At 72.2% G+C, this 48,096-nt stretch carries 43 protein-coding genes and 1 pseudogene; 18 read left to right on the top strand and 26 right to left on the bottom strand.

Annotated elements, in window-relative coordinates; translation table 11 throughout:
* The 5 genes from ACWD0Y_RS22650 to ACWD0Y_RS22630 form a co-directional block, all read left to right on the top strand.
* Nucleotides 1-924: elongation factor 1-alpha C-terminal domain-related protein (locus ACWD0Y_RS22650; RefSeq protein ID WP_450262127.1), on the top strand; the 924-nt coding region annotated here is incomplete at its 5' end.
* A 233-nt stretch (nucleotides 925-1,157) separates the two neighbouring features.
* On the top strand, nucleotides 1,158-2,270 hold the full coding sequence (locus ACWD0Y_RS22645) for an aliphatic sulfonate ABC transporter substrate-binding protein (protein WP_450262126.1): 1,113 nt from the start codon (nucleotides 1,158-1,160) through the stop codon (nucleotides 2,268-2,270).
* Nucleotides 2,271-2,322: 52 nt separating this feature from the next.
* Nucleotides 2,323-3,117, top strand: a complete 795-nt coding sequence (locus ACWD0Y_RS22640) for an ABC transporter ATP-binding protein (protein ID WP_450262125.1) — start codon at nucleotides 2,323-2,325, stop codon at nucleotides 3,115-3,117.
* Entirely contained in the window at nucleotides 3,104-4,006 is a 903-nt protein-coding gene (locus tag ACWD0Y_RS22635) for an ABC transporter permease (protein ID WP_450262124.1), read from the top strand. The genes ACWD0Y_RS22640 and ACWD0Y_RS22635 overlap by 14 nt, the downstream gene beginning before the upstream one ends.
* Before the next feature lie 5 nt (nucleotides 4,007-4,011).
* The gene (locus tag ACWD0Y_RS22630; RefSeq protein WP_450262123.1) at nucleotides 4,012-4,788 is read left to right on the top strand and encodes a sirohydrochlorin chelatase; all 777 of its coding nucleotides are present in this window, start codon (nucleotides 4,012-4,014) and stop codon (nucleotides 4,786-4,788) included.
* 80 nt (nucleotides 4,789-4,868) lie between these two features.
* Here the strand turns inward: ACWD0Y_RS22630 and ACWD0Y_RS22625 are convergent, their stop codons facing one another.
* Nucleotides 4,869-5,873: a ketopantoate reductase family protein gene (locus ACWD0Y_RS22625; RefSeq protein WP_450262122.1), complete on the bottom strand. Its 1,005-nt coding sequence runs from the start codon at nucleotides 5,871-5,873 to the stop codon at nucleotides 4,869-4,871.
* A 60-nt stretch (nucleotides 5,874-5,933) separates the two neighbouring features.
* Here ACWD0Y_RS22625 and ACWD0Y_RS22620 point away from each other — a divergent pair, with 60 nt between their 5' ends.
* Nucleotides 5,934-6,728 carry an aldo/keto reductase gene (locus ACWD0Y_RS22620; protein WP_450262121.1) on the top strand — a complete coding sequence of 265 codons (795 nt, stop codon included), beginning with the start codon at nucleotides 5,934-5,936 and terminating at the stop codon, nucleotides 6,726-6,728.
* Nucleotides 6,725-7,052 (top strand): annotated as a pseudogene (locus ACWD0Y_RS22615) (ATP-binding cassette domain-containing protein); the annotation flags it as partial. The gene ACWD0Y_RS22620 and the pseudogene ACWD0Y_RS22615, both read left to right, overlap by 4 nt.
* Nucleotides 7,053-7,153: 101 nt before the next feature.
* Here the strand turns inward: ACWD0Y_RS22615 and ACWD0Y_RS22610 are convergent.
* The 7 genes from ACWD0Y_RS22610 to ACWD0Y_RS22580 all read right to left on the bottom strand — a co-directional run bounded on the left by ACWD0Y_RS22610 (nucleotide 7,154) and on the right by ACWD0Y_RS22580 (nucleotide 14,164).
* The gene (locus tag ACWD0Y_RS22610; protein ID WP_450262120.1) at nucleotides 7,154-7,549 is read right to left on the bottom strand and encodes a nuclear transport factor 2 family protein; all 396 of its coding nucleotides are present in this window, start codon (nucleotides 7,547-7,549) and stop codon (nucleotides 7,154-7,156) included.
* Nucleotides 7,542-8,093 (bottom strand): DUF1697 domain-containing protein, encoded by a 552-nt coding sequence (locus ACWD0Y_RS22605; RefSeq protein ID WP_450262119.1) that lies wholly within the window; start codon nucleotides 8,091-8,093, stop codon nucleotides 7,542-7,544. The genes ACWD0Y_RS22610 and ACWD0Y_RS22605 overlap by 8 nt, the downstream gene beginning before the upstream one ends.
* Before the next feature lie 77 nt (nucleotides 8,094-8,170).
* On the bottom strand, nucleotides 8,171-9,370 hold the full coding sequence (locus ACWD0Y_RS22600; RefSeq protein WP_450262118.1) for a S8 family peptidase: 1,200 nt from the start codon (nucleotides 9,368-9,370) through the stop codon (nucleotides 8,171-8,173).
* A gap of 406 nt (nucleotides 9,371-9,776) precedes the next feature.
* Nucleotides 9,777-10,979, bottom strand: coding sequence for a macrolide-inactivating glycosyltransferase (gene mgt, locus ACWD0Y_RS22595; protein ID WP_450262117.1), 1,203 nt, complete (start codon nucleotides 10,977-10,979; stop codon nucleotides 9,777-9,779).
* A gap of 82 nt (nucleotides 10,980-11,061) precedes the next feature.
* A complete protein-coding gene (locus tag ACWD0Y_RS22590) occupies nucleotides 11,062-12,369 on the bottom strand; it encodes an ABC transporter substrate-binding protein (RefSeq protein ID WP_450262116.1) in 1,308 nt (435 codons plus the stop codon).
* Nucleotides 12,369-13,208 carry a carbohydrate ABC transporter permease gene (locus ACWD0Y_RS22585; RefSeq protein ID WP_450262115.1) on the bottom strand — a complete coding sequence of 280 codons (840 nt, stop codon included), beginning with the start codon at nucleotides 13,206-13,208 and terminating at the stop codon, nucleotides 12,369-12,371. Before ACWD0Y_RS22585 ends, ACWD0Y_RS22590 begins: the two co-directional genes overlap by 1 nt.
* Entirely contained in the window at nucleotides 13,205-14,164 is a 960-nt protein-coding gene (locus ACWD0Y_RS22580; protein WP_450262114.1) for a carbohydrate ABC transporter permease, read from the bottom strand. The genes ACWD0Y_RS22585 and ACWD0Y_RS22580 overlap by 4 nt, the downstream gene beginning before the upstream one ends.
* 116 nt (nucleotides 14,165-14,280) lie before the next feature.
* Between ACWD0Y_RS22580 and ACWD0Y_RS22575 the strand changes: the two genes are divergently transcribed.
* Complete coding sequence (locus ACWD0Y_RS22575; protein ID WP_450262113.1) at nucleotides 14,281-15,135, top strand: phosphotransferase enzyme family protein; 855 nt, start codon at nucleotides 14,281-14,283, stop codon at nucleotides 15,133-15,135.
* Nucleotides 15,136-15,157: 22 nt separating this feature from the next.
* Here the strand turns inward: ACWD0Y_RS22575 and ACWD0Y_RS22570 are convergent, their stop codons facing one another.
* From ACWD0Y_RS22570 to ACWD0Y_RS22555, 4 genes are all read right to left on the bottom strand, one after another.
* A complete protein-coding gene (locus tag ACWD0Y_RS22570; protein ID WP_450262112.1) occupies nucleotides 15,158-15,880 on the bottom strand; it encodes an exonuclease domain-containing protein in 723 nt (240 codons plus the stop codon).
* Nucleotides 15,881-15,956: 76 nt separating this feature from the next.
* Entirely contained in the window at nucleotides 15,957-17,201 is a 1,245-nt protein-coding gene (locus ACWD0Y_RS22565; RefSeq protein ID WP_450262111.1) for an SAV2148 family HEPN domain-containing protein, read from the bottom strand.
* A gap of 99 nt (nucleotides 17,202-17,300) precedes the next feature.
* Nucleotides 17,301-18,632: a copper amine oxidase gene (locus tag ACWD0Y_RS22560; RefSeq protein WP_450262110.1), complete on the bottom strand. Its 1,332-nt coding sequence runs from the start codon at nucleotides 18,630-18,632 to the stop codon at nucleotides 17,301-17,303.
* A gap of 64 nt (nucleotides 18,633-18,696) precedes the next feature.
* Nucleotides 18,697-19,575 carry a Tat pathway signal sequence domain protein gene (locus tag ACWD0Y_RS22555; protein ID WP_450262109.1) on the bottom strand — a complete coding sequence of 293 codons (879 nt, stop codon included), beginning with the start codon at nucleotides 19,573-19,575 and terminating at the stop codon, nucleotides 18,697-18,699.
* A 187-nt stretch (nucleotides 19,576-19,762) separates the two neighbouring features.
* Here ACWD0Y_RS22555 and glgX point away from each other — a divergent pair, with 187 nt between their 5' ends.
* The gene (glgX, locus tag ACWD0Y_RS22550; protein ID WP_450262108.1) at nucleotides 19,763-21,880 is read left to right on the top strand and encodes a glycogen debranching protein GlgX; all 2,118 of its coding nucleotides are present in this window, start codon (nucleotides 19,763-19,765) and stop codon (nucleotides 21,878-21,880) included.
* On the opposite strand, the gene ACWD0Y_RS22545 is transcribed toward glgX, so the two are convergent.
* Nucleotides 21,834-23,096, bottom strand: a complete 1,263-nt coding sequence (locus ACWD0Y_RS22545) for an MFS transporter (protein WP_450262107.1) — start codon at nucleotides 23,094-23,096, stop codon at nucleotides 21,834-21,836. The genes glgX and ACWD0Y_RS22545 overlap by 47 nt on opposite strands.
* Nucleotides 23,097-23,177: 81 nt before the next feature.
* On the opposite strand from ACWD0Y_RS22545, the gene treY reads away from it, so the two are divergent.
* Nucleotides 23,178-25,562, top strand: coding sequence for a malto-oligosyltrehalose synthase (gene treY, locus ACWD0Y_RS22540; RefSeq protein WP_450262106.1), 2,385 nt, complete (start codon nucleotides 23,178-23,180; stop codon nucleotides 25,560-25,562).
* A gap of 74 nt (nucleotides 25,563-25,636) precedes the next feature.
* Here the strand turns inward: treY and ACWD0Y_RS22535 are convergent, their stop codons facing one another.
* Nucleotides 25,637-26,596: a LysR family transcriptional regulator gene (locus ACWD0Y_RS22535; RefSeq protein WP_450262105.1), complete on the bottom strand. Its 960-nt coding sequence runs from the start codon at nucleotides 26,594-26,596 to the stop codon at nucleotides 25,637-25,639.
* Nucleotides 26,597-26,682: 86 nt separating this feature from the next.
* Between ACWD0Y_RS22535 and lpdA the strand changes: the two genes are divergently transcribed.
* On the top strand, nucleotides 26,683-28,095 hold the full coding sequence (gene lpdA, locus ACWD0Y_RS22530) for a dihydrolipoyl dehydrogenase (protein ID WP_450262104.1): 1,413 nt from the start codon (nucleotides 26,683-26,685) through the stop codon (nucleotides 28,093-28,095).
* Here lpdA and ACWD0Y_RS22525 read toward each other — a convergent pair.
* Together ACWD0Y_RS22525 and ACWD0Y_RS22520 are read right to left on the bottom strand one after the other, a co-directional pair.
* Nucleotides 28,061-30,295, bottom strand: coding sequence for an MMPL family transporter (locus ACWD0Y_RS22525; RefSeq protein ID WP_450262103.1), 2,235 nt, complete (start codon nucleotides 30,293-30,295; stop codon nucleotides 28,061-28,063). The two genes, lpdA and ACWD0Y_RS22525, sit on opposite strands and share 35 nt — an antisense overlap.
* 129 nt (nucleotides 30,296-30,424) lie before the next feature.
* Nucleotides 30,425-30,973, bottom strand: coding sequence for an FHA domain-containing protein (locus ACWD0Y_RS22520; RefSeq protein WP_450262102.1), 549 nt, complete (start codon nucleotides 30,971-30,973; stop codon nucleotides 30,425-30,427).
* 183 nt (nucleotides 30,974-31,156) lie between these two features.
* Here ACWD0Y_RS22520 and ACWD0Y_RS22515 point away from each other — a divergent pair, with 183 nt between their 5' ends.
* Nucleotides 31,157-32,107, top strand: coding sequence for a GNAT family N-acetyltransferase (locus ACWD0Y_RS22515; RefSeq protein ID WP_450262129.1), 951 nt, complete (start codon nucleotides 31,157-31,159; stop codon nucleotides 32,105-32,107).
* Between the two features lie 70 nt (nucleotides 32,108-32,177).
* A complete protein-coding gene (treZ, locus tag ACWD0Y_RS22510; protein WP_450262101.1) occupies nucleotides 32,178-33,935 on the top strand; it encodes a malto-oligosyltrehalose trehalohydrolase in 1,758 nt (585 codons plus the stop codon).
* Nucleotides 33,936-34,031: 96 nt separating this feature from the next.
* Here treZ and ACWD0Y_RS22505 read toward each other — a convergent pair whose 3' ends face one another.
* Together ACWD0Y_RS22505 and ACWD0Y_RS22500 are read right to left on the bottom strand one after the other, a co-directional pair.
* Nucleotides 34,032-35,174 carry an aminopeptidase P family protein gene (locus tag ACWD0Y_RS22505; protein WP_450262100.1) on the bottom strand — a complete coding sequence of 381 codons (1,143 nt, stop codon included), beginning with the start codon at nucleotides 35,172-35,174 and terminating at the stop codon, nucleotides 34,032-34,034.
* Nucleotides 35,175-35,178: 4 nt separating this feature from the next.
* Nucleotides 35,179-35,874, bottom strand: coding sequence for a nucleoside/nucleotide kinase family protein (locus tag ACWD0Y_RS22500; protein ID WP_450262099.1), 696 nt, complete (start codon nucleotides 35,872-35,874; stop codon nucleotides 35,179-35,181).
* Between the two features lie 82 nt (nucleotides 35,875-35,956).
* Between ACWD0Y_RS22500 and ACWD0Y_RS22495 the strand changes: the two genes are divergently transcribed.
* Nucleotides 35,957-36,985 carry a dipeptidase gene (locus tag ACWD0Y_RS22495; RefSeq protein WP_450262098.1) on the top strand — a complete coding sequence of 343 codons (1,029 nt, stop codon included), beginning with the start codon at nucleotides 35,957-35,959 and terminating at the stop codon, nucleotides 36,983-36,985.
* A gap of 29 nt (nucleotides 36,986-37,014) precedes the next feature.
* Here ACWD0Y_RS22495 and ACWD0Y_RS22490 read toward each other — a convergent pair whose 3' ends face one another.
* A complete protein-coding gene (locus tag ACWD0Y_RS22490; RefSeq protein ID WP_450262097.1) occupies nucleotides 37,015-37,497 on the bottom strand; it encodes a MarR family winged helix-turn-helix transcriptional regulator in 483 nt (160 codons plus the stop codon).
* A gap of 90 nt (nucleotides 37,498-37,587) precedes the next feature.
* On the opposite strand from ACWD0Y_RS22490, the gene ACWD0Y_RS22485 reads away from it, so the two are divergent.
* On the top strand, nucleotides 37,588-37,998 hold the full coding sequence (locus tag ACWD0Y_RS22485) for an organic hydroperoxide resistance protein (RefSeq protein ID WP_450262096.1): 411 nt from the start codon (nucleotides 37,588-37,590) through the stop codon (nucleotides 37,996-37,998).
* 167 nt (nucleotides 37,999-38,165) lie between these two features.
* Here the strand turns inward: ACWD0Y_RS22485 and msrB are convergent, their stop codons facing one another.
* The 4 genes from msrB to ACWD0Y_RS22465 form a co-directional block, all read right to left on the bottom strand.
* The gene (gene msrB, locus ACWD0Y_RS22480) at nucleotides 38,166-38,570 is read right to left on the bottom strand and encodes a peptide-methionine (R)-S-oxide reductase MsrB (RefSeq protein ID WP_093798453.1); all 405 of its coding nucleotides are present in this window, start codon (nucleotides 38,568-38,570) and stop codon (nucleotides 38,166-38,168) included.
* 11 nt (nucleotides 38,571-38,581) lie between these two features.
* Complete coding sequence (murC, locus tag ACWD0Y_RS22475; RefSeq protein ID WP_450262095.1) at nucleotides 38,582-39,976, bottom strand: UDP-N-acetylmuramate--L-alanine ligase; 1,395 nt, start codon at nucleotides 39,974-39,976, stop codon at nucleotides 38,582-38,584.
* Between the two features lie 43 nt (nucleotides 39,977-40,019).
* Nucleotides 40,020-40,490 carry an indole-3-glycerol phosphate synthase gene (locus ACWD0Y_RS22470; protein ID WP_450262094.1) on the bottom strand — a complete coding sequence of 157 codons (471 nt, stop codon included), beginning with the start codon at nucleotides 40,488-40,490 and terminating at the stop codon, nucleotides 40,020-40,022.
* A gap of 172 nt (nucleotides 40,491-40,662) precedes the next feature.
* A complete protein-coding gene (locus ACWD0Y_RS22465; protein WP_450262093.1) occupies nucleotides 40,663-41,445 on the bottom strand; it encodes a pyrimidine reductase family protein in 783 nt (260 codons plus the stop codon).
* 37 nt (nucleotides 41,446-41,482) lie between these two features.
* Between ACWD0Y_RS22465 and zapE the strand changes: the two genes are divergently transcribed.
* The 3 genes from zapE (at nucleotide 41,483) to ACWD0Y_RS22450 (ending at nucleotide 44,555) form a co-directional block, all read left to right on the top strand.
* Nucleotides 41,483-42,577 carry a cell division protein ZapE gene (gene zapE / locus ACWD0Y_RS22460; RefSeq protein WP_450262092.1) on the top strand — a complete coding sequence of 365 codons (1,095 nt, stop codon included), beginning with the start codon at nucleotides 41,483-41,485 and terminating at the stop codon, nucleotides 42,575-42,577.
* A gap of 39 nt (nucleotides 42,578-42,616) precedes the next feature.
* Nucleotides 42,617-43,042: an OsmC family protein gene (locus ACWD0Y_RS22455; protein ID WP_450262091.1), complete on the top strand. Its 426-nt coding sequence runs from the start codon at nucleotides 42,617-42,619 to the stop codon at nucleotides 43,040-43,042.
* Between the two features lie 127 nt (nucleotides 43,043-43,169).
* A complete protein-coding gene (locus tag ACWD0Y_RS22450) occupies nucleotides 43,170-44,555 on the top strand; it encodes an alkaline phosphatase PhoX (RefSeq protein WP_450262090.1) in 1,386 nt (461 codons plus the stop codon).
* A gap of 51 nt (nucleotides 44,556-44,606) precedes the next feature.
* Here ACWD0Y_RS22450 and ACWD0Y_RS22445 read toward each other — a convergent pair whose 3' ends face one another.
* The 3 genes from ACWD0Y_RS22445 to ACWD0Y_RS22435 are packed head-to-tail and all read right to left on the bottom strand — an operon-like array spanning nucleotide 44,607 to nucleotide 48,090.
* The gene (locus tag ACWD0Y_RS22445; protein WP_450262089.1) at nucleotides 44,607-46,133 is read right to left on the bottom strand and encodes an ABC transporter ATP-binding protein; all 1,527 of its coding nucleotides are present in this window, start codon (nucleotides 46,131-46,133) and stop codon (nucleotides 44,607-44,609) included.
* A 5-nt stretch (nucleotides 46,134-46,138) separates the two neighbouring features.
* Nucleotides 46,139-47,092 (bottom strand): ABC transporter permease, encoded by a 954-nt coding sequence (locus ACWD0Y_RS22440; protein ID WP_450262088.1) that lies wholly within the window; start codon nucleotides 47,090-47,092, stop codon nucleotides 46,139-46,141.
* Complete coding sequence (locus ACWD0Y_RS22435; RefSeq protein WP_450262128.1) at nucleotides 47,089-48,090, bottom strand: ABC transporter permease; 1,002 nt, start codon at nucleotides 48,088-48,090, stop codon at nucleotides 47,089-47,091. The genes ACWD0Y_RS22440 and ACWD0Y_RS22435 overlap by 4 nt, the downstream gene beginning before the upstream one ends.
* Between the last annotated feature and the right edge of the window lie 6 nt (nucleotides 48,091-48,096).

The following is a 48,096-nucleotide window of genomic DNA, read 5'->3' as shown; positions in this document are numbered from 1 at the left end:
GCCGCCGTCGCCGCCCTGCTGCGCGTCCCGCACGTGGTGCTCGCCGTCAACAAGATGGACCTCGTCGACTACGCCGAGCCCGTCTTCGCCGCGATCGCCGAGGAGTTCACGGCGTACGCCGCTTCCCTCGGCGTCCCGGAGATCACCGCGATCCCGATCTCGGCGCTGGCCGGCGACAACGTGGTGGAGCCGTCCGCGCACATGGACTGGTACGGCGGCCCCACCGTCCTGGAACACCTGGAGACCGTCCCGGTCAGTCACGACCTGGCCGGCTGCAAGGCCCGTTTCCCCGTCCAGTACGTCATCCGCCCGCAGACCGCCCAGCACCCCGACTACCGGGGTTACGCAGGCCAGATCGCGTCCGGCGCGCTGCGCGTGGGCGAGGCCGTGACGGTCCTCCCGTCGGGCCGTACGTCGACGATCACCGGCATCGACGCGCTGGGCGAGCCGGTCGACATCGCGTGGGCGCCGCAGTCGGTGACGGTCACGCTCGCCGACGACCTGGACATCTCGCGCGGCGACCTGATCGCGCCGAGCGGCTCGGCGCCGCGCACCACCCAGGACGTCGAGGCGACGGTCTGCCACGTGGCCGACCAGCCGCTCACCGTCGGCCAGCGCGTGCTGCTCAAGCACACCACGCGCACGGTCAAGGCGATCGTCAAGGAGATCCCGTCCCGGCTGACGCTGGACGACCTGTCCCAGCACGCGGACCCGGGTCAGCTGGTCGCCAACGACATCGGCCGGGTGAAGGTCCGCACCGCCGAGCCGCTCGCGCTCGACGCGTACCGCGACTCGCGCCGCACCGGGTCCTTCCTCCTCATCGACCCGGCGGACGGTACGACGCTGGCGGCCGGCATGGCGGGCGACTCGTTCGCCGCCGAGACGGCGAAGACCGTGGCCGACGACGAGGGCTGGGACTTCTGATCATGAATCTCGACATGTACGGACTGTTCGCCAAGGAAGGCGGCCGCGTCGGCAGCGGTTCCCTCGGTGCGGGCACGGGCGGCGTCGCGCGATGTGCCCGGTAGCGTACGCGCACTGCCTGCGCGCCCTGCCGCACCACTTTCCGCTGTACCGACGAAGACCTGCCGACTTCCCGGACACCTCCCGCCACAGGTGAGGGACGTGTCTCCGGGCCACCGAGAGGAACATCTCCCGTGCATGCCGCGCGTACCACCCTTCGCCGCAGCCTCGCCGCTGCCGCCGCCCTGCCGCTGCTGATCGGCGCGCTGGGCGCCTGCAGTTACGGCTCGCAGGCAGAGAAGGACGACAAGACCGCGCCCGTCGCCAAGGGCGAGAAGATCGGCGGCGTCGACGAGGTCCGGATCGGCTACTTCGCGAACGTCACCCACGCCACCGCCCTGGTCGGCCTGCAAAAGGGCCTCTTCCAGAAGGAACTGAGCGGCACCCAGGTCAAGCCGCAGGTGTTCAACGCGGGCCCCTCGGAGATCGAGGCCCTCAACGCCGGCGCCATCGACATCGGCTGGATCGGCCCCTCCCCCGCGATCAACGGATTCACCAAGTCCCAGGGGCAGAACCTGAGGATCGTCTCCGGTTCGGCCTCCGGCGGCGTCTCGTTCGTCGTGAACCCCGAGAAGATCAAGTCCCTGGACGACCTCAAGGGCAAGCGCATCGCCACCCCGCAGCTCGGCAACACCCAGGACGTGGCGCTGCTGAACTACCTGTCGGACAAGGGGCTGAAGGTCGACCCCAGCACCGGCAAGGGCGACGTCAGCGTCGTGCGCCAGGACAACAAGGAGATCCCGGCCTCCTTCGAGTCCGGCGCGCTGGACGGCGCATGGGTGCCCGAGCCCACCGCCTCCAAGCTCGTCGCGGGCGGCGGCAAGGTGCTGCTCGACGAGAAGAAGCTCTGGAAGGACGGCGAGTTCGTCATCACGAACGTGATCGTCTCCCAGAAGTTCCTCAAGGAGCACCCGGACGTCGTCGAGGCCGTGCTGCGCGGCTCGGTGAAGACCAACGAGTGGATCAAGGCCAACCCGGACGAGGCGAAGGCCGCCGTCAACGCGAAGCTCAAGGCCGACTCCGGCAAGGAACTGCCCGCCGAGGTGCTCGACCCCGCGTTCGGGAACGTCGAGACGACCGACGACCCGCTCGCGACGACGCTGCGGGAAGAGGCCGACCACGCGGTGAAGGCCGGTCTCCTCAAGGACCCGGTGCTCGACGGCATCTACGACCTGAGGCTCCTCAACAAGGTGCTGAAGGCCGAGAAGCGGCCGGCCGTCGCGGACGCCGGACTCGGCGCCAAGTAACCGTCCCGTCTGTCTCTTTCCGTATCCGGAACGCCCTCAGGAGGTGAGGCTCATGGCCACCACACTCGTCAAGCAGGCCGCCGCGCCCGTAGACACGGCGCAGTACGCCGCACGGATCGACCACGTGTCGAAGTCGTTCGGCCGGCCCGGCGCGCAGCAGCTCGTACTGGACGACATCAGCATCGATGTCGCGCCGGGCGAGTTCGTGACCCTGCTGGGGGCTTCCGGCTGCGGCAAGTCGACCCTGCTCAACCTGGTCGCGGGGCTCGACCGCCCGTCCGCCGGCACCATCGACGTGCCGGGCGGCCGGCCCGCCCTGATGTTCCAGGAGCACGCGCTCTTCCCGTGGCTGACCGCGGGGAAGAACATCGAACTGGCCCTGAAGCTGCGGGGCATGGCGAAGTCCGAACGCCGCGACGAGGCCGAGCGGCTGCTCCAGCTGGTGCGGCTCGGCGGGGCGTACGGCAAGCGCGTGCACGAGCTGTCGGGCGGCATGCGCCAGCGGGTCGCGCTGGCCCGTGCGCTCGCGCAGGACAGCAGGCTCCTGCTGATGGACGAGCCGTTCGCGGCGCTGGACGCCATCACCCGTGACGTCCTGCACGAGGAGCTCACCCGCATCTGGTCCGAGACCAGCGTCTCGGTCCTCTTCGTCACCCACAACGTCCGCGAGGCCGTCCGCCTCGCCGAGCGCGTGGTGCTGCTGTCGTCCCGGCCGGGACGCATCGCGCGCGAGTGGCGGGTCGGCATCCCGCAGCCGCGCCGGATCGAGGATTCCGCGGTCGCCGACCTGTCCGTAGAGATCACCGAACAACTGCGGGGGGAGATCCGTCGACATGGCCAGCACTGAAACGACCGGCACGCGGGAGACGGCTCCCAAGAACGACCTCGCCGGGCTGGAGGCGGGCCTGGACGCGCTGGAGACGAAGCAGTCCGCCGAGCGCGTCGGCCTCGGGCGGATCCTGCTGTCCAAGGTGGTGCCGCCGCTGGTGGCCATCACCCTGGTCGTCACCCTGTGGCAGCTCGCCGCGGCCTCCGACCTCAAGCCGGACTACGTGCTGCCGGGCCCGTTGGACGTGTGGCACTCGGTCGAGCAGATGTGGCTCGACGGAACGCTGCTCGGCTACATCTGGACCAGCATCTCGCGCGGCGCCCTCGGTTTCGCCGTCTCCGTCGCCATCGGCACGCCGCTGGGCCTGCTGGTGGCGCGGGTGAAGGTGGTACGGGCGGCGATCGGGCCGATCCTGTCCGGCCTCCAGTCGCTGCCCTCGGTGGCCTGGGTGCCCGCCGCGATCATCTGGTTCGGGCTGACCGACGCGACGATCTACGCGGTGGTGCTGCTGGGCGCCGTACCGTCGATCGCCAACGGCCTGGTCGCCGGTGTCGACCAGATCCCGCCGCTGTACCTGCGGGCCGGCCGCACCATCGGGGCCACCGGCGTCAACGGCATCCGGCACGTCCTGCTGCCCGCCGCGCTGCCGGGGTACCTGGCCGGTCTCAAGCAGGGGTGGGCGTTCTCGTGGCGCTCGCTGATGGCCGCCGAGCTGATCGCCAATTCGCCGGACCTGGGCACGGGTCTGGGACAGCTGATGGAGAACTTCCGTACGTACAGCGACATGTCCGGCGTGCTGGCGACCATCATCCTGATCCTGATCGTCGGCATCGGCATCGACCTGCTGTTCTTCTCCCCGCTGGAGCGCCGCGTGCTGCGCAGCCGTGGCCTGCTGACCAAGGGCTGATCACCGTGTTCCGTCGTCCGGTCCTCCTCGTCACAGCCCACGGCAGCCGCGACCCGCGGCACGCCGCGACCGTGCACGCGCTCGTGGCCCGCGTGCGGGCGCAGCGGCCGGGGCTGCGCGTGGAGACCGGGTTCCTGGACTTCAACGCCCCGGCGGTACCGCAGGTGCTGGAGCGTCTCGCGGCCGAGGGCGTACAGGACGTGGTGGCCCTGCCCCTCCTCCTGACCCGCGCCTTCCACGCGAAGGCCGACATCCCCGCCGTGCTCCACGAGGCGTCGGCGCGGCTGCCGCGGCTGCGGATCCGCCAGGCGGAGGTCCTCGGCCCCTCGCCGCTCCTGCTGACCGCCCTGGAGCGGCGGCTGTACGAAGCCGGGCTCACCTCCGGCGACAGAAGCTCGACCGGGCTCGTCCTGGCCTCGGCGGGCTCCACGGACCCGGAGGCGATCGCAGTGATCGCTGAAATCGCGCGGGAGCTGCGGCACACCGGTTGGTGCGCCGTGCGGCCTGCGTTCGCCTCCGCTGTATCTGCCGGGGGCTACCCCCGTACCGAGGACGCGGTCCGGCTGCTGAGGGCCGCGCCCGGGGTACGCCGCGTCGCCGTCGCCCCGTACGTCGTCGCCCCCGGCTTCCTGCCGGACCGGATCGTCCGTGGCGCGCGGGAGTCGGGCGCGGACGTGCTGGGCGAGGTCCTGGGCGCGTCCCCGGAGCTGGCCCGGCTGCTGCTGGCGCGCTACGACGAGGCGCGGGCGCCGGTGCGACGGCTGGCAGCGGTCGGCGCGTAGGGGGTGTGCTGCCCGCCCTGCGGGCGTGTCCTCCGACGCCGGGCGGGCTGCGTCCGTCCGGCGTCGGAGGACACGCCCGCTCAGTCCCCGTCCACCAGCGCCGTCAGTTCCCCGGCCCCCATCGAGCCCGCCGGCCTGCGCTCGCGCGCGAACGTGTTGGCGATGCGCTGCAACGCCTCGTTCACCGGAGTCGGCACGCCGTGCGCCCTGCCCAGCAGCACGATCTCCCCGTTCAGGTAGTCCGCTTCGATCGTGCCCGTCCCCCGGCTGAGGCTCTGCCAGGACGATCCGCCCCCGCGCTCCGCCCCGTCGAGGGGCTCGAAGGTCATCCGGCCGTCGCGGGCCGCCGCCTGTTCCGCCGGGGACGCCGCTTCGATGCCCGCGGCTGTCAGCGCCGCCCGTCCCTCCGCGAGGGCGCGCTGGAGGAGCGCCCTCGCCTCGTCGCTCGCGATGACCCCCGAGACCGCCTCGACCGCGTTCGCGAGGTTGCTCAGCAGCTTGGCGTACTTCCACCGCATCACGTCCGCCACGACCGGTGCCAGGAACCGTGACTTCTCCAGGTCGGCGGCGATCCCCCGGGCCGTGCCGTCGGCGCCCGACGGGTAGCGGCCGAGGTGCAGCACACCGGAGACCGGCGTGCCGGCGGCGGAGACGGAACCGGGCTCGGTGTGGGTGGCGGGCAGCCAGACGCACATGCCGTAGACGTGGCGGAAGCGGCGCAGCGCGAGGCGTTCGCTCTCGACGCCGTTCTGCGCGCAGACGAGCGGCAGCACCTCGCCCGCCGTGCCGCCGCCGGCCACCGGGCGCGCGCTCCACGCGTCGAGGGCGGCCGTACTGTCCTGGGTCTTGACGGAGAGGATCAGTACGTCGTCGGCCCGCAGGAGCGGACCGAGGCCGTCCGGCCCTTGGACCACGGGCAGTCGGTGGGTCCGGGTGCCCTCGGACGTCGTCAGGCGCAGGCCCCCGGAGCGCAGGGCCTCGTAGTGCGCCCCGCGTGCGACGAGTACCACTTCGTGACCGCCCTCGGCCAACCGCCCGCCGATGGTGCCGCCGACCGCCCCTGCCCCGATGATGATGTAGCGCATGGGCGTGAGCCTGCCACACCCCGCGCGTTGTGTGCAGGGGGCACGGAGTAGCGTCCGCACATGATCTCGGACACCTTCGGCACCTTCAGCATCGGCGGGGACCTTCCCGTACGCCGCCTCGGGTTCGGTACGGCCCAGCTCACCGGACCGGGTTACTGGGGCCCGCGGGGCGAGCGTGCGGACGCGGTCGCGGTGCTGCGGCGCGCGGCCGAGCGCGGCGTCACGCTCATCGACACGGCGGACAACTACGGTCCCGGGCTCGCGGAAGAGCTCGTCGCCGAGGCGCTCCATCCCTACCCGGACGGACTCGTCGTCGCGACGAAGGGCGGCGTGGTCCGTACGAGCGCCGACGCCTGGCACGTCGCGGGGCGGCCCGAGGACCTGCGTGCCATGTGCGACGCGAGCCTGCGGCGGCTGCGGACCGGGACCATCGACCTGTACCAGCTGCACCGGTTCGATCCGGACGTACCGATGGCCGAGCAGCTCGGCGCGCTCGACGAGCTGCGTACGGCGGGCAAGATCCGGCACATCGGGCTGGACTGCGTCACCGTCGGGCAGCTGGAGGAGGCGCTGGCACTGACGGACATCGCGTCCGTGCAGAACCGCTTCAACCTGGTGGACCGGTCGTCCGAGGACGTCCTTGAACTGTGCGAGGCGCGCGGGATCGCCTTTCTGCCCTGGTTCCCGCTGGCCAACGGGGAGTTGAAGGGGCGCGGGCAGCTCGCGCTGGCCTGGCTGCTGCACCGGTCGCCGGTGCTGTGCCCGACGCCGGGCACGGGGTCGCTCGTACACCTGGAGGAGAACCTGGCCGCGGCTGAGCTGCGGCTGAGCGCGGAGGAGATGGCGGAGCTGTGAGCGTCGTGACCAGGGCGGACCGCGTCGATGTGGTCCGGGACGGCAATGTGCTGCTGGACTCGGTCCCGCTGACCGTACGCAGCGCCGAGCACTGGGCGCTGCTCGGTGCGAACGGCGCGGGCAAGAGCGCCCTGCTCGGCGCCGTCTCGCATCCGACGCGCGGCACGGTGGAGGCGCTCGGGCGGGCGCTGGGGAGGAGTGGACCTGCGGGAGCTCCGGGCGTACCTCGGCCATGTGGACCCGCGTCGCTCGCCGGCCGCCGAGGACCTGGCTCGGGCCGACCGGCTGCTGGAGATGCTCGGGACGGGCGGCAGGGGCGGGGCGCGCCGACGACGTGCTGACGACCCATCAGGTCAGCCTGCGCTTCGGCCACCCCGTGCGGATCGCCCGTACGGACGGCCGGTGGACCGCACGGGCGGAGCGGGTCACGGGGACGGCGGTGTGACGTCGGGGTCGTCCTCCTCTTCGTAGGGCGTGCCCTGGTGGAAGTAGAGGAGCCAGCCGCGGTCCGTCAGGCGCCACAGTGAACTCCGGTGGGCGCGGCGGCCGTTGCTCTCGGTGTCGAAGGTCAGCTGGACCACGTCGGGGGCGAGCCGTACGCCCCGCATCCGGGTGGTGGTGATCGGGCGGGCCGTCGTCGCGGCGGACTCGTCGGTGAGGGCCGCGATGATCGAGTCGCGGTCCCAGCGGCGGCCCGACACCCCGAACTCGTGGAAGTCGGGGTGGAACAGCTCGACAAGGAGTTCGGGGGTGTTGCGGACGGCCGGGTCGAGCAGGCGCAGCTCGCCCTCGATGGCGGCCTCGATCGCGTCGTCAGTCACGGGTCATCTCCACGAGTTTGGCGACCGTGTTCCAGTTGCGGGTGGTCGCGGTGACGCCCTTGAGGAGGGCCGGCCTCGCCAGCGTCTCGGCGAGCTTGGAGCGGCCCAGCCCGTCCGGTGCGTAGAGGTAGAGGGCGCGGTCGCCGAGGCGGAACTCCTCGGGGAGGTACGCCGCCGGGTCGACGGGCGCGAACCGCTCGGGGCCGACCCGGTGCGAGAAGTAGGTGACGTGGAGCTGCCTGCCCTCCAACTCGGCGGCCGGGAAGGGACAGGCGTCGGCGACGGCCTTCAGGTAGGCACCGCTGCGGACCAGACAGTCGACGGTGAACCCGAAGTGCGTCTCCATGGCCTTCGCCAGGTCCGCGGCGAGCGAAACGCCGGCGTCGTCGGCGTCGGTGGTGAAGACGGCGTTGCCGCTCTGGAGGTACGTACGGACATCCCGGTGGCCCAGTTCGGTCAGCAGTGTCCGGAGCTGGGCCATGGGCACCTTCTTGTGCCCGCTCACATTGATTCCGCGCAGCAGGGCGGCGTACGTCGTGGTCATGCGCCAAACGATAGGCGGCCGCCGCGCCCCGTGGGGGAGGGCACGGCGACCGCCCGTTCAGTGCCGCGGGCGCGTCCCTACTCGACGATCTTCAGCAGCTTGTTCGGCGTGCCGGTGCTCGGGTTGCTGATCTTGTCCAGGGTGGCGCCCCCGGTCAGCGCCGTCGCGACGGCCTCGGGCGTGGCGTCCTTGTGCCCCGCCAGGTAGAGCGCGGCGGCGCCCACGACGTGCGGGGTCGCCATGGACGTACCGGAGATGGTCTTCGTGCCCTCGTCGCTGTCGTTCCAGGAGGAGGTGATGTCCGAGCCGGGCGCGTAGATGTCCACGACCTGACCGAAGTTGGAGAAGCCGGACTGCGCGTCGTCCTTGGTGCTGGAGGCGACGGTGATGGCCTCCTTCACGCGGGCCGGGGAGCCCTGTCCGGCATCACTGGACTCGTTGCCCGCCGCGACACCGTAGGTGACGCCGGAGGCGATGGACTTGCGCACCGCCTCGTCGAGGGCCTCGTCGGCGCCGCCGCCGAGGCTCATGTTGGCGACGGAGGGGCCCTGGTGGTTCTTGGTGACCCAGTCGATGCCGGCGACGACGCCCTCGGTGGTGCCCGAGCCCTGGTCGTCGAGGACGCGGACCGCGACGATCTTCGCCTTCTTGGCGACACCGTGCGCGGCGCCGGCGATGGTGCCGGCGACGTGCGTGCCGTGGCCGTTGCCGTCGTCGGCGGAGTCGTCGTTGTCCACGGCGTCGAAGCCGTGGGCGGCGCGGCCCTCGAAGTCCTTGTGCGTGATCCGGACACCGGTGTCGATGACGTACGCCGTGACGCCCTCGCCCGCGCTGTCCGGGTAGGCGTACTTGCCGTCACCGGCGGTGCCGGCCTGGTCGATGCGGTCGATGCCCCAGGACGGCGGGTTGTCCTGCGTCGCGTTGATCGTGAACTTCTTGTTCTGGACGACCTTGGCGACGGACGGGTCGGCGGCCAGGCGCTTGGCCTCGGTCTCCGAGAGGCCACTGGCGGAGAAGCCGTTGATGGCGGAGCTGTAGTTGCGCCGGAGCTTGCCGCCGTACTCCTTGGCCAGGTCCTGCTTGTCGGTCTTCTCGTCCAGCATCACGATGTAGCTGCCGGCGACGGCGCCCTCGGCGCCGGCCCCGTACACATGCCCCTGGGCGGCCGGAGCCGCTCCCGCGAAGGGGGAGCTGAGTACGGTCACACCGGCCGCGGCCGCCACGGCGGTTATCGCCGCGGTGAGCTTCAACCGGCTGGAACGCTTGTGAAGTGCCATGAAGAGGGGTCTCCTCGTCAAAATGTGGGGGGATTTACCTCCGGACCGGAAGATCTCCGGGGGTTGGCTCGAAACCCTGACCGATTGACGCGCGCAGATCAAGGTCTTCATGATCCCGTCACTTACTCAACAACGTTTCATAACAAAAAAACGGGCAGCGGGCTCCAAGTCGGACAGGGGCGCCCGAACACCCTTTACGCGGAGGAGACTTGTGATCCACCGCTGCCCCGCCCCTCTTCTCCGTACGGCCACTGTCACAGCCGGGTGCTGTTCATGAGCCGTATGAGGGCTGATCACGCCGCCCCGAGGTCATCGCCGCGCTGCGTGCGGCCTTCGACGTGGACGACGGCGGCGAATCGACGTTGGGCCGGGACGCCCCGCTTCCGCCGGGCCGTCCCGGCCGGTTTCACCGCGCGGGCAGTTCGGCCTCGATGAGGTCCGCCGCCCGCTCGGTACCGCCCTCGGACTCCATGCCGGCGCGGATGTCCTCGGCCCTGCGGGCCACCTCCGGATCGGCCAGCAGACCGAGGACCGCGGCGCGCAGGGCCTCGGCGGTGGCGTCCTCGGTGTCGACCCTGCGGGCGACACCGAGCGAGACGAGCATGTCGGCGTTGCCGAACTGGTCGACGGCCTGCGGGACCGCGACCATCGGCGTACCGGTGGCGAGGCCCTCCTGGCTGCCGCCGGCACCCGCGTGGGTGATGAAGGCGTCGGCCTGCTCGAGGACGGCCAGCTGCGGCACCCAGTCGCGCACCTCGATGTTGGCCGGGACCTCACCGAGCTCGGACTCCTCGACGAACTTGCCGATCTGGAGCACCACATGCCAGCCGGGCAGGTCGCCGAAGGCCTTGACGCACTCCCGGTAGAACTCGGGCAGCCGGGTGAACGTCGAACCGAGCGACACCAGCAGCACCTTGTCCGCGCCGGCCGGGCGCCGCCAGCCGCCCTGGTCCGTGCGGTCGCCCTGGCAGGCGCCGACGAAGGAGTGGACGGACTCGTCGACCCGGTCCGCGTTCGGCTGGAGGACCTTGGGGATCAGGACGATGCTGCGGGCCGGACGGCCCACGAAGCGGTCGGGGTCGACGCCGCTCAGACCGTTCTCGTCGAGCCAGGCGCCGAAGCGCGCGTAGTACGCCCGGCCGCGCCCGGTCTGCTTGAGCGGGCCGAACAGCGGCTCGGCGACCTCCTCCTCGTACCCCTCCCAGGCGACGAGGTTCGGGGAGAGCGACACGGCGGGCACGCCCCAGCGGTGGGCGAGGACGCGCGCGGGGTAGGAGGTGATGTCGTGGAGGACGAGGTCCGGCTCGTCCCCCTCGAACGCCGCGGCCAGCCGGGGCAGTGCCTGGACGGCGTCGTCGAGGAACGGCTCGATGTTGTCGATCAGCTCCGTGCCCCAGGCGTCCGGGGTGTCCTCGGTGGGGAGCGTCGAGGTGTAGACCACCGGGTCGGCGCCGGTGGCGGCGACCCGGTCGGCGAAGGAGGCGGGGATCGCGTACGAGACGCGGTGTCCCCGGGCCACGAGCTCCCGGATCACTTCGATGCTCGGGTTCACGTGCCCGGGGGCGGCGATGGAGAACATGGCGAGGTGAGCAGGCTTGCGTGAGGTCATGCCCGGACCTTAAGCGAGACGAAACGTCTCGTGCAACTTGAATTCCCTGTTCCCCCGCCCTCGGAGCCCGCGCCGCCGCGTTTCAGCGCTGGTAGCGGGCGAGTACCAGGTTTCCGTCCTCGACCAGGCGTTTCTCCAGCTCCTCGGCGTCGATCGCCCCGCTGTAGAACTCCTGGTAGGCCGGTGTCGCCACCTTGTCCTTCCACTCGGGATAGCCGCGCACGGACTGCGCCGGGGCCGGGACCAGGTGCTCGGCGAGTGCGGTGCCGGTGGCCCAGCCGTCCTTCCCGGCCCGCAGGCCCGGGTCCTTCAGCGCAGCGGCTCCGGTCGGCAGCATCCAGTCGCCCTTGGCGAGACGCGCCATGTTGTCCGGCTGGAGGAAGAAGTCGATGAACTCCACCGCCTCCTTCTTGTACGGGCTGTCCTCGGCCACCGACAGCGTCTGGGGGCTCACCCCCTGGGCCGGGCCCCCGGTTCCCGCCGGGGCCGGGAGCACCATCCACTCGAAGCCCTCGGGGGCCTGCTGGACGATCTGCTGCCGGTAGGAGAAGCCGAGCGGCACCATGGCGTACTTGCCGCCGAAGAAGCCGGGCAGGGTGTCCGAACCGCCCATGCCGAGGGTGGCCGCCGATGCGCTCCTGTCGGCGTTGACCTGGTCGTGGATGGTGCGGGGGACCACGGCGTCGCCCTCGGTGAAGCGCACCCGCACCTTGCCGTCGGTGTCGCGGTGGAAGAGCTGTCCGCCCGCCGACAGCCCCAGGTTGAGGGTGGCGGACACCGGGTCCTTGAGGGGCCAGGCGACACCGAACCTCTTGCCGTCGCCGGTGCTCAGTTCTTTGGTGATCCGCCGGAACTCCGGCCAGCTCCACGGCTTCTCGGGGGTGGGGATGCGCACCCCCGACGCCCTGAGGATCTCCTCGTTGGCGATCAGGACCCTCGGCTCCTGGAGGAACGGCACGCCGTAGACGCCCTTGCCGAAGGTCGTCGTCCGCCAGCTGCGCCGCGGGATGTCGTGCTTGAGCCGGGCGGGCAGCAGCTCGCTCAGGTCGGCGAGATAGCCGCCGTACGCGAAGTCGGCGAGGTCGTCGGAGGCGTCGTGGATGATGTCCGGGGCCTCGCCGCCCTCGAAGGACGTCAGCAGCTGGTCGTGGACGCTGTCCCAGCTGCCCTGGACGTACTCGACCCGCACGTCGGGGTGCGCGGCGTTCCACTCGTCGACGAGTTCCTTGTTGGCGTCGACGGACTCCTTCTGCCAGGCCAGCGACTGGAAGCGGAGGGTGACCTTCCCACCGGTGCCCCGGTCGCCGCCGCCGTCCGAGCAGCCGGTGAGGAGCAGCGACGCGAGCGCGGTGGCTGCGGCCGCGAGCTTCGTGAGCCGGGCGATGCGCATCAGGCCTTCACCGCCCCGGCCGTCATGCCGCCCGTGATCCGTTTCTGGATGAGGGCGAAGACGACGAGGGAGGGGAGGGTCGCGAGGAACGCGGCGGCGGCGAGCGGGCCGAGGTCGGCCACGCCCTCGGCGCCGAGGAAGTGGGTGAGCACGACCGGCAACGTCTGCTTCTCCGGAGTCTTGAGCAGGACGAGCGCGAAGAAGAACTCGTTCCATGCGGTGATGAACGCGAACAGCGCGGTGGCGACGATGCCGGGGGCCAGCAGCGGGGCGGTGACCGAGACGAGCGTGCGGAGCCGGCTCGCTCCGTCGACCGCGGCGGCCTCCTCCAGTTCCTGCGGTACGGCCCTGACGTAGCCGACCAGCATCCACAGCGCGAAGGGCAGCGACCACACGACGTACACCATGATCAGGCCCGCCAGGGAGTTGATCAGGTGGAGGTTCTTGAGGATCAGGAAGAGCGGGATGATCACCAGGACGAAGGGGAACGCCTGGCTGACCACGACCCAGCCGGTGGCGGCGGCGGAGAGCTTGTTGCGGTGGCGGGCCATGACGTAGGCCATCGGGGTCGCGATGACGACCGCGATCAGGGCCGCCGAGAGGGCGGCGGTCAGGCTGTTGAGCGCGGCTTCCAGCAGGGGCTGCTCGTCGAAGGCCTGACGGAAGTTGCCGAGGGTCGGGTTCTCGGGGATCCAGGTGGGATGCAGGGAACCGAGCTCGCGCGGCGGCTTGAACGCCGTCGAGATCAGCCAGAGGAAGGGGAAGGCGAGAAAGACCAGGTAGGCCAGGAGCGCGAGGTACTGGCCGGTGCGCGCGGACCGGCTGGTGCGGAGCGTCACTGGTCCTCGCCCCCCTTCAGGCGGCCCACGAGGTAGAAGGCGAGCATCACCGAGATCGCCGCGACCATGACGCAGCCCATGGCGGCGGCGTAACCGAACTGCCCGTAGCGGAATGCCTGTTCGTACGCGAAGAGCATGGGAAGGCGGGTGCGGCCCCCGGGACCGCCGTTCGTCAGGACGTACACCAGGGCGAAGGAGTTGAAGTTCCAGATGAAATTGAGAGCGGTGATGGCGAGGGCGACCGGTTTGACGGCCGGCCAGGTGACGGTACGGAAACGGCGCCAGGCGCCGGCGCCGTCGAGGGCGGCGGCCTCGTGCAGCTCGTGCGGCGTGTTCTGGAGGCCGGCGAGGAGGGCGACCGTGGTCTGGGGCATGCCCGCCCAGATGCCGACGAGGATCACGGCGGGGAGGGCGGTGGCGAGGCCCGTCAGCCAGTCGCGGCCGTCGCCCAGGCCCAGATCGCGGACGGTCTCGTTCAGGATCCCGGCGTCCGGGTTGTAGACGAGGCGCCACATGATGCCGACGACCACTTCGGGCATCGCCCAGGGAATGATCGCGAGCGCCCTGGCCAGCCAGCGGAAGCGGAGGTTCTGGTTGAGCAGGAGGGCGAGACCGAGCGCCAGCAGGAACTGCGGCACGGTAACCCCGACCGCCCAGAGCAGGCCGATCCGGAACGATTCCCAGAACAGGGTGTCGTGCAGCAGGTCCTGGAAGTTCAGCAGTCCGATCCACTGGGTGGGCGTGGTACGGCCCGACTGGGAGTCGGTGAAGGCGAGCGCGATGCCGTAGAGCAGCGGGCCGACGCTCAGGATCAGGATCGGGATGAGCGCGGGCAGCACCAGGAACCAGGCGCCACTGCTCGACTTCCCGGCGCTGCTGGACTTCTTGCCACTGCCGGGCCCTCTGCCGCTGCCGGGCTCTCTGCCGGACCGCGCCTTTGCGGTCTCCAGTGTCACGGATTCGACTCCTTCGGGCGGCTCGTGCTGGTCCGGTCGCCCCGGCGGCCCCCGTCATCGTGCTGACGGGCAGTTGGTTCGTCAACCCGGCCTGCACGGATGCGAGAATCGGGCCCATGGACGAGACACGGGCACGCGAGGTGCTGGCCGCCGCCGGACTCCCCGCCGGAGCGGAACTGCTGGCACTGGGCGAGAACGCGGTGTTCGCGGCCGGAGCTCTCGTGGTCAAGGTCGGCCGCCGCGACGCGGAACTGCTGGCGCGGGCCGAGCGCGAACTGGCCGTCGCGTCCTGGCTCGCCTCGTCGGGCGTTCCCGCCGTACGGGCCGCCGAGCCGAAGCCCCGCGTGGTGGACGGCCACCCGGTGACGGTGTGGCACCGGCTGCCCGAGGCCGTACGCCCGGCGGGTCCGCAAGACCTCGCGGAGCTGCTGCGCCTGGTCCACGCCCTGCCCGCCCCCTCGTTCCCGCTTCCCCGGCGGGAACTGCTCGGCGGGGTTGAGCGGTGGCTGCGGCTCGCGGGCGACGCGATCGATCCGGCCGACGCGGCGTATCTGCGCGAGCGGCGCGACGGTTTCGCGGTGGCGTCGGCCGCGCTCGTCCCGCACCTGCCGCAGGGGCCGATCCACGGTGACGCGCTCCCCCGCAACGTCCATGCCGGCCCCGACGGGCCGGTCCTGGTCGACCTGGAGACCTTCGCCGCCGACTTCCGCGAGCACGACCTGGTGGTCATGGCCCTCTCGCGCGACCGCTACGGCCTGGCGCCCGAGGCGTACGACGCCTTCACCGCGGCGTACGGCTGGGACGTACGCGAATGGTCCGGCTGCGCGGTGCTGCGCGGGGCCCGCGAGACGGCCAGCTGCGCCTGGGTGGCGCAGCACGCTCCGTCCAGCCCGGCGGCCCTGGCCGAGTTCCGCCGACGGGTGGCGTCCCTGCGCGACGGCGACCCCGAGGTCCGCTGGTACCCCTTCTGACCGGCCCCGCGCCCGCCCGGGCTCAGCGCCCGGCCGGCACCACCTCGCGCAGGGGCCAGCGCGGGTCGATGACCGCGTCCGGGGTGCCCTTCCTGCGGAGGAACTCCTGGAAGGAGGCCGCCCAGTCGGCGTACCACTGGATCTGCTTGTCGTGCAGGTCGGCGGGGGTGAGCGCCGCGACCGAGGGGTGGCGCTCGGCTATCGCGCGGGCGACTCCGACCGCCGCGAGGGCGTCCGCCGAGGCTTCGTGGGCACCGTCCAGGGCCACGCCGTACTCGGCGCAGACCGCTTCCAGCGTCCGCTTGCCCCTGCGGTAGCGGTCGACGGCGCGGTCGATCGTGTACGGGTCGATGACGGGGCCGATGCCGGCGCCGCCGAGCCGCTCGCTCAGCGACGGCAGCCCGTACCGGTGCAGCTCCGCCGCGAGCAGCGTCAGGTCGAACGCCGCGTTGTAGGCGACGATGGGAACGCCCTGCGCCCAGTAGCCGGTGAGCGTTCCGGCGATCTCGTCGGCCACCTCGCGGGCCGGCCTGCCCTCCGCCCCGGCCCGCTCGCTGCTGATGCCGTGGATCGCCGACGCCTGGTCCGGGATGCGGACGCCCGGGTCGGCCAGCCAGTCACGCCGGCGGACCACGGTGCCGCCCTGCACACCGACGACCGAAGCCGTGACGATCCGGGACTCCAGCGGCTCCGTGCCGGTCGTCTCCAGGTCGAACCCGACCAGTGGTTCCCCGTGCCATCCCATCCTGGGACCTCCTTCGTGATGCTCCCGGATGCTCCCCCGGTGAAAACCACCCTCGCACGCACCACTGACAACGCCCTCAGGAGACCGGTCGGGAGTCCGCCCACACCGCTTCGAATTCTTCCCGGTACGTCTCGAAAAGACCGTGCTCGGTGTCGTGGCCGTCCTGCCCGTGCCTGACCACACCGCGCCCGCCGCCCCGCAGCACCAGGACCGGCGCCTCCATGCCGCGCGCCCTGCGCAGGTACGTCTGGACGACGGCGAGCCCGTCCGAACCGTCCCCGTCCACCAGGTACGCCGTGAAACGGGGCGTCTCGTCGAAGACCTGGATCTCGAACGCCCCCGGGTCGCGCAGCTTCGAGCGCACCCGCCGCATGTGGAGGATGTTCATCTCCACCGAACGGCTCAGCTCGCCCTTCTTCAGACCGAGTTCCCGCTCGCGCCGCTTGACCGCGCTGCTCGCCGGGTTGAGGAAGAGCAGCCGTATGCGGCAGCCCGATTCGGCCAGCCGCACCAGCCGCCGGCCGGAGAAGTTCTGGACGAGGAGGTTCAGACCTATGCCGATCGCGTCAAGACGCCGCGCGCCGCCGAAGAGGTCCTCGGCGGGCAGCTGGCGCTGGAGGCGCACCCGGTCCGGGTGGACGCTGACCACGTCGGCGTACCGGTCCCCCACCAGGTCCTCGACCGCGTCGACCCTGAGCCGGTCCGACGACGGCACGCCGGCCCCGCTGCCCAGGATCTCCAGGAGCCGCGCGGACGCCCGTTCCGCCTGGGCGAGGACCGCCTCGGACAGCGCCCGGTTGCGTGAGACGACGTTGCGGGTGACCTCCAGCTCGTCCAGGGCCAGCTCGACGTCGCGCCGGTCGTCGAAGTACGGCTCGAAGCACGGCCAGTGCTGGACCATGAGCTCGCGCAGCTGCGGCAGCGTGAGGAAGCTGATGACGTTGTCGTCGGCCGGGTCGAGCAGGTAGCCCTTCCTGCGGGACACCTCCCGTACCGCGACGGCGCGCTGCACCCACTCCTGGCCCGCCGGCCCCGCGGCCGCGACCACCCAGTCGTCCTCGCCGTGCACCGGCTCGTAGATGGGCCGGAGCACGGCGGCGACGACGGCGCGCAGCCGCTGCTCCACCAGGTTGAGCCAGATGTAGGCCCGCCCCGCCCGCTGGGCGCGCGTGCGCACCTCGCTCCAGGCGTCCGCGCCCCAGTCCAGCTCCGCTCCGATCTCCATCGGCCGCGCGAGCGAGACCGCCCCGGGCGGGACGCCTGTGGAACCCCCCTCGTGACCTGCGTCACCGGGGGGCAGTTCCAGCCCTCCCGAGCTCACCCACGCACCGCCTTCAGCTTCTGCAAGCCCCGTCTCCAACGATCAAGGAAGGGTACTCCGGAGCGGAAGGCGGTGCAGCCGGATCCACAGGCTCCTTTCTCAACTGCCTTGCTCGTACCGTCCGTTCTGCCCGGCAAGATCGGCCGGAGTGAGCGGATTCATAGCGGTTACGTCCCTGGGCGCGAGCTGGAAACCCTGCCAGTGGACCGGCATGGGCTGCTGGTCCTCGTCCCGGGCGACATGGTGGAACCCGATGTTGACCCAGGTGATCGGGTTCTTGAGGGTTTCGCCGTTCACCCACTCGTCGACGCTGTCCGGCGCGTTCGCGCCGCCGCAGTCGCGGATGTTGTTGCTCGCGAACTGTTCACACTTGCGGTAGTCGGTGAAGTACAGGTCGTGCTGGGTGAAGCTGCGCCCCGGATGCTTGTTCGAGGCGCCGGGCACGATCTCGTACGAGCGCGGGTGCCCGTCCTTGTTCTTGCCGGTCGCGCTGACGACCCGCCACCACCGCATGCTCTTGGCGTCGCCCGCGAGCTCCTTGGTTATGGGGGTACGGGTGGTCCTGGTGGTCGGCTTGCCGTTGCCCCGCGGCGGGGTGACCTTCGAGTCGTACTGCTCGATCCGGTTCTTGGAGCTGCCGTCGAGACCGAAGTTCAGCCGCCAGAAGACGTTGTGGCTGTGGCTGGTGGCGTAGTCGCGCGCGCCCTTGCCGATCGGCCAGCCCCGGCCGTCGGTGGCGTCGTAGTCGCCCGGCGAAAGGCTGCCGGTGGCGCCGACGTTGGCGGAGATGGTGCCGTCGGAGGAGAAGCGCCACTCGGTGATGTACTCGTACCAGGACACCTTGTTGACGGTGTAGACGAGCAGGTCCTTGCCCTGGGCCTGCCAGACCTTGGTCCCCTCGTCGCTGGCGAGGCGGTACGCGTGCCCGCGCGCACGCGTGGTCGTGCACAGGCCCTTGACGTTGCCCACGTCGCGGACCCGGACCGTCCTGATGGTGCCGCCGGGGCACTCGGTCGGCTTCAGGTTCTGGAGTCCCCAGCCGAAGCCGTAGCCGGTGAGGTCGTCGTACTCCTCCCGGCCGTTGTCGTACGGCACGTGGACCTGTGCGAGCTTGCCGCTCGTCAGGACGCGGATCGGCTTGGGCTCGCCCTTGGGCTGGTACGAGACCTTCTCCAGGACCAGGCCGGCGTCACTGTCGTAGTTCCAGCACATGCGCCAGGTGGTGCCGCCGTCGAGCTTCTGCTCGATGCGGTACGTCGCGCTGCAGTCGGCCGGCGCCGGCGCCGGCGCCCGGGGCGCGGTCTCGGGCGCGGCGGCGGGGGCCGCGGTGGCGGCGGATCCGCCCGCGGCCGCGAGGCCGCCCATCAGGGCGGTGACGGCGATGATTGCCGCGGCCCGCTTGCGGGCACCAGAAGTTCTGTTGACGTGCATGAGGATGGACTCCCTCGTACGGAAGTGCGGGAAGGGGCTGAAGAGGATGAGACGGGCGAGAGCGTCAGCCGATGCGGCCGACAGTCCTCGCGCTCAGGTCGACGACGAGATCGCGGGTGTCTATCCACGGTCCGTTCTTGACCTTGGACGTGACGCGGACGCACCGGTGCGCTCCGCACTTCGCGAGCGCCCGGGGCACCCGCTCCTCGCGGTCGGCCCGGTAGATCCCGCCGTTCACCCACAGCTGGTCCACCGAGGTGAGCGGCTTGCCCATGGCGTCCTGATAGTCCTTCTTCAGGCCCTCGCCGAGCGGGCTCGCCAGGATCAGCTCCGTGGCCTCACGGTTCTCCCGGGGGGTGGGCGACGGCTGTACGCCCTTGAGGACACTGGTCCGCTCGACCTTGCCGGTGGCGAGGTCGACGGTCCTCGTCACCAGTTCGTCGCTCCTGTAGTCGTAGTACGAGACCTCCGCGCGGCGCGGCGGCGCGGCGTCGTCGACCTCGGACGGCTGCATCTCGCTCAGGTTCGTGGTGAGGTGCTGGAGCCCCCGGTCCCCCTCGACGTCCCGGCCGGCGGCGAACCGCGCCGGGGACAGCGCGAGCTTCTCCACCCGCTCCAGCTCGTCGTCCGTCAGCGGGTCCCTGCCGATGCCCCGCTCGTCCTCCGCCGGGGCGTCCTCGACGACCCCGGGCTCCGGAGCCCGCCCCGCGGCGGTCCCGCCGTCCTGGGCGTTCCCGTCCTCCTGCGCGGCGCGGTCTCCCTGGGCGCTCCGCCCGTCCGGGGCCGGCCCCGTGGCTGCCGCGGTCCCCGCCGGTCCACGCTGCGTGTCGTCGGCGCCCGCCGGATCCGGCAGGGTCACCCCGATCATCAGCGCGGTCCCGGTCACCGCGATCGCGGCCCCCGCCAGCACCTTTCCCAGGTGACGGCGCACTGTTCCGTTCACATTGCCCCCCTGCTTCTGCCCCGATCCCCCGTCACCCGCGCGTCACACGCGACAGCAACTGACATACCGGGTATGCGTGGTCACCCGGTAGGACGGTCCGAAGTCCTAGGTGGTTGCCCCACTTTCGGGGAAGATCTTGTGCGAAGTACCCCGCAGCACCCGGATCAGAAGTGGAAGAGTCGATCGCATGCAGGTCTGGCCGGGAGAGGCTTACCCACTCGGCGCCACGTACGACGGCGCCGGGACCAATTTCGCTGTCTATTCGGAGGCCGCCGACCGGATCGAGTTGTGCTTGCTGCACGACGACGGTTCGGAGACGGCAGTGGAACTGCGCGAGTCCGACGCGTTCGTACGCCATGCCTTCCTGCCCGGCATCATGCCGGGCCAGCGCTACGGCTACCGGGTCCACGGTCCGTACGCTCCGCAGGAGGGCAAGCGGTGCAACTCCGCCAAGCTGTTGCTGGACCCGTACGCGCGGGCCATCAGCGGGGAGATCGACTGGGGCGAGGCGGTGTACGGCTACCACTTCGGGAAGCCGGACTCGCGCAACGACCTGGACTCGGCGCCGCACACGATGGCCTCGGTGGTGGTCAACCCGTACTTCGACTGGGGTGACGACCGCCCGCCGCGCACGGACTACCACCGCACGATCCTCTACGAGGCCCATGTGAAGGGCCTCACGATGATGCACCCGGACCTCCCCGAGGAACTCCGGGGCACGTACGCGGCGCTGGCGCATCCGTCGATCATCTCGCACCTGACGGAACTGGGCGTCACCGCGCTCGAGTTGATGCCGGTGCACCAGTTCGTCAACGACCACCGGCTGGCCGACGCGAATCTGAGCAACTACTGGGGCTACAACACCATCGGTTTCTTCGCCCCGCACAACGCGTACGCCTCGTGGGGCGACCGGGGCCAGCAGGTCCTGGAGTTCAAGTCCGCCGTACGGGCGCTGCACCGGGCGGGCATCGAGGTCATCCTCGACGTCGTCTACAACCACACGGCGGAGGGCAACCACCTGGGCCCCACGCTCTCCTTCCGCGGCCTGGACAACGCCTCGTACTACCGTCTCGCCGACGATCCCCGGTACTACATGGACACGACGGGCACGGGGAACTCCCTCCTCATGCGCTCGCCGCACGTACTCCAGCTGATCATGGATTCGCTGCGGTACTGGGTGACGGAGATGCATGTCGACGGCTTCCGCTTCGACCTGGCGGCGACGCTGGCCAGGCAGTTCCACGAGGTGGACCGGCTGTCGTCCTTCTTCGACCTGGTGCAGCAGGACCCGGTGGTCAGCCAGGTGAAGCTGATCGCCGAGCCGTGGGACGTGGGCGAGGGCGGCTACCAGGTGGGGAACTTCCCGCCGCTGTGGACCGAGTGGAACGGGAAGTACCGGGACACCGTGCGGGACCTGTGGCGGGGTGAGCCACGGACGATCGCGGAGTTCGCGGGGCGGCTGACGGGCTCGTCCGACCTGTACCAGGACGACGGCCGCCGGCCGCTCGCGTCGATCAACTTCACCACCTGCCACGACGGTTTCACGCTGGCCGACCTGGTCTCGTACAACGACAAGCACAACGAGGCCAACGGCGAGGGCAACCGGGACGGCGAGAGCCACAACCGGTCCTGGAACTGCGGGGCGGAGGGCGAGACGGACGATCCCGAGATCCTCGAACTGCGCGCCCGCCAGATGCGCAACTTCATCGCGACGCTGATGCTGTCGCAGGGCGTGCCGATGCTGTCGCACGGCGACGAGTTCGCGCGGACCCAGGGCGGCAACAACAACGCCTACTGCCAGGACAACGAGCTGTCGTGGGTCCACTGGCCGGAGAAGGGCGACGAGGAGGGCACGCTCCACACCTTCACGCGCGCGATGGTGTGGCTGCGCCGGGACCATCCGGTCTTCCGGCGCAGGCGCTTCTTCCACGGACGGCCGGTGGAGGGCACGCACGACGACCTGTCGGACATCGCGTGGTTCACGCCGGACGGCAAGGAGATGGCCCAGCGGGACTGGCAGGCGGCGCACGCCAAGGCGCTGACGGTCTTCCTGAACGGCCACGCCATCTCGGAGCCGGGGCCGCGCGGTGAGCGGATCTCGGACGACTCCTTCCTGCTGATGTTCAACGCGAGCGCCGAGGAGCTGGAGTTCGCCGTTCCGGTGAACCACGGAAAGCAGTGGCAGGTGGTGGTCGACACGGCCCGGCCGGACGGAGTGCCGCCGGGGAGCGGTTCCAAGGTGGGGGCGGGTGAACGGGTCACGCTGATCGGGCGGAGTCTGGTGGTGCTGCAGCGTCCGGCTTAGCGGTCCCGGCCGTGTTCGCGGTCGCCGCGGGGGTGGTGCGGGCGGTCCACGCCAGTACGGCGCAGAGCGTGGCCGCCACCACCGCGACGGCGAAGGCCGCGGGCGCCCCGCCGCCCTCCGCGAGGCGCCCCGAGAGGGCCAGGGCCAGAGCCTGGCCGCCGACTGTGGCGCTCGTCAGGAAGGCCATGGCCTCCGCCAGCCTGCTCCCGGGAACGATCCGTTCGGTCAGCCCGAAGACCGTGATCAGGTGCGGGGCGTACGCGACGCCGAGGACCACGACGACGGCGTACAGCGCCCCCAGGGACTCCACGCACAGCAGCGGGACGGAGAGCACGGTCAGGGCGGCCGTCGCGGCGCGCCGGCGGGCCGTCAGGGTGATCCTGGCCGGTACCGCCGCCATGGCGAGCCCCGCGGCCGCGCTCATGACGCCCATGGCCGCGTAGACGAGCCCGGCCTGCTCCGGCCGGCCGAGCCGCTCGGTGAGCGCGGTGATGCCCGCCTGGGACGCGCCGAACATGGCGCCCTGGAGCACCATCGCGGTGCGCAGCGCGTACACCGCGCCGGGCAGGCTCGTACGTACGGTGGATGCCTGCCGGGACGCGGGACGTACCCGGGACGCCGTCGGATGCAGTGCGAACCAGGTACCACAGACGGTGAGGAGTGCCGCGGCCGCGAGCAGCGCGGCGGCGGGGTGCGCGAGAGCCGCCGCGAGACCGACCAGGGCGGGCCCGAGGACGAAAGACACCTCGTCGAGTGTTCCCTCGAACGACAGGACGGCGCCGATGAGCGGTTCGTCGGCACCGCTCCTGCGGGCGAGCGCGACCGACCGCGTACGCGCCATCGGGCCGACCTGGGGAACGCTCGCTCCGGCGAGCGCGCCGACGAGCGCGAGCGGGAGCGTGCCGGCGTGCCCGAGGGCGGCGACCACGAGAGCGGCGACGGCGACCGCGTTGACGAGGGCGGCGGCCAGAACGACGGTGCGCTGTCCGTGACGGTCCGCCACCCGGCCCAGCAGGGGCCCGCCGGCCGTCTGCCCTGCCGCGAGCGCGCCGCCGACCAGGCCCGCCGTGGCGAGGCTGCCGCTGGTCTCGGCGACCAGCAGCAGGCTGCCGAGCTGGCACATCGCGGTCGGCAGCCTGCCGAGGAACGACACGGCGAGCAGCACGGGTCCGGTGAGGGCGACGACCTTGCGATACGTGCGAAAGGTTCCCGGCATCGGACGAACGTAATACCGGGTCATCACACGGACGCATGGGCCGATGACACAGAAGCCCCCAATGCGGGTACGTACGTTCGCATGACGCCCACCGCCACCTATCGTCTGCAGCTCCATTCCGACTTCCCCTTCTCGGCCGCCGAGAAGGCGGTGCCCCATCTGGCCGCACTCGGGGTCTCACACCTGCATCTGTCCCCCGTGCTCGAAGCCGTGCCGGGCTCCCAGCACGGGTACGACGTCGTCGACCACGCGCGCGTGCGGGACGAGCTCGGCGGCGAACAGGGCCTGCGCGCGCTGTCCCGCACGGCCCGCGCGCATGGTCTGGGGCTGGTCCTGGACATCGTGCCGAACCACATGGCCGTACCGGCTCCGGAGAGCCTGAACAGGCCGCTGTGGGAGGTGCTCAGAGAGGGGCCCGCTTCGCCGTACGCCCGGTGGTTCGACATCGACTGGGAGGCGGGCGGGGGCAAGGTCCTCCTGCCCGTACTGGCGCACCGGATCGGCGACGAGCTGGAGGGGCTGACGGTCGACGGCGAGACCCTGCGCTACTACGAGCACGCGTTGCCGCTGCGCGAGGGCACCGCGGGGCTGCCGCTGCCCGAGCTGCTGGACGCCCAGTGGTACCGGCTCTCCTGGTGGCGGCTGGCGCGGACCGAGCTGAACTACCGGCGCTTCTTCACCATCTCGGAGCTGATCGGTGTCCGGGTGGAGGACCCCGAGGTGTTCGCCGCCTCGCACGCGAAGATCCTGGAGCTGGTACGGGACGGGGTGGTGGAGGGGCTGCGGATCGACCATCCGGACGGGCTCGCCGATCCCGAGACGTACCTGCGGCGCCTCGGTGATGCGGTCGAGGGCCGCTGGACGGTCGTGGAGAAGATCCTGACCGGTCCCGAGCGGCTGCCCGCCACGTGGCCGGTCGCGGGAACGACGGGGTACGACGCGCTGCACCGGATCGACGGTCTGTTCACCGATCCGGCCGGCACCGGCGAGCTGACCGGTCACTACCGTGATTTCGCGAGCCCCCCCGAAGACCGCGGCGGCTCCTGGGAAGCGACCGTACGACGGTCGGCGTACAAGGTGCTCACGCATGAGCTGGCCGCCGAGACCCGTTTCCTCGTCCGTACGGCCGAGCGGATCTGCGCCGCCGATCCCGCCCTGCGCGACTACGCTCCCTGGGCGCTGCGCACAGCCGTACGGGAACTGCTGGTGCGCGTTCCCGTGTACCGCCCTTACGTGACGGCGGGCGGGCCCTGTCCCGACAGCGCCGAGGCCGCTGTTCCGGTGGAGGCGGTGCGGCAGGCGAAAGCGGCGTTCGCGGTGCAGGAGGAGGCGGCGGCCGTCGACCTGGTGCGCGATCTGGCGCTGGGGAAGCTGGGCGGGGGGCCGGACCGCGCCGCGTTCTGCGCGCGGTTCGCGCAGACGGCTTCGGCGCTGCGCGCCAAGTCGGTGGAGGACACGGCCTTCTACCGGTACACGCCGCTGATCTCGGCGAACGAGGTGGGCGGCGACCCGGGGGCGCCCGGAGTGAGCCCGGAGGACTTCCACGCCTTCTGCACGCGCCTGGCGCGCGACTGGCCGGCGACCGGCACCGTGCTGTCCACGCACGACACGAAGCGCAGCGCGGACGTGCGGGCCCGGATCGCGGTGCTCTCCGAGTGCCCGCAGCGGTGGTCCCGGCTGCTGGAGCAGTTGTCCGGGGCCGGGGTCCTCGCCCCCGACCCGCATCTGGCGTGGACGGCGTGGCAGACGGCCCTGGGCTTCGGGGAGCCCGACGGGGAGCGGCTGACGGCCGCGCTGCTGAAGTCCGTACGGGAGGCGGGGCTGCACACCAGCTGGACCGAGCAGGACGCGGCGTACGAGCAGGCGGTGGCCGACTTCGTGGCGGCGGGCCCCGCGGGGCCGCCGTTCGAGACGGTGGCGGAGTTCGCGCGGGAGCTCGGTCCGTACGTACGGGCCAATGTGCTCGGGGCCGCCCTGCTGCATCTGACGATGCCGGGGGTGCCGGATCTCTACCAGGGCACGGAGCGGGAGTTCCGCGCCCTGGTGGACCCGGACAACCGGCGCCCTGTCGACTTCACGCCCCTCGCCGCGGACGGCGACGGCCTGTCCGGCCTGTCCGCGGAGAAGTACGCCGTCACGGTGGCCGCGCTGGGGCTGCGGAGCGGGCGCCCCGAGGTCTTCGGCGAGTCGGGTACGTACACACCGCTCACGGCCGTGGGCCCGGCGGCCGGCCACTGCGTGGCGTTCTGCCGTTCGGGCGAGACCGTCACGGCCGTCACACGGCTGTCGTTGCGGCTCGCGGAGGCGGGCGGCTGGCGGGACACGGAGCTGGTGCTGCCGGAGGGCCGGTGGGCGGATGTGCTGGAGCCGACGGGGCGGGGGTTCTCGGGAACGGTGCGGGTGGCGGAGCTGTTCGCGACGCGTCCGGTGTCGCTGCTGACCCGCGCGGGGCGGGAGGAACCGTAGGAACGGGCGTGCCCGGCGGGGCTTCTCCCCGGCCCGCCCTTCCCGGACCCGGGGCGCTGCCCCGGACCCGCTCCTCAGTCGCCGGAGGGGCTCGGTGTGAGCCCTTCCGGCGACTGGGGGCACGCCTGCCCCGGTGGAGCCAGGGGCTTCCCGTACGGCCACGATGCGCAGAGCAGACCGGCGAACGCCGCCGCCGCTCCCGTGAGCTCGACGCGGGAGAAGACCGTCAGAGCGCGCCGCCAGGGCGGGTCGGCCGGAAGGACGACGCAGTCCTCGCCCACGGCGCCCCGCACGACGTGCGAGGGCGCCGTGGCGACGCCGACACCGGCCGCGGCCATGCGGACCGCCGTCGAGGTGTGCTCCGTGCGGACCGCCGTGCGCGGCACGAAGCCCGCTTCCGCGCAGGCCCAGTCCAGGAACCGCTGCCCGTCGACCACCGCCTCCATCGCGCACCGCACCCAGGTGCGGTCGGCCAGTTCCGCCAGGCGTACCGACGTACGTCCCGCGAGGCGGTCGTCGAAGGCGACGACCAGTACGATCTCCTCCTCGCCGACCGGCACCACGGGGCCCTGCCACCGGGGCGGCGGGGCCGGGCCCACCGCGAGGTCGGCGACGCCCCGCTCCAGCTGCTCCTCCAGCTCCTCGGTCGTCGCGTACTCGCGCAGGACCAGGGCGACGTCCGGGTGTGCGCGCCGCCAGCGGGCGAAGACGTCGGGCAGGATGCCGACGGCCACGGAGTGGAGGGTGGCGATGTGCAGCTCGCCGCCCTCGGCCCCGGCGGCGGCCCTGGCGGCGCGCCGGGCCTGGACGGCGCTGCGCACCGCGAGTTCGGCGTGCGGCAGGAAGGCGCGGCCCATCGCGGTCAGACGTACACCGCGCGCCATGCGTTCCAGCAGCGCGCCGCCGACTGACTTCTCCAGGGCCTTGATCTGGTGCGAGAGGGCCGGCTGCGTGACGTGCAGGAGTTCGGCGGCCCGGGTGAAGGACTCCTCCTCGACGACCGTCACGAAGTACTCCATCTGCCGCAGGCTCACCCGGCGTTCCTCCCATGAAGGATGTGCATGGCTTTCAGAGAAACATTGCCTTGGACTCATGGCAAGAGCGGTCGCAGGGTGGTCCCATGACGGAGAATCATGAAACAGATGTGATCGTGATCGGCGGCGGGACCGGCGGCTACAGCACCGCTCTGCGCGCCGCGTCCCTCGGCCTCGAAGTCGTCCTGATGGAACGGGACAAGGTGGGCGGCACCTGCCTGCACCGCGGCTGCATCCCCAGCAAGGCGATGCTGCACGCCGCCGAACTCGTCGACGGCATCACCGAGGCGCGGGAGCGGTGGGGCGTGAGGGCGACGCTCGATTCCGTGGACTGGCCGTCCCTGGTGGCCACCAGGGACGACATCGTGTCCCGCAACCACAAGGGCGTCGAGGGTCACCTCTCGCACGCGGGGGTGGAAGTGGTGCGCCGGAGCGCCGTGTTGACAGGTCCCCGGAGCGTACGGGTCGAGGGCGTCGCCGGTACGTTCGGCGCGCGCCGGGGCATCGTCCTGGCGACCGGGTCCGCACCCCGTACGCTGCCGGGCCCGGCCCCGGACGGGAACCGCGTCGTCACCAGCGACGACGCGCTGTTCGCACCCGGGCTGCCGCGGTCCGTACTGGTCCTCGGCGGTGGGGCGATCGGTGTGGAGTACGCCTCGTTCCACCGCTCCATGGGCGCCGAGGTCACCCTGGTCGAGGCCGCCGACCGGCTCGTACCGCTCGAGGACGCCGACGTCTCGCGCCACCTGGCGCGCGGTCTGAAGAAGCGCGGCATCGATGTGCAGGTGGGCGCGCGGCTGCTGGACGCGACCGTGCTCGACGACGGGGTACGGGCCGAGGTCCGCACCTCGCGCGGCGAGACGCGCACCGTCGAGGCCGCGCGGCTGCTGGTCGCCGTGGGCCGCGCACCCGTGACCGACGGCCTCGGCCTGGCGGCGGCCGGGACGGCCACCGACGCGCGCGGATTCGTCGCGCCCGCCGACTGGTCCCGGCTGGAGACCGCCGTGCCCGGCCTCCATGTGGTCGGTGACCTCCTGCCGCCGCCCTCGCCCGGCCTGGCCCACGCCTCGTTCGCGGAGGGGCTGCTGGTGGCCGAGACGCTGGCGGGCGTCGCCTCGCCGCCCGTGGACTACGCGGCGGTCCCCCGGGTCACGTACTCCTCGCCGCAGACCGCGTCGGTCGGTCTGAGCGAGGCCGAGGCGCGGGGCCGCGGCCACGACGTCGTGGTCAACACCATGCCCCTGACCGCGGTGGCCAAGGGCATGGTGCACGGTCAGGGCGGCCTGGTGAAGGTCGTCGCCGCGCGCGGCGGGCAGGTCCTCGGCGTCCACCTCGTGGGACCGAACGTCTCCGAGATGATCGCCGAGAGCCAGCTGATCGTCGGCTGGGACGCCGAGCCCTCCGACGTCGCCCGCCACATCCACGCCCACCCGACGCTCTCGGAGGCGGTCGGTGAAACCTTCCTCACCCTCGCCGGCCGGGGCCTGCACCAGCAGTAGCGGGGCGGCCCGGTTCACCGGACGGCCGGACGGAGGCCGGCGCGGAGTTCCGCAGGGGCCACCAGCAGCGGTCGCCGAGCAGCGCCATCGCCGACGGCAGGATCAGCGCCCGCAGCACGATCGCGTCGAAGAGCACCGCCACCGTGAGGCCCACGGCGATCTGCTTCATCTCGACGCGGTCGATGAAGAGGAAGCTGACGAAGACCGACACCATGATGACGGCGGCGCTGGTGACGACACTCGCGGAGCCCGTGATCCCGTCCACCACGGCCTCCCGGGTCGGTGTGCCGCGCCGCACGGCCTCCTTGATGCGGCTGACCACGAAGATCTGGTAGTCGGTGGAGAGCCCCACCAGGATGGCGAACACCAGCAGCGGCGTGCGCGATCCGACGAACCCGGTGGACTCGAAGCCGAGCAGTCCCTCGGCCCAGGTGCCCTGGAAGACCAGCGTCAGTACGCCCCAGGAGACCGTCACCGCCGCCAGGTTGAGCAGCACGCTCAGCACGGCCATGACGACGGAGCGGAACGCCACGTACATGATGGCGAGCGTCGCCAGGGACACGAAGAGGATCACCCAGGGCAGCCGCTTCTCCTGGTGTGCCGCGTAGTCGGCGCCGTAGGCGATCTCGCCGCTGACGGCGGTCTCGGTGCCGGGCACCTTGCCGACGGTCGCCGGTACGAGCTCACCGCGCACCAGCGCCAGGGAGCGGTCCGCCCCGGCGGAGTTCTCGGCGTACGGGACGGGGAGGGTCAGCATCGCCGTGCGCCCGTCCTGCGAGGTGCGCAGCCGCGGCGCGGCGCCGCCGTCCCGGGCGAAGAGTTCGTTGCCGGCCGTCCGGTCCGCGAGCCTTCGCAGGGCGGCCTGCGCCTCGTCCGCGTGGGCGGCGTCCGACCGTACGAGGACGAGGTGCGCGGTTCCGTCGGCCGGGTAGGCGGCCGTCAGCCGGTCGTACGCCGCCACGGCGGGCACGCTGTCGGGGAACGTGTCCTTGCCCTCGGTACCGAGCTTCATGGTGAGGGTGGGCAGGGAGAGAGCGGCCGTGGCGGCGAGTCCGGCGAGCAGCGTGACGAGCGGCCTGCGCATGACCGGCCGCAGCAGGGCGGACCACATCCGGCTCTGCCGCGGAGCGCCGGCCGCACGGCGCCCGCCCCCGCGGCCGTCCGTGCGGTGACCCAGCTTGGCGAGCAGCGCGGGCAGTACGGTCAGCGATCCCGCCACCGCGACGAGGGTGACCAGGATCGCCCCGGAGGCGATCGACGAGAAGATCACGTCGTCCATCACGTAGAGGCCGCCGAGCGCGACGGCGACCGCCAGGCCCGAGTCGACGACGGCGCGCCCCGAGGTGGCCGCGGCCAGTTCGACGGCGGCGGCGTGGCTGATGGCGCCGCCCGTGCGCTCGCGTTCCTCCCTGGCGCGCTTGAGGTAGAAGAGCGAGTAGTCGACGCCGACCGCCATGCCGAGCATGAAGATGACGCTGAGCGCCGCGCCGCCCGCGTCGGGGGTGATCCAGGACGCGAGACCGTAGAGGCCCACCGCTCCGGCGAAGGCGAAGAGGGCGAGCAGCACCGGGATGCCGGCCGCCAGAACCGATCCGAAGACGGCGAGAAGGATGAGGAAGGTGACCGGCAGGCTGATCGCCTCGGTGCGCTGGAGGTCCTTGCCCTGCTGGTCGTTGACCCCGTTGGAGACCGAGGCGCTGCCGGTCTGTTCGATCCGCAGGTCCCGGTGGTCCCTCTGTACGGCCCCGGTCTGCTCCAGCAGCGCGTCGACGTCCTCCTTGGCGGTCTCCTTGTCGCCGCGCAGGGTGACGGCGACCATGAGCGCGGAGCCGTCCGCCGCGGCCTTCGGCGCGGCGACGGAGACGACCGCGGGGAGGGCCTTCATCCGCCGCTGCACGTCGCGGGCGGCGTCCTCGGCGGCAGTGGCGTCCTCGGCGCCGAGCTTCCCGGTCCCGCGCTCCGCCGTGATCAGCACCCGCTCGACGGGCGCGGGGGTGAGGCCGGCGCCGGCGGCGACGGACTCGGCCCGGCCGGCCTCACCGATCCAGAAGTCGGAGAACTGCCCCTTGTTCGTGCCCACCGCGCTGCCCGCGCCGACGCACACGACCAGGAACACCAGCCACCCGGCGATGGCCCGCCACGGATGCGTGGCGCACCATCGCGCGATTCCGACCGTGATCGGCTGTCTGCTGCCGGCCATTGTGGTTCCCTCCCCAGGACGCTGTCCGCTTCTTGATCAGCGTCCTCTCCGGGGCTCCTCCGGTCACTGGTACCAGCCGTCGGGTCTTCCTGCGGTTAACCCCACCCCTGACCTGCGGCCGGCCTCAGCTCAGCGCGCGGCGAGCCGGAAGGCCATCTGTCCGAAACTCACCTGGTCCCCCTCCCGCACCAGGACGGTCCCCGTGACCCGGCGTCCGTTGACGGACGTCCCGTTGGTCGAGCCGAGGTCGCGCAGGACCCACATGCCGCCCTGGACGGACAGTTCGGCGTGCACGCGCGAGACCGTGTCGTGGCTGAGCCGCAGTCCGTTCGCGGGGTCGCGTCCGATCCTCAGGGGGTACGGTCCCGGCTCGGGGAACAGCAGCTTCGGCAGCCGCTCCGACTGCCACGCCCTGCGCAGCCGCACCGTGAACGCCGACGCCCGCTCCACCGCGCGGAACAGCCCCTGCGACCACCGGCCCTCGGTCTCCAGGTCGGCGGTGAGCACGGCCAGTTCGTCGGACCTGCGGGCGACGAGGGCGAGTTCCATCCGGCGCAGGAAGGTGTCGTGCGACAGCTTTCCCTGCGCCGCGCCCTCCCTGAGCCTCCCGAGAACACGGTCGCGCTCGGCGTCGGAGGGCCGGGCGGGATACGCGGGGAACTCGAAGGAGGACGTCACAGAGGTGATTGTCGGGCCGACCGAGCACAGGTGTCCAGAAGAACGGTTCATCCCGTACGACCTGACCTGCGCGGACCCTTTCCGCGGGCGCTGGTGCCGGGATATCTCCGGGCCCGGCCCGATGATCATTGCTACTGTCTGCGGACTCGCACGCCACATCACCGGGGGACGGGCTTGACCGCCATACCGCAGGACCAGGAACTGACCCTACGACCGCTCTCCGGGCCGGAGGAGCTCGGTCTCTTCCGTGAACTCGCGTACGTCCTCGACCACGAGCTCGACGACGACCTCGCCACCGGGCTCCGCCGTCCCGAGTGGATGTGGGTGGCGCTGCGCGGCGGCCGGGTGCTGGCCCGCGTCTCCTGGTGGACCTCCAGGCCCGGCGAACCGCCGTGCGCCCTGGACTTCTTCGACCTGGACGACACGCTGCCCGGGCCCGAGCGCGGCGAGATCGGTCTGCGTCTCCTGGAGACGGCGTCGGCCGCCGTCCTCCCGGCCGGCGCGCCGCGTCCCGAGTACGGCAGGTTCGTTCCGCCCGACTGGCGCGACGACGCGGTGGCCCGCGACGTGGTCGAAGCACGGATGAACGTCCTGGAGAAGGCCGGCGCGCGGCTGCTCGTCGAGCGCCTGCGTCTCGAATGGCGCCCCGGCACCCCGGTCCCCGAGCCCACCGGCCGGCTGGCGTTCCGGCCCGCGAACGACCAGGAGGAGCTCATCGCGCTGATGACGCTGGTCCTGGAGGGCACGCTCGACGCGCACAGCCGGGCCGACCTGGCGTCGGGCCTCAGCGCACGGGAGGCCGCCGAGCAGCAGTTCGAGGAGGAGTTCGCGAATTGCGCGTCACCGCGCGAGTGGTGGCGGATCGCCGAACTCCCCGGCGGCGCCCCCGTCGGTTTCGTCATCCCGGCCCGCAACAACTACCACCACACCATCGCGTACATCGGTGTCGTGCCGGCCCACCGCGGCCACGGGCACATCGACGACCTCCTCGCCGAGGGCACGCGCGTTCTCGCCGCCCAGGAGGTGCCCCGCATCCGCGCGGCGACGGACCTCGCCAACGTTCCGATGGCCAGGGCGTTCGAGCGCGCCGGATACGTCAACTTCGAGCGCGCGGTCAACATGACGTGGAGCTGACGATTTACCGGCGGATCATGCCCGTCTGACGCACCATGGGTGGCGGCATCGTCGACGAGAGGGGCCGCCAGTGCTGTTCGAGGTGTGGGCGCCGAAGGCCGAGCGGGCAGAGCTTCGGCTGGCGGGCGAAACGTACGCCATGGAGCGCGATCCGGTACGCGAAGGGTGGTGGACGGCCGAGGCCGACGCGGGCGCGGACGCGCGTTACGGCTTCTGCCTGGACGGCGGTCCCGTACTGCCCGACCCGCGCTCGCGCCGCCAGCCGGACGGGCCCGACGGCCTCAGCGCCGTCGTGGACCACAACGCCCATGAGTGGCGGACGGCTTGGACGGGCGGCGCTCCGCTGGCGGGCGCGGTCCTCTACGAGCTGCACGTCGGTACGTACACCCCCGAGGGCACCTTCGACGCCGCCGCACGGCGGCTCGGCCATCTGGCGGAGCTGGGCGTCACCCATGTCGAGCTGATGCCCGTCTGCCCGTTCCCCGGAACGCACGGCTGGGGGTACGAGGGTGTGTCGCTGTGGGCCGTGCACGAGCCGTACGGCGGCCCCGAAGGGCTCAAGCGCTTCGTCGACACGGCGCACGGCCTCGGTCTCGGCGTCGTGCTCGACGTCGTCCACAACCACCTCGGCCCCTCCGGCAACTACCTGCCCCACTTCGGCCCGTACTTCACGGACACCCACCACACGCCCTGGGGCTCGGCGGTCAACCTCGACGCACCCGGGTCCGACGAGGTACGCGCGTACCTGCTCGGCAGCGCGCTCGCCTGGCTGCGCGACTACCGTCTCGACGGACTGCGGCTCGACGCGGTCCACGCCCTCGCCGACACGCGCGCGCTGACCTTCCTCGAAGAGCTGTCCGCGGCCGTCGACGCGCTCTCCGCGGAGGTGGGCAGGACGCTCTTCCTGATCGCCGAGTCCGACCAGGGGGACCCGCGCACGACCGCCCCGCGCGAGTCGTGGGGGCTGGGTCTGCACGCTCAGTGGAACGACGATTTCCACCACGCCCTGCACACCGCTCTGACCGGTGAGTCCCAGGGGTACTACGCCGACTTCGCCCGTGCCCCTCTCGGCGCGCTCGCCAAGACGCTGAACCAGGTGTTCTTCCACGACGGTACCTACTCGACGTTCCGGGGACGCGTTCACGGACGTTCCGTGGACCGCACGAAAACCGCCGCGCACCGCTTCCTCGGGTACTCCCAGACCCACGACCAGGTCGGCAACAGGGCCCTGGGGGACCGGCTTTCCGCCACCCTCTCCCCCGGGCTGCTCGCCTGCGCCGCCACGCTGGTCCTCACCGGTCCGTACGTCCCGATGCTCTTCATGGGCGAGGAGTGGGCGGCCCGCACCCCCTGGCAGTTCTTCACCGACCACACCGACCCGCAGCTCGCGCAGGCCGTACGGGAGGGCAGGAGGCGGGAGTTCGCCTCGCACGGATGGGCGGCGGAGGACATCCCGGACCCGCAGGACCCCCGCACCAGGGAGCGCTCCTGCCTGGACTGGTCCGAGCAGGAGCACGAGCCGCACGCGCGCGTGCTGGCCTGGTACCGCGAGCTGATCGCGCTGCGCCGGGAGCGGCCCGACCTCTGCGACCCGGACCTGGCGGCGGTCAAGGTCGCGTACGAGGAGAGCGCGCGCTGGCTGGCGTACCGGCGCGGCGACATCCGCGTCGCGGTGAACCTGTCGAAGGAGCCCGTCACGATCGGCCTCGGCCGCAACGGCCGCAGCACCGTACTGGCCGCCTGGGAGCCGGTCGACGCGCCGGGCCCCGACGGGCTGCTGCACCTGCCGCCCGAGTCCTGTGTCGTACTGGGCCCCGACGCCGCCTGACCCCGGCCCCGCGGTGCGCACGGGGCACGCGGCGCACAGGGCCACGACAGCGGCCGAACACCGGCCGGCGTCGGCAGACGCCGGCCGGCAGCGGTCTCAGCCGACGACGGCCATCTCGCGCGCGGTGGTGTTGAGACGGCGCCCGCCGTCCTCCGTGACGGTCACGATGTCCTCGATCCGCACGCCGAAGCGCCCGGGGAGGTAGATGCCGGGCTCGACGGAGAAGCACATGCCGGGCACGAGCGGCTGCCGCTCGCCCTCGATCATGTACGGCGGTTCGTGCGTGGTCACGCCGATGCCGTGTCCGGTGCGGTGGATGAACCGTTCGCCGTACCCGGCCTCGGTGATGACCGCGCGCGCCACCCGGTCCACCTCCTGGCAGGCGATCCCGGGCCGCACCGCCTCGAACGCCGCCTGCTGCGCCTGACGCACGACGTCGTGGACGCGCTGCTCCTCGGCGCTCGGGGCGCCGACATGGACCGTACGGGAGGTGTCGGAGCCGTAACCGTGCTTGAGGCCGCCGAAGTCGAGGACGACCATGTCGCCCTGCTCGATGACGCGCTCGCCCGCCTCGTGGTGCGGGTTCGCACCGTTCGGGCCGCTGCCGACGACCGTGAAATCCACCTGCTCGTGCCCGGACCGCGTGAGGAGACGGGCCAGTTCCGCGGCCACCTCCGTCTCGCGCCGTCCGGAGAAGCGGACCTTGACGATCTCCTCGTACGCCGCGTCCGCGGCCGCGCCCGCCGCTTCGAGACGGGCCAGTTCGGCCGCGTCCTTGACGGCCCGCAGCATGGGCAGGGCGGCGGTCAGCGACACGTACGAGGTGCCCGGCAGGATCTGCTGGAGGCCGAGGAGGTGCATCGCCCAGGTGTTGTCGCTGACCGCGAAGCGACCGCCGGCGTCGAGGAGCGGCGCGGTGACCGCGTAGGGGTCCTTGCCGTCCGTCCAGTCGCGCAGGGTGAGCGCGGCGGCTCCCGCGGCCCGCTCGGCGTCCGGCGCCTCCAGGGTGGGCACGACGAGCACCGGGTCCTGTTCCACGGACAGGACGAGCAGCGTCAGCCGTTCGGTGGTCGCGGTGGGCCGGTAGCCGGTGAGGTGGACCAAGTCGGGTCCGGGGGCGACGAGTACGCCGTCCAGACCGGCGTCGGCGGCCGACCGGGCCGCGCGGGCCATGCGGGCACGGTAGTCGTCTGCGGTGAAGGGCGCGGGCACGGACGCGGATGAGGAGGCGGATGACATGGCCTCATCCTGCCCGGCGCCCGGTGCCCTCGCTACCCGGTTGCGGGACGCCGTCCGGTCGCGGGGCGGCGCCCGGGGCGAAGGCGACGACCAGGTCGGCGCGGTCCCGGCCGGGGGCGACCAGGCGGGCGTTCGCCTCGTCCGAGGCGTGGACGAAACGCTCGGCGGCCGGGCGGGGCTTGCCGAACCGTTCGTGCCGGTCGACGAGACGGCGTACCCGCTCGTCCTGGTCGAGTTCCAGGAACCACGCCTCGTCGAGCAGGTCCCGCACGCTCGCCCAGGGCCCCTCGTCGAGCAGCAGGTAGTTGCCCTCGGTGACGACGAGCGGTACGTCCCGCGGGCCCGGCACCGCGATGCTGCCCGCCACGGGTTCCTCGATCGTCCGGTCGAACGCGGGCGCGTAGACGACGGCGTCCGGCTCCTCGGGGGAGCGCAGCCTGGTCAGCAGGGCGGCGTAACCGGCGGCGTCGAAGGTGTCGGGGGCGCCCTTCCTGTCCGTACGCCCGAGGCGTTCCAGCTCGGCTCCGGCGAGGTGGAAACCGTCCATGGGGACGAGTACGGCCAGTCCGCCGAGGCGGTCGACGAGGTGCGCGGCGAGCGTGGACTTGCCGGCCCCCGGCGCCCCGGCGATGCCGAGGACGCGGCGGTGGCCGGGGACGGCGAGACGGCGGGCGCGGTCGACGAGGCGGTGCGGTTCCATGCGGGCCATTGTCGCGGCGGAGCCCTCCGCCCGTTCCGGAACCCGTGTACAGGACCGGCTGCCGCCCGTAGCATCCGGCCACGTGTCCTCTCACGAACTGCACCACCGCGCCGTCGTGGCCGATGCCCACAACGACCTCCTCCTGGCGGTCACCGCCCGGCCGCCGCGTCGCTGGGCGGCCTTCTTCCGCGAGCGGTGGCTGCCGCAGTTGCGCGAGGGCGGCGTGGATCTCCAGGTGCTGCCGGTCTTCATCGAGGACGGCTTCCGCCCGGAGGGCGCGCTCCGCGAGACCCTGCGCATGATCGAGTGCGCCCACACGCTCGCCGAGGGCAACGCGGACGAGGTACGGCTGTGCCTGGACGGCGCCGGCATCGACGCGGCACTGGCCGAAGGGAGGATCGCCCTGGTCCTGGCGCTGGAGAGCGCGCCCGGCATCGACGCGAACGTGGAGCTCTTCCCGACGCTCCACCGCCTGGGCGTACGGATCGCCTCCCTCGCCCACTGGGGCCGTACGCCGCTGGCCGACGGCAGCGGCGAGGACGCCACCGGGTCCCGCCTCACCGCGGCGGGCGTCGAGGCCCTCGCCGAGATGGAGCGCCTCGGCATCCTCTTCGACGTGTCGCACCTGAGCGCGTCGGGCGTCGCCCACGTCCTGGAGCTGGCCACCCGCCCCGTCCTGGCCACCCACTCCTCCGCCCGCGCCCTGCGCGTCCACCACCGCAACCTCACCGACGCCCAGCTCCGGGGCATCGCCGCGACGGGCGGCACGGTGTGCGTGAACTTCCTGCCGGAGTTCCTGGCCGACGACCCTGCCGCGTGCACGCTGGACCGGCTGGTGGACCACATCGTCCACATCACCGGGGTGGCCGGCGCCGACCACGTGGGCCTGGGCCCGGACTTCATCCAGGAGGTCGTCGGCGACATCACCCCGCCGTGCTGCGAGTCCGACTACGGCTTCCCCTGGTCGCTCCCCGGCATCGAGGGCCCGCGCGGCCTGCCCCTGGTGACGGAGGCGCTGCTGTCCAGGGGCGTGCCCGGGGCGACCGTCCGCAAGATCCTCGGCGGCAACCTCCTCGACCTGTTCCGCAAGGAACTGGGCCGCCCGAACTAGCCCCGGACCAGCCCCGCATCAGCCCCGGACTAGCCCTGGGCCTCGTCGAGAGCACTGGTCAACCGCCCCAGAAGCCCTTGAAGGCCGAGGACCTCATCGACCGAAAGGCCCGTCGCGGCAAGGATCTTGCGCGGTACCGGCAGCGCCCGTTCGCGCATCTCCTCGCCCGCTTCCGTAAGCCGGACCGTCACGGAGCGCTCGTCGGCGGCGCTCCGCTCGCGGCGCACCAGGCCGGCGGTCTCCAGCCGCTTGAGCAGCGGGGAGAGCGTGCCGGAGTCGAGGCGCAGCTGCTCGCCGATCGCCTTGACGGGCTGCGGGCCGTGCTCCCACAGCACCAGCATGGCCAGGTACTGGGGGTACGTGAGGCCGAGATCCTTGAGCGCGTCGCGGTAGACGCCGCCGAAGGCGCGCGAGGCCGCGTGCAGCGAGAAGCAGACCTGGTGGTCGAGGCGGAGCAGCTCCGTGTCGGACACGGCGGGGAGCGTCGGGCCGGTGGCCGGTGAAGGCGTCATGGGCCCAGAGTAACCTCCCGGCCCAATTAAGTTGTGCACAACTAAATCGTGTGCAACTATTTGAGCCTCCCGACGGAACGAGGACACCCCATGAACGCGCTCTACACCGCTGTCGCCACCGCCAACGGCCGCGAGGGCCGCACTGTCAGCTCCGACGGCCAGATCGACCTCGCCCTCGCGATGCCCCCGGCCCTCGGCGGCGACGGCCGGGGCACCAACCCCGAGCAGCTCTTCGCCGCCGGGTACGCCGCCTGCTTCGCCAGCGCCATGGGCGCGGTCGCGCGCCGGATGAAGGTCGAGACCAAGGACGTCTCGGTGACCGCCGAGGTCTCCATCGGCAAGGACGACACGGGCTTCGGGCTCGCGGTCGTGATGCGCGTGGAGCTGCCGGACCACCTGGCGGGCGAGACGGGCCGTCAGCTCGTCGAGGCGACCCACGCCTACTGCCCGTACTCGAAGGCCACCAGCGGCAACATCGAGGTCGAGCTCGTCATCGAGTGACACCGGCGCGCTTCGCCCGCGCGCGTACGCCGCGCCGGGACCGCCCCCTCCCCCGCCGCCCGGCCCGGCTTCCTCCCGTACGCCGCCCGGGCCGGCCGGCCGTTCACGCCGACGCGCCCCGCACCACCGGATCGAATCCGGGGTACGGGGCGCGTCGGCGTGTCGGGTCAGGCGTCGGGGGTCAGCCGCAGCGAGATCGAGTTGATGCAGTACCGCTGGTCCGTCGGGGTCGGGTAGCCCTCGCCCTCGAAGACGTGGCCCAGGTGCGAGCCGCACTTCGCGCAGCGGACCTCCGTGCGGACCATGCCGTGGGAGGTGTCCGAGACCAGTTCGACCGCGTCCGTGTCCTTCGGGTCGTAGAACGACGGCCAGCCGCAGTGCGACTCGAACTTCGTGTCCGAGCGGAACAACTCGGCGCCGCACGCCCGGCAGGAGTAGACCCCGGTCGTCCTGGTGTCCGTGTACTCACCGACGAAGGCGGGCTCCGTGCCGGCCTGGCGCAGCACGGCGTACTCGGCGGGGGTCAGCTCCGCTCGCCACTGCTCGTCGGTCTTTTCCACGTCGTACGACATGCTGCGCTCCCTCAGTTCGACAAGCGGTCGAGGATCTGCGGGCCGAGGTCCGTCACGTCACCCGCGCCCATCGTGAGAACAAGATCGCCCGGCTTCGCCATTCCCGCGATGACGTCCGGGACCGTCGCCTTGTCGGAGACCGGCGTCACGTCGGCGCCCGCCGCACGCGCCGCGTCGATGATGAGCGTGCTGGTGATGCCGGGGATCGGGTCCTCGCGCGCCGGGTAGATGTCGAGGACGACCGAGGCGTCCGCGAGGGCCAGGGCCTGGCCCATCTCGGTGCCCAGCTCCTGGGTGCGGGAGAAGAGGTGGGGCTGGAAGACGACGAGCAGGCGTGCGTCGGACGCCGCGCCGCGCATGGCCGCCAGGTCGGCGGTCATCTCGGTCGGGTGGTGGGCGTACGAGTCGATGACCTGCACGCCGTTCGCCTCGCCCTTGAGCTGGAGGCGGCGCTTGACGCCGGTGTACTTGCCGAGGGCGGAGGCCAGGTTGTGCGCCGGGATGCCGAGCGCGACACCCGCCGCCAGCGCCGCGACCGCGTTGTGGGCGTAGTGGCTGCCGGGGACCGAGACCGTGAAGGTGAGGTAGCGGCCGTCGAGGACGACCGTGACCTCGCTGGTCAGGCCGCGCGGGGTGACCTTGTGGACGCGTACGTCGGCCGACGGGGAGTCGCCGTACGTGACGATCTTCAGGGTCGAGAGGTCGCGGAGGCGGGACGTCAGTTCCACGGCGCCGGGCTGGTCCGCGGAGATGACGAGGGTGCCGCCGGGGACGACCTTGCCGACGAACGTCTCGAAGGAGTCGTAGATCTCGTCCATCGAGGCGTAGTTCGCGTGGTGGTCCAGCTCGACGTTGAGGACGATCGCGACCTCGGGGTCGTACTTCTGGAAGCTGCGGTCGCTCTCGTCCGCCTCGGCGACGAAGATGTCGCCGGCGCCGTGGCGGGCGTTCGTGCCCGGGCCCTCCAGGTCGCCGCCGATGGCGTACGAGGGGTCCAGGCCCAGCTCGGTCAGGGCCACGGCCAGCATCGAGGTCGTGGTCGTCTTGCCGTGCGTGCCGGCGACGGCGATCGCCCGCGCGCCGCCCATCAGCGAGGCCAGCGCGTCGGAGCGGTGCACGACGGGGATGCCGAGCTCGGCGGCGCGGACCAGCTCCGGGTTGTCGGAGCGGATGGCGCTGGAGACGACGACGCAGGTCGCGTCGGAGGCCAGGTGTCCGGCGGCGTGGCCGATGTGCACCGTGGCGCCCAGCGCGCGCAGGGACTCGGCGGTGGCGGACTCGCGTGAGTCGCTGCCCGCGACCCGGGCGCCGCGCTGGGCGAGGATCTTCGCGATCCCCGACATTCCGGCGCCGCCGATGCCGATGAAGTGCGGTCGGTCCATGGCGGTGGGAAGGCCGGGTGCCATACGTGTGTCTCCCATAAGTGCGACGTGTGAGCGGTGCCCCAGCCTATTCGTTGTGGGAGAAGAGCTTGAGCACCGGTACGCCGACCTTGTGGCGGGCCCGCGAGGCCCAGTCCCGGTGGAAGAACTCCTCGACGTAGTGCGGCGCGGTCAGGACGATCACCTCGTCGGCCCCCGTCTCGGCCACGACCGACTTCAGGAGGTCCAGGGGATGCTCCGCGACGACCTGGCCCACGGCCTCGTGCCCCCGGGCACGCAGCGCCTCCAGGGTCACCTCCAGGCCGCGCTGCGCGAGGGGCTTCGCCTCCTCGCCCCGGGGCTTGTCGGGCTCGCGGACCGCTTCGTCGACCCTGCCCAGCGCCACGTCGTCGATGGCGCGCAGGAGCACGTCCGCCTGGTCGCCGCGGGGCTGCATCAGGACGACGAAGGAGACGCCCTCGTCAGCGTGAAGGGTGCTGACGAATTCCACGTCGACGGACGACAGGGGCTTCTCGATCATCAATACGCTCGTGAACACGACGGGCGCCCTTCTCTTCTTCTTGGGCTCTTCTTCTCGGGACGGCGCTCCTGGATGGCGCCGCCGGCCCCCTGCGGAAACCATCCTTCCCCGTGCCCGCACGGGGTCTGCGTAAGCACGTGAGTAAGCGTGTCCGGCGGAAACTGGGCGGAACGGAACATTCCGCCCACTGTCAGGTCCGACGGTACTGGGTGAAAAGGAACCCGGCCTCCTCCAGTACGGACGCCAGTGCGAACCGTTGCGGAACCGCCACTCCCGGCCCGTCCGCGATCCGCTGCGCGCGGCCGGCGGTGAGCACGGGCGAGACGGTGAGACAGAGCTCGTCGAGCACTCCGGCCGTGACGAACTGCGCGAGCAGCCGCGGCCCGCCCTCGGTCAGCAACCGGGTCATCCCCCGCTCCGCCAGCGCCTCCACCGCGCGCGACGGATCCACCGCCGCGCCGTCCCCCACGACCAGGACCTCGGCCCCGGCCTCCCTGGCCGCGCGGATCCCGTCGAGGGGCGCCGTGGCGCCGGTCAGCACCAGGGTGGGGACGAGGGGCGAGGTGAAGAGCGGAAGGGAGAAGTCGAGGTTCAGGCTCGCGCTGACCACCGCGATCGCGGGCGCGGGGCCCTGTCCCGCCGCTTCCCTGCGCGCCGCGAAGGCGTCGCGCGCGCGGGCCGGCCGGTACCCCTCCAGGCGTACCGTTTCCGCACCGACGACCACCACGTCGGCGAGCGCCCGCAGCGTGCCGAAGATCCGCATGTCGGTGTCGGAGGAGATCGGCTGCGAGCGGCCCTCGTGCTGGGCGGCCCCGTCGAGCGAGGAGACCATGTTGGCCCGCAGCCAGGCTCCCGACGGGCCGCGCTCCTTCGGATACGCGTAGGCGTCGGCCAGCTCGTCGAGTCCCCACTCGCCTCCGGCGGCGGAGGCGGGGGAGAGTGTCTCGTCGGTCACAGGGAACAGGCGTCGCATGTCGTGCAGTGTGGCACGGAGCCTAGACTTGAGCCCCGTGTCGTCCTCCACCGCCGCTCATGGGTCCGCTCCCATAGCCGAAGCGGCCCCTCTGTCCCTGTGCGCACGCGAGCCGCACGTCCCCGCCGACCGCCTGGTCGCCGAGATGGTGCCGCCGCCGCGCTTCGACTCGGTGCGCTTCGATACGTACGTACCGGACCCGAACCAGCCGAGCCAGACCGAGGCGGTCCGGGTGCTGAGCGCCTTCGCGGCCGGTCTCGGCGGGGCCGCGGCGGACGGGGACAAGCGGCGCTGGTTCGGTTTCGCGAAGAAGCCCGCCGCGCCCGCCGCGCCGCGCGGCGTCTACCTCGACGGCGGGTACGGCGTCGGCAAGACCCACCTCCTCGCCTCCCTCTGGCACGCCACGCCCGCGCCCCGCGAGCTCAAGGCCTTCGGCACCTTCGTGGAGCTGACGAACCTGGTCGGCGCGCTCGGCTTCCAGCAGACCGTGCAGACGCTGAGCGGGCACCGTCTGCTGTGCATCGACGAATTCGAGCTCGACGACCCGGGCGACACGGTGCTGGTGTCCTCGCTGCTGCGCCGGCTCGTCGAGGCGGGCGTCGCGCTCGCCGCCACCTCCAACACCCTGCCCGGCAAGCTCGGCGAGGGCCGCTTCGCCGCCGTCGACTTCCTGCGCGAGATCCAGGGCCTGTCGGCCCACTTCCGGCCGCTGCGCATCGACGGCGAGGACTACCGCCACCGCGGGCTGCCCGAGGCCCCTCCGCCGTACTCCGACGCGGAGGTCACCAAGGCGGCGTACGCCACCGGGGGAGCCAGCCTCGACCACTTCCCCCTGCTGCTCGACCACCTCGCCAAGGTCCACCCGAGCCGGTACGGGGCGCTCACGGACGAGGTGCGGGCGGTCTGCCTGACCGACGTGCGCGCGGTGCCCGACCAGTCGACGGCGCTGCGGCTCGTGGTGCTCGCCGACCGGCTGTACGACCGGGAGGTGCCGGTGCTGGCCTCCGGACTGCCGTTCGACCGGCTGTTCAGTGAAGAGATGCTGAACGGCGGCTACCGGAAGAAGTACTTCCGGGCGATCTCCCGGCTGACCGCGCTGGCGCGCGACGCGAAGGGCTTGATCGCGCAGTAGGTTGGCCCTGGATCACCGTCCGCGAGAAGGGCTTTCGAAATGGCTGCAACGCGTCAGGCACACAGCGTCTGGGAAGGCGACCTGTTCAAGGGCAAGGGCACCGTGACCCTCGATTCGTCCGGCATCGGGGAGCACCCCGTCTCCTGGCCGGCCCGTACCGAGGAGCCGAACGGCATGACCAGCCCCGAGGAGCTGATCGCCGCCGCCCAGTCCAGCTGCTACAACATGGCGTTCTCCAACGTCCTCGCCAAGGCGGGCACCCCGCCGAACCGCCTGAACACCAAGGCCGAGGTCACCTTCGTGCCGGGCGAGGGCATCACCCGGATCCACCTCACCGTGCAGGGCGAGGTGCCGGGCATGGACGAGGCGGCGTTCGTCAAGGCGGCCGAGGAGGGCAAGGCGAACTGCCCGGTCAGCCAGGCTCTGGCGGGTACGACGATCACGCTGAGCGCGTCCCTCGTCTGACCCGGGCACACGCGTCGGGCTGACGCGCCGCACGAGGCGGTGTGGCCCGCATGGTTCACGTGAGATCACTTGCGTGCTACACACGTGCGGGTCACACGTTTCCTGTCCGCCAGCAGGGAGAGACCTCATGCCTGAAACAGCTTCGTCCTCCGCGTCCCGCCGACAGGTTCTGGCCCGCGCGGGCGCCATCGGCGTCGGCGTCGCGTTCGCCGGCTCGGTGTCGGAGATCTTCGCCGGCACGGCCGCCGCCCAGGGGCTGGGCCGCCGCGGGTACGGACCGCTCGTGCCCGACCCGGACGGGCTCCTCGACCTGCCCGAGGGGTTCCGCTACAAGGTCCTCTCACGGGAGGGCACGCCCCTGCGTTCGGGTGAGGGCGCCGTCCCGGGCAATCACGACGGGATGAGCGCCTTCCGGGGCCGTCACGGCCGAGTGCACCTCGTCCGCAACCACGAGAACCGCCACAGCGCGAAGCTCGGCGTACCGACGGTCGAGGGCCTGACGTACGACCCGGCCGCCAAGGGCGGCTGTACGGCGCTCGCGCTCGACGGGCGCAACAACGTGCTCGGTGAGCGTGTCGCCATCGCCGGTACGGCCGTCAACTGCGCGGGCGGGCCCACCCCGTGGAACACGTGGCTCACCTGCGAGGAGAACGAGGACAGGGCCGGCACCAACGGCTACACCAAGGACCACGGCTTCGTCTTCGAGGTCGACCCCGTCGACCCGCACCGCTCCGGCGCCGTCCCGCTCACCGCGATGGGCCGCTTCCAGCACGAGGCGATCGCCGTCGATCCGAAGAGCGGCATCGTGTACGAGACCGAGGACGCGTTCGACCGGCCCTTCGGCCTCTTCTACCGCTTCCTGCCCGAGAAGCCGCTGGGCGGCACCGGCTCGCTGCGCGCGGGCGGCGCGCTGGAGGCGATGCGCGTTCCGGGCCTGCCGGACCTGTCGGCGGTCCAGGAGACCGGTGCGAGCTTCGGCGGCGTCGAATGGGTGCCCGTACCGGACCCGCTGGCCAGGCGGACGCCGATCCGGCTCCAGGACTTCGGCCGCAAGGGCGTCACGCACGCCCAGAAACTGGAGGGCTGCTACTGGGGCGACAAGGCGGTCTACTTCGTCTCCAGCTTCGCGCGCAGCTCGGAGGGGTCGGCGGCGGACCACTTCGGGCAGGTGTGGAAGTACGAGCCCCAGAAGCGGCGCCTCACTCTGGTCGTGGTCTTCGGCCCGAGTACGGACATCCAGCTGCCCGGCGAGTCCCCCGACAACATCTGCCTCGCGCCCCGCGGCGGCCTGATGGTGTGCGAGGACGGCAACGGCGCGCAGCACGTGTACGGACTGACGAAGCGCGGCGAGGTGTACGCGATGGCGCGCGGCCGGCAGAACATCGGCACGCCCGAGGAGCCCGAGTGGGGCGAGTTCGCGGGCGTCACCTTCTCGCCGGACTGCTCGACGATGTACGTGAACTGCTACACGCCGGGCACGACGTTCGCCGTGACGGGCCCGTTCGACGACTGAGCCGGGCGGAGGCCGGGTGCGCGGCGGGTGCGCGGCGGGTGCCGAGGGCGGTCACCGGGCGATCCCCGCCCCCAGGACCTGCCGGGTCGGGCCCGACTCGACGGCCCGGCCTCCGGACAGCACGAGCAGGGTTTCGGTGCGGCTCGCGACCAGGCGCAGGTCGTGGCTGATGAGGACCAGGGCGAGGCCGCGGCTTTCCCGCAGGTCTTCGAGCAGGTCCATGACCGAGTCCGCGGTCCTGTCGTCGAGGGCCGAGGTCACCTCGTCGCAGACCAGTACGTCGGGGTCGGCCGCCAGCGCGCGGGCTATGGACGCGCGCTGGCGCTGACCGCCGGAGAGTTCGTGCGGGTAGCGGTCCGCGAAGCCGGCGGGCAGGCCGACGTGGGCCAGCAGCTCCAGGACGCGGGCCGGGGCCTCGCGGCGGCCGGCCCGCCGGTGCAGGCGCAGCGGGCGGCCGAGCGTCTCGCCGACGGTGCGGCTGGGGTTGAGTGTGCCCAGCGGGTCCTGCGGTACGAACTGGAGGCGCCGGCGCTGTTCACGGGTACGGGCGTGGGCGGCGGGGGCCAGGCGTACCCCGTCGAGGGTGACGGTGCCGCCGGTCGGACGGTGGAGTCCGACGACGGCGCGCACGAGGGTGGTCTTGCCCGACCCGGAGGGGCCGACGATGCCCGCGCTGGCTCCGGCGGTCACGGTGAGGCCGACGCCGTGGAGGACGGGGACGCCGCGACCGCCTCGCGTGAAAGCCGCGTGGAGCCCTGACACCGAGAGCCTCGGCCCGGCTTCGGGGAGCGGCCGGGAGGCGGCCGGACTCGGGGCTGCCGGGCGCGGGGCGGGCAGTGGCGTGGCGGACGCCGGTACGACGAGCGGTGGCACGGCCGCGTCCGGGGAGAGGTCCACGACGTCGTCCGCCAGGCGGGCGACCAGGTCCGTGTCGTGGCAGGACATGGCGACGGCGAGGCGGTGATGGGCCGCCAGGTGCCGCAGCAGCTCGGCGATCTCGTCGCGCAGCTGCGGGTCGAGCCCGGCGGTCGGCTCGTCGAGGAGCAGTACGGCGGGGCGCCTGGCCAGCGCCCTGGCCAGCGCGACCCGGCGCTGCTGGCCCCCGGAGAGCTCTCCGGGACGGCGCCCCTGGAAGGCGCGGTCCGTGGGCAGCCGGACCTCGGCGAGCAGCGCGCGGACCGCGTCGGGGCCACGGTCGACGGCGACTTCGGCGAGCAGTCTGCGCACCTTCATCCGCGGGTTGAGTCCGGAGCCGGGGTCCTGGCCGAGGTAGGCCACGCGGTGGCGGCGCAGGGCGCGCAGCGCGGCCGGCGCGAGGGACAGGACGTCCTGCCCGAGCGCCTCCACCCGGCCGCCGGTGCGCCGGGCCCCCGGCGGCAGCACGCCGGTCACGGCCCGCAGCAGCGTGGTCTTGCCGCAGCCGGACGGGCCGGTGAGCGCGGTGACGCGGCCTGGGCGCACCTCCAGGCTGCCGCCGTCCAGGAGCAGACGGCCGTCCGGTGCGACGACGGTCAGGCCGCTCACCTCCACCGCCGTCCCGGAGGAGGGCACCTGGCCCTCGGGGTACCACTGGGGCATGTGGTTCACAGTGCGGTCACCGCTTTCCTGCCGGTCCGCGGAACGAGCGCCGAGGCCGCGAGGTTGACGCTCATGGCGAGGAGGCCGATGGCGATGCTGGGGGCCAGGACCGCCCAGGGGTTGAGGACGATGCCGCCCGCGTTCTCCCGGATCATCAGCGCCCAGTCGGCGGCGGGCGGCTGGGGGCCGACCTGGAGGAAGCCGGCGGTGGCGACGATGTAGACGGCGGCGACGAAGCGCAGTCCGAAGAGGGCGAGCAGGGTGGCGCGCAGGTTGGGCAGGACCTCGCGTACGACGAGGTGCCACAGCCGTTCGCCGCCGGCCGCGGCGGCTTCGATGTAGCCGGAGGCCGCGACGGGCGCCGCCGCGCCGGACACGAGGCGCACCGCGTAGGGCACGCCCATCACCACGGCGGCGGTGATCACGGCGTACCGGCCGCCGCCGGGCCAGGACAGCGCGATGAGGAGGATGCCGAGTACGGCGGGCAGCAGCATGAGGACGTCCGCGGCGCGTTCGACGACCCGGCCGACGGCCGGGCGCAGGGCGCCGACCGCGCCGAGCAGCGCGGCGGCGGCCGTGACGAGGACGGCGACGAGGAGCGAGGTCGCGATGAGCTCGCGCCCGCCCGCGAGGAGGCGGGTGAGTACGTCGCGGCCGAGCTGGTCGCCGCCGAGCGGGGCCCCGCCGCCCGGTTCGGCGTACGGGGCGGTCACCGGGATGTCGATGGCGTGCGGCGCGAGCCACGGCCCGACGGCGGCGAGGGCGACGAGCAGCAGCGCGGGAAGGACGCGCAGGACGACACCCTTGCGGGGACGGCGGCGCGGTACGGCCCGTGCGAGCCGGGACCGGCCGGCGGCGGGCGGGGGCTGCGCCGCCGCGTCCGGGCGGGCCGGGGTGTCCGGGAGCGCCGGTTCCGGAGTGGAGCCCGACGAGGCCGGTGGTTTGCGGGCGGCGGTCATGTGCGGCCTCCGGACGCCCAGGCGCGTACGAGATCGGCGAGCAGCAGTACGCCGGTGATGACGGCGCCCGTGACGGCGACGACCCCGGCGACGACCGGGCTGTCCCGGTCGGCAACGGCGCTCGCCAGCACCGAACCGATGCCCGGGTAGTTGAAGATGGTCTCCACCACGACGGCCCCGCCCAGCAGCATGCCGGTCGAGGTGGCGATGCCCGCCGCGATGGTGGGCGCGGCGCCGGGCAGCAGGTGGTGGGTGAAGACGCGGTGGCGCGGCAGTCCGTCGATCACGGCGGTCTCCACGTGCGGGGCCTTGGCCTCGTCGGCCAGGGCGGCGCGCACGATGCGCGTGTTCCAGCCGATCTGCGGGACCGCCAGGGCCAGTACGGGCAGGACGAGCATCTGCCAGGAGGCGGGCGATCCGTCGGTGCCGGTGAGGGTGACGGCGGGCAGCCAGCCGGTCCACAGCGCGAAGACGAGGACGAGGGCGACCGCGACGACGAATTCGGGCAGCGCGAGGATGCCGGTGGCCGTCGCCGAGACCGCCCGGTCCGTACTGCCGCCGGGCTTGAGCGCGGCCCAGCAGCCCAGGCCGAGCGAGACGGCGAGGGTGACCAGCAGGGCGAGCCCGCCGAGGAGCAGGGTGTTGGGGAACGGGCCGGAGAGCAGGCCGGCGACGGATTCGCCGCGGGCGGACGTGCCGAGGTCACCGGTGGGCAGACCGGTCATCCAGTCGGTGAAGCGGCTGAGCACGGGGCGGTCGAGACCGAGGAGTTCGCGCCGCCGCGCGAGGTCGGCCGCGCTCTCCCCGCGCTCCGAGGTCGCGTCGGCGGCGTCGCCCGGCAGGAGTTCGACGGCGGCGAAGACGGCGGCGAGCAGTACGGCGAGCAGCAGCGCCCGGCGGGCGAGCAGCGCGAGCAGGCCGCCCACCCGCCGCGCCCCGGCCGGCACGGGGGCGCTTCCCCCGGTACGGCGTACCACTTCGTCGAGCAGCTCGTCGATCCGTTC

This window comes from Streptomyces altiplanensis (assembly GCF_053591575.1).
Note: the sequence above shows the minus strand (reverse complement) of the source record. Positions and strands in the feature narration are given on the sequence as shown.

Bases quoted from the DNA above. Each gene is read 5' to 3' on its own strand.
- treY (WP_450262106.1), top strand. From the start codon at position 23,178: ATGACGCCCACCGCCACCTATCGTCTGCAGCTCCATTCCGACTTCCCC.
- mgt (WP_450262117.1), bottom strand. From the start codon at position 10,979: ATGACCTCACGCAAGCCTGCTCACCTCGCCATGTTCTCCATCGCCGCC.
- ACWD0Y_RS22500 (WP_450262099.1), bottom strand. From the start codon at position 35,874: ATGGAACCGCACCGCCTCGTCGACCGCGCCCGCCGTCTCGCCGTCCCC.
- ACWD0Y_RS22600 (WP_450262118.1), bottom strand. From the start codon at position 9,370: ATGGCACTTCACAAGCGTTCCAGCCGGTTGAAGCTCACCGCGGCGATA.
- ACWD0Y_RS22505 (WP_450262100.1), bottom strand. From the start codon at position 35,174: ATGTCATCCGCCTCCTCATCCGCGTCCGTGCCCGCGCCCTTCACCGCA.
- ACWD0Y_RS22440 (WP_450262088.1), bottom strand. From the start codon at position 47,092: ATGACCGCCGCCCGCAAACCACCGGCCTCGTCGGGCTCCACTCCGGAA.
- ACWD0Y_RS22575 (WP_450262113.1), top strand. From the start codon at position 14,281: ATGGACGAGACACGGGCACGCGAGGTGCTGGCCGCCGCCGGACTCCCC.
- ACWD0Y_RS22490 (WP_450262097.1), bottom strand. From the start codon at position 37,497: ATGACGCCTTCACCGGCCACCGGCCCGACGCTCCCCGCCGTGTCCGAC.
- ACWD0Y_RS22465 (WP_450262093.1), bottom strand. From the start codon at position 41,445: ATGCGACGCCTGTTCCCTGTGACCGACGAGACACTCTCCCCCGCCTCC.
- ACWD0Y_RS22620 (WP_450262121.1), top strand. From the start codon at position 5,934: ATGATCTCGGACACCTTCGGCACCTTCAGCATCGGCGGGGACCTTCCC.
- ACWD0Y_RS22590 (WP_450262116.1), bottom strand. From the start codon at position 12,369: ATGCGCATCGCCCGGCTCACGAAGCTCGCGGCCGCAGCCACCGCGCTC.
- ACWD0Y_RS22625 (WP_450262122.1), bottom strand. From the start codon at position 5,873: ATGCGCTACATCATCATCGGGGCAGGGGCGGTCGGCGGCACCATCGGC.
- ACWD0Y_RS22450 (WP_450262090.1), top strand. From the start codon at position 43,170: ATGCCTGAAACAGCTTCGTCCTCCGCGTCCCGCCGACAGGTTCTGGCC.
- lpdA (WP_450262104.1), top strand. From the start codon at position 26,683: ATGACGGAGAATCATGAAACAGATGTGATCGTGATCGGCGGCGGGACC.
- murC (WP_450262095.1), bottom strand. From the start codon at position 39,976: ATGGCACCCGGCCTTCCCACCGCCATGGACCGACCGCACTTCATCGGC.
- ACWD0Y_RS22445 (WP_450262089.1), bottom strand. From the start codon at position 46,133: ATGCCCCAGTGGTACCCCGAGGGCCAGGTGCCCTCCTCCGGGACGGCG.
- ACWD0Y_RS22525 (WP_450262103.1), bottom strand. From the start codon at position 30,295: ATGGCCGGCAGCAGACAGCCGATCACGGTCGGAATCGCGCGATGGTGC.
- ACWD0Y_RS22605 (WP_450262119.1), bottom strand. From the start codon at position 8,093: ATGACCACGACGTACGCCGCCCTGCTGCGCGGAATCAATGTGAGCGGG.
- ACWD0Y_RS22485 (WP_450262096.1), top strand. From the start codon at position 37,588: ATGAACGCGCTCTACACCGCTGTCGCCACCGCCAACGGCCGCGAGGGC.
- ACWD0Y_RS22640 (WP_450262125.1), top strand. From the start codon at position 2,323: ATGGCCACCACACTCGTCAAGCAGGCCGCCGCGCCCGTAGACACGGCG.
- ACWD0Y_RS22635 (WP_450262124.1), top strand. From the start codon at position 3,104: ATGGCCAGCACTGAAACGACCGGCACGCGGGAGACGGCTCCCAAGAAC.
- ACWD0Y_RS22455 (WP_450262091.1), top strand. From the start codon at position 42,617: ATGGCTGCAACGCGTCAGGCACACAGCGTCTGGGAAGGCGACCTGTTC.
- ACWD0Y_RS22570 (WP_450262112.1), bottom strand. From the start codon at position 15,880: ATGGGATGGCACGGGGAACCACTGGTCGGGTTCGACCTGGAGACGACC.
- ACWD0Y_RS22545 (WP_450262107.1), bottom strand. From the start codon at position 23,096: ATGCCGGGAACCTTTCGCACGTATCGCAAGGTCGTCGCCCTCACCGGA.
- ACWD0Y_RS22560 (WP_450262110.1), bottom strand. From the start codon at position 18,632: ATGCACGTCAACAGAACTTCTGGTGCCCGCAAGCGGGCCGCGGCAATC.
- glgX (WP_450262108.1), top strand. From the start codon at position 19,763: ATGCAGGTCTGGCCGGGAGAGGCTTACCCACTCGGCGCCACGTACGAC.
- msrB (WP_093798453.1), bottom strand. From the start codon at position 38,570: ATGTCGTACGACGTGGAAAAGACCGACGAGCAGTGGCGAGCGGAGCTG.